The sequence below is a fragment of the Flavobacterium flabelliforme genome (assembly GCF_017948675.1).
GTDB classification, from domain to species: domain Bacteria; phylum Bacteroidota; class Bacteroidia; order Flavobacteriales; family Flavobacteriaceae; genus Flavobacterium; species Flavobacterium pygoscelis.
On the sequence record NZ_JAGFBU010000003.1, the window covers coordinates 25,627 to 83,297 of the forward strand.

Here is a 57,671-nt window from a genome sequence, read left to right on the forward strand (position 1 = left end):
GCCGTTTGACCATAAATAGCTGGTTCCACCGCTAGCTGTTAAAATCGTACTTGGAGTCGTACAATTCAAATCCAATCCATTATCAGATGCAATAGCGGCAATAGGAAGAGTGTTATCAAGCGTAGTATTAACCGAAGCAGTAGCCGAACATCCATTGGCATTTTTTACCGTTACCGAAAATGTTCCCGTAGTTGCAACTCTAATAGCAGGAGTTGTTGCTCCGTTTGACCATAAATAGCTGGTTCCACCGCTAGCTGTTAAAATCGTACTTGGAGTCGTACAATTCAAATCCAATCCATTATCAGATGCAATAGCGGCAATAGGAAGAGTGTTATCAAGCGTAGTATTTACCGAAGCAGTTGCCGAACAACCATTGGCATTTTTTACCGTTACCGAAAATGTTCCGGCAGTTGCAACTGTAATAGCAGGAGTTGTTGCTCCGTTCGACCATAAATAGCTGGTTCCACCGCTAGCTGTTAAAGTCGTATTTGGAGTGGTACAATTCAAAGCCAATCCGTTACCGGACGCAATAGCGGCAATAGGAAGAGTGTTATCAAGCGTAGTATTTACTGAAGCAGTCGCTGAACATCCATTGGCATTTTTTACCGTTACCGAAAATGTTCCCGCAATTGCAACAGTGATAGCAGCAGTTGTTGCTCCGTTCGACCATAAATAGCTGCTTCCACCGCTTGCTGTTAAAGTCGTATTTGGAGTGTTACAACTCAAAGCCAATCCGTTATCCGATGCAATAGCGGCAATAGGAAGAGTATTATCAAGCGTAGTATTAACAGAAGCAGTCGCCGAACAACCATTACTATTTTTTACCGTTACCGAAAATGTTCCGGCAGTTGCAACAGTAATAGCAGGAGTTGTTGCTCCATTTGACCATAAATAGCTGGTTCCACCGCTTGCTGTTAAAGTCGTATTTGGAGTGTTACAACTCAAAGCCAATCCATTATCCGATGCAATAGTGGCAATAGGAAGAGTATTATCAAGCGTAGTATTTACCGAAGCAGTCGATGAACAACCATTAGCATTTTTTACCGTTACCGAAAATGTTCCCGCAGTTGTAACAATAATGGAAGCAGTTGTTGCTCCGTTTGACCATAAATAGCTGGTTCCACCACTTGCTGTTAAAGTCGTATTTGGAGTGGTACAACTCAAAGCCAATCCGTTATCTGATGCTATAGCGGCAATAGGAAGAGTATTATCAAGCGTAGTATTTACCGAAGCAGTCGATGAACACCCATTGGCATTTTTTATCGTTACCGAGAATGTTCCCGCAGTCGCAACAGTAACAGCAGCAGTTGTTGCTCCGTTCGACCATAAATAGCTGGTTCCACCGCTTGCTGTTAAAGTCGTATTTGGAATCGTGCAACTCAAAGCCAATCCGTTATCTGATGATATAGCGGCAATAGGAAGAGTGTTATCAAGCGTAGTATTTACCGAAGCAGTAGCTGAACACCCATTAGCATTTTTTACCGTTACCGAAAATGTTCCTGCAGTTGTAACAGTAATAGCAGGAGTTGTTGCTCCGTTTGACCATAAATAGCTGGTTCCACCGCTTGCTGTTAAAGTCGTATTTGGAGTCGTGCAACTCAAAGCCAGTCCGTTATCCGATGCAATAGCCGCAATAGGAAGAGTGTTATCAAGCGTAATATTAACCGAAGCAGTCGCCGAACAACCATTGGCATTTTTTACCGTTACCGAGAATGTTCCAGCAGTTGAAACCGTGATAGATGCAGTTGTTGCTCCGTTTGACCATAAATAGCTGGTTCCACCGCTAGCTGTTAAAGTCGTATTTGGAGTGGTACAATTCAAAGCCAATCCGTTATCGGACGCAATAGCGGCAATTGGAAGCGTGTTGTCAAGCGTAGTATTTATCGAAGCAGTCGCCGAACATCCATTGGCATTTTTTACCGTTACCGAAAATGTTCCCGCATTTGCAACCGTAATAGATGCAGTTGTTGCTCCGTTCGACCATAAATAGCTGGTTCCACCGCTTGCTGTTAAAGTCGTATTTGGAGTCGTGCAACTCAAAGCCAGTCCGTTATCCGATGCAATAGCTGCAATAGGAAGAGTATTATCAAGCGTTGTATTAACCGAAGCAGTCGATGAACAACCATTGGCATTTTTTACCGTTACCGAGAATGTTCCCGCAGTTGCAACAGAGATAGCAGGAGTTGTTGCTCCGTTCGACCATAAATAGCTGGTTCCACCGCTAGCTGTTAAAGTCGTATTTGGAATGGTACAGCTCAAAGCCAATCCATTATCCGATGCAATAGCGGCAATAGGTAATGCATTTACAGAAACTACTATTGGCACTTTTGATCCTATACAGGAAGTTGTTTTTCCTTCAGCTACATAATAAGTATATTGTCCTATAGCAGTAGTTAAGGGTGTTATACTAGTTTTTGGAGTTCCAGTAAGAGAATCAAAATAATATAGAGTATAAGTTGGTGAAGTATGGCCAGCTGAAAAAGTAGCTGTCAATGGTACTGCAGGACTGTTTATGCAGTATTCAACATTGGTAACTTTAGGAGTGGAGTTAACTACATAACCAAACCATACTTTTTTATTAGGATCAATTGGAATTGGAGTAACTATTATACTACCTAAATTACAATACAAATTATATAAGATACTGTTAGAAAGATAATTTATATCTGGTACAACAGTATAATTTTGATTAACCTCTAAAGCTGTGCTTCCATTAATTTCGAAATATTTACTATTTCCCGGTATTAACTTTACGGCATTTTCTTTAGTAACAACAGTTCCAACACTATTTATAGGCTGTCCTGCATCGTTTACGGTATAATAAATAATTTCTATAGATCCTTTTCCACCGCTGACTTTAGGTACTGTAAAATTGGTTGGTGTTTCTTGATGTGCATTCGTATTACCGTTTACATCTGTATAATCAATAAATGTTTTTTCATTTGCATCATAAAGAATAGTTGGATCGGTATTCGGTGCCATTGTAACAAAATAAAACATATTGTCTCCCAATTCAGAAACAGTACCTATATTCCATGTGATTTTCCATTTTACGATGTTGCTATTTCCACTTGCTGGATTGTCAGGATCATTTAAAACAAAACCATTATTACTAAAATTTACACTCCCTTTAGATACCACAACATTTCCAGTAGTGATGGGCAAAACAGTATAGGTTGGTGTAACATTTGCAGATAAAAGTATAAACGTACTCATTGGGTCTGTTAAAACAGCATTAGTCGCAGCGTACGAAATATTTGATCTTATTTGAGAATAAATATTAGATATATTACTAGAATTTGCTGGAAAATAGCCTTTGTTTTGAGAACCCGTTAAGGTACTTTCTGCAGCTCCGTTTGCTGGGACTTCAAAACCAATGGTATAAATATCTGCACCATCGCTAATAATCTTTTTAGCTTCATATATGGTTGGTATACCATGATTACCTGCATTGAAGGTTTTATTTCCACAAGTTGTAGTAAATAAGGTGAAATTAAAATTGTTTCCATCACCAACAACATTGGTATAAATACTTGATGCAACTTTTAAATAAATATTTTCATAATCACTTCTTGAAATATTAAAATTAGTTATACTGCCACATCCTACAGTAAAAGCAGGTGGTGCTATATTAGAATTATAACTATAAGTAGGGTCACCATCTGACAATAATATCACAACTTTTTTATCAGCAGTGCTTGATTCTACCAAAAGTCTGGCCGCATAAAAACCTCCTTGAATATTTGTACCACCATTGGCAACAATTGCGTCAATGGCTGTGTTTAATGAAGAAGTGTTATTGGTAAATACTTGATCGATTTGTGGGTTTCCTGTTGTACCTCCAGAAGCAGGATTTAATGTTACAATTGCTATTCTTATATCGGTAGAACCATTTAGTAATTGATTAACAAATGTTTTTGCTGCCTCTTTAGCACTAGTTATTTTGGTACCGTTCATACTCCCAGAATCATCAATAACTAAAATTACATCGGTAGATTTAGGAATGTTTTTTCCTTCAACCATAAGATTAATTTTCCATTTTCCGCTTTCTACCGCTTCAGCAGTTTTTTCAATATGTACAGCACCTGGATTTGGCCATTCTAGAGAATTAGGAGATGCAAGTGATCTCAAGGCGAATGTGTCTGATTTGAGTTTTTTACTACCAATAGCTACAGGTAAAGTAAAAGGGGCTACTTGACCAATTAGTACTGGTCCACCAAGTTTGTCTGGATCTTGCTGAGCATATAAAGTACTAACAAATAAAAAAAATGTCAGTACAAAAACAGTAATTTTAGTTTTCATAGAGTTAATTTTTAAACTTTTAATAGGTAATTTTTTTAGGATTGTTTGTACGCTATTTTCTTTCACAAAAGTGTACAAGCATCTGAAACCAATACAAAAGAAATTTTAAAGATTTCTTAAATACAGTGTATTAGCAATCGGTTTTACTACTTGAGAAGTAATAAAACTGTCAATAAGTTGAGAAACAAAACTGTAATTTTGAACGAGGTCATTTATTTAAAAGACTGAAATTGGAATTGAATTATCTAAAGAGTAAATCATTTAACTAATTTCCTTCATTAGGTTTAGAAAAATATTTTTTTTAAATAATTCGAAATCAATTTAATCTTATTGGCTAGGTTGTGTTAGGATAATTTTTAATAAAGGAATTATTTAAATTATGCCTATTTCTTATTTTCCTAATCATAATCTTATTACTTAGTGATTGGATAGTAAAGAATATTTGAGAAAGATCATGATTAAAAACTTTTAATGTTCTATTTGTAAGAGACATTAAATGCTGAGGTTTGAAAACTAAATACTGAAACTTTCGTTTGTTTTTATTGGAGTCTTTTTGTGGTTTTAAATACCTAGAGCTTCTAATTAATTCCATGTTCTCTATAGGAAAATAGCTTGAAAACCATTTTTCAAAGAAAATAAATAACATGAAGTAAGTAGGAATATTATTTTTTAATTGAGTAAAAGATATATTCATAATTTTATAATTTAAGGTTTTGTACTTTTTTTTAAAATAAATTGGTTTTTTAAGAAATAGTAACTAATGATTTTTATGCAAAAACATATTAAAAAGTCATTTGTAAAAATTCAATTTTGATTGCATCTTAATGACAATAAAAAAAGTAATAGTTGGTGTTGTTAATGAATTGTTGGTGGAAAACAAGTCAAATTATTTATACAACAATAATATTTAATTAGAGTCTAATCATCTGTTTAGTAGCTAATTAATTATAAATTTATTAAAATAGATGAGTTGTTGATTTTAAAATCTACAAACAACTCAAATACTCGTTAAAAGGTTCTTTTTTTTAAGTTTTTTTATAATTTAGAAAAAAAACAGAGATTTTTAGTTTATAAATTAAGATTTATTTATATGTTTTTAACATAATGTTCTTGAATATAATATTTTATAGTCGACTTTGTCTGATTTCTTGTTATCTTTAAAATATGCATTTATAAAATTAAAAGTTAAAAGAAAATCAGTTTGTATTTATGTTTTGTAAATTGTATCTGAATATTTTAATTTTCTATTAATTGGAAATAAAATTTTATCTATATGAAAAACTTAATATTAGTTAGACATGCAAAATCAAGTTGGGAAGTTCCGATGCATGATAAAGATCGAGGTTTGACTTCTCAAGGTATAAAAGACGCTCACTTAGTTTCAAATTATATTAAGGATTTCATTCCTAAAACATATATTATTTGGAGTAGCTCAGCAAAAAGAGCTACTAATACAGCAATGATTTTTGCTCAAAATATAGCCTATCCTGTAGAAAGTATCATTTACAAAGACGACCTTTATACTTTTGATGATAATAAACTCGAGGAACTTATAAAATCATGTACAAATAGTTGCGAAAATGTTATTCTTTTTGGTCATAACGGGGCAATTACAGATTTTGTTAATAAATTTGGGGATGAATTTATAGAAAATGTTCCTACATCGGGTTTTGTATATTTGAAATTTGAAACAGATAATTGGAAAAAAATCAAAAAAGGTAAAACAAAAAAAATAATATTTCCCAAAAATCTAAGATGAATAAAGTGTTAGAATATAAATACATTGATAGAGAAAAAAGTTGGTTAGCATTTAATGCCAGAGTACTTCAAGAAGCTGGTGATACAACGGTTCCATTATTAGAAAGATTACGTTTTTTAGGAATTTTTTCTAATAATTTAGATGAGTTTTTTAGAGTTCGTTTTGCAGCAATTAGACGTTTAAGCCTTTCGGGAATTTCAGGAGAAAAGTATTTAAGAGGAATCTCGGCTCAACAATTAGTAAAAGATATTACCGAAATTGTTATTCAGCAGCAATCAGAAAGTTTACGAATTTTGAACATTATAGAAAGCGAACTAGAAACAAAAAATATATTTATTATAACAGAAGCTGACATTACTATTGAACAAGAAATTTTTCTTAAAGATTTTTTTATTCAAAAAGTAAGTCCTGAATTAGTAACGATTATTTTAAATGATTTAGCAGAATTTCCTGTTTTAAAGGATACTTCTGGCTATTTAGCTGTAAAATTGGTAATGAATCAAGATGCAGAGGTGCGTTATGCAGTCATCGAAATTCCTAAAGCAATTAATCGTTTTGTTGTTTTACCTTCTAATAATGAAAAACAATATATCATACTTTTAGACGATGTTATTAGACACAATCTAGAAAATATATTCAATATTTTTGATTATCAAAGTGTTTCGGCGCACATGATAAAAATTACTAGAGATGCTCAATTGGATATCGACAGTGATTTAAGTAAAAGTATGATCGAAAAAATATCACTAAGTGTAAAAGACAGACGAATAGGGGAGCCGGTACGTTTTATTTATGATCAATTAATCGAAGAAGATACATTACAATTTTTTCTAGAAAAGATGAAAATCGTTTCTACAGATAGTATCATACCTGGCGGAAGATATCACAATAGAAGAGATTACATGAGTTTTCCTAACCTAGGTCGATATGATTTGCTATATGAGACAAATGTTCCATTACCTATTCCAGGATTAAGTCTAGAGGGTAGCATATTAGAAAAAATTAGTGAAAAAGATTATTTGCTAAATGCACCTTATCAATCTTTTTCTTATTTAACTAAGTTTTTGCGAGAAGCAGCTTTAGATCCTAAAGTGATTTCAATTAAAATCACATTGTATCGATTGGCCAAAAATTCTCAGATTATTAGTTCTCTTATAAATGCTGCCAAAAACGGAAAAAAAGTAACGGTTCAAATAGAATTGCAAGCCAGTTTTGATGAAGCATCAAATATTTCGTATGCTGAACAAATGCAGTTGGAAGGAATTGAATTGATTTTTGGTATAAAAGGACTAAAAGTGCACAGTAAAATATGTGTAATAGAGAGAACTGAAAACGATAAAGTAAAAAGATATGGATTTGTATCGACAGGAAATTTTAATGAATCTACTGCTAAAATTTATACTGATGTTACTCTTTTTACCAGTCACCAACAAATTCTTAAAGATATTGTAAAGATATTTGATTTTTTTGATGTCAATTATAGAGTGCACCGTTACAAGCATCTAATTGTCTCACCACATTACACCAGAACGCGATTTATAAAATTAATTGATAGAGAAATTACACATGCCTTGGCGGGAAGAAAAACTCAAATTAAATTAAAAATGAATAGCTTGTCTGATTATGAAATGATTGATAAGTTATATGAAGCTAGTAAAGCTGGAGTTAAAATTCGTTTGCAAATTAGGGGAATTTGCTCTTTAATTCCAGGGATTCCCGGTATGAGTGAAAATATTGAAGCGATAAGTATTGTAGATCATTATTTAGAACATTCGAGAGTTTATATTTTTGGTAACGCGGGACAAACTGAAGTTTATATTTCATCTGCTGATTTTATGACACGAAACATAGATGGACGTGTCGAAGTAACTTGTCCTATTTATGATCAAGGTATAAAAAATGAACTTATAGACAATTTTGATATTGGATGGAAAGGAAATGTAAAAGTACGTATGCATTCTCATAAGTTAGATAATAAATATAAAGCTCGAAATCATAATCCTATTTTTAGAGCTCAATTTGAGACTTATAGGTATTATGCCAATAAACTTAATGCTGCTACGCAAAAAGAACAAATTCTATAACTATCTGCTAAATTGTGATGATGTATTATGGTACTAAGAAATAAACCAATTGAAAGAACATGATTAAAATAAAGAAATATGCTGCCATAGATATTGGTTCTAATGCCATGCGTTTACTAATCGTAAATATTGTGGAGCAAGAAGGTAAAGAGCCTCAATTTAACAAGAGCTCCTTAGTTCGTGTTCCTATTAGATTGGGGCAGGAAGCTTTTACCGTAGGAGAAATTTCAGAAGAGAATATCGAGAGAATGTGTGATGCGATGAAGGCTTTTAATCTTTTGATGAAAGTTCATAAAGTAGAACGATATATGGCTTTTGCAACCTCAGCAATGCGTGAAGCTTATAATGGAAAAGAAGTTGTAGCCATCATTAAGAAAAAAGCAGATATAAAAATAGAAATTATTGATGGTAAGAAAGAAGCCGCTATTATTGCATCAACAGATTTACATCACTTATTAAAGACGGATCAAACCTATCTTTTTGTAGATGTTGGTGGTGGTAGTACTGAGTTTACCGTATTTTCAAATGGTAAAATTATAAACTCAAGATCTTTTAAAGCAGGAACTGTTCGCTTATTAAATGACATGGTTTGCGATGTGGTTTGGGAAGAAATTGAAAAGTGGATTAAGGCTAATACACAAGATTATGAAGAAGTTACATTAATCGGTTCTGGAGGAAATATCAATAAGTTGTTCAAAATGTCGGGTAAATTACAAGCCAAACCGCTCTCCTATATTTATGTGAATTCTCAATATGCGTTTTTAAATTCACTTTCTTACGAACAAAGGATTTCTGAATTGGGATTGAATCCTGATCGTGCCGATGTAATTATTCCAGCCACAAGAATATACCTAAATGCGATGAAATGGAGTGGTGCAAGAAATATTTATGTGCCTAAAATTGGGCTTTCTGACGGAATTGTAAAAGCGATGTATTTCAACAAAATATAATTTTTTTCTAAGCATCTATATCTAATCCAAATGTTGTTCGTAAGAGTTCAATATTTGGATTTATTTCATGTAGTCTGTTGTAACGGTCTTGATCGTTAAAACTTCTTTTGTTTTCTACAGCTTCATTTACAGTTATTTCTATAGTAATGTCATGATTATGTAAATGCCCTTTTAAATGCCCTAAAAGACCATTTAATTCCTTTTCAAAATCTAATTTAGAACCTTCATTTGGTAACTCTAATGTTATTGCGGTTCCATTAAGTTTGGGATCGTTAATTAATAATAAAGATTCCATAATTTTGTATCCTTTGTCTCCTAAACGCTGGGCGTATTTATTCCATTGCAACAACATTTCTGTTTCGGTAAAAGGTTCGGTAGGCAAATGGGTTGCTTCTTTTACAATTCCTTTACTGCTTTCTTCCAATGCTTTTTTCGCACGAATACTAGCTAGTGAAAAGGCAGAAATTTTTGGTGCAGAAGATTCTGAATTACTATCTTCTAGGATTGGTTTTGAAATAGGAGTTGGTTTTGAAGCAGGCGCTACAGTATCAATTTCTATTTTCAATAAAGCAGATTCATTTACTGCTTTTTGTTTTTCAGGTATTGTATTTGTATCAACTATAGAATAATCATTTTTTCTATAGTAGGTAGGTGGAATTATAAATTGCTCAACTTTTTTTTTTCTCCATCAAAGGTGATAGAGGCAAGCTGCATTAAACATAATTCTACAAGAAGTCGCTGGTTTTGACTCAACTTATATTTTAAATCGCAATCATTGGCAATTTCAATTCCTTTTAATAAAAATGCTGGATTGCATTTTTGTGCTTGAACTCCATACATTTGTTGTGCTTGTTCTCCTACCTCTAATAACGATAGTGTAGAAGGTGTTTTAGAAACTAATAAATCTCTAAAATGAGAAGCTAATCCGGAAACAAAATGATGTGCATCAAAACCTTTTGCTAATATTTCATTGAAAGCCATCAATAATTCTGGAATTTTATTTTCCAAAATCAATTCGGTAATATTGATGTAGGTTTCGTAATCTAACACATTCAAGTTTTCTGTTACCGCTTGTCGTGTTAAATTTTTACCACAAAAAGAAACTACTCGATCAAAAATAGATAAAGCATCTCTCATTGCGCCATCAGCTTTTTGAGCAATTATGTGCAACGCATCATCTTCAAAAATAACACCTTGACTTGTTGCTACTTCTGCTAAATGTTCTTTGGCATCTTTTACGGTAATTCTTTTAAAATCAAATATTTGACAACGAGATAAAATCGTTGGAATAATTTTGTGTTTTTCAGTAGTTGCTAAAATAAAAATAGCGTGTTTTGGCGGCTCTTCTAATGTTTTCAAGAAAGCATTAAAAGCTGCTGAAGATAACATATGAACCTCATCAATGATGTACACCTTATATTGCCCCGTTTGTGGTGGAATGCGAACTTGATCTATTAAGCTTCGGATGTCATCAACAGAGTTGTTAGAAGCGGCATCTAGTTCAAATACATTGAAAGCAAAATCTTCGTTTGGATCATCGTAACCCGGTTGATTTATTTTTCGGGCTAAAATTCGTGCACAAGTTGTTTTACCAACGCCACGAGGTCCTGTGAATAGTAATGCAGAAGCAAGATGATTGCTTTCTATGGCATTTAGTAAAGTATTGGTAATTGCTTTTTGTCCAACAACATCTTTAAATGTTTGAGGACGATATTTACGTGCCGATACTACAAATTGTTCCATAGGATTTTTATTCGAAAGCAAATATAAGCTTTAATTTAAATATGGAAAAATTTAAATATTGAAAGATTTTATATTAGCTAAAGCGTCTTTGTAGTAGCTAAATTATAGCCCAGATAGAAGTGAAAATCCTTAATTGCTAGCCCTGGAGTTTTGGGATAGTAATTAAGATTGTAACGTATAGCTGGAAATAGCTCCATAAAAAGAGCAGATGAAATTTTGTTTGCAGATTTTTATTCGGCTCTACCTTTGATAGTTATGTTAATTAAAATACGTGCAGCATCATTTTCAGAATTGGCAGAAAAACCAGTTACAAAAACTCCTTTTTTACCCGATTTAGACTTAATGCCATAAACAGTAGCTTCATCATCTGGATTGCTATCTCCTTCATAACGGTATATGTGCTGAATTTCGCAGTGATCTGGATTTGTGGTTATTTCGCTATCGTCGATGTTAAAATCAAAATTAAATCCCATTTCGGAGAGTTCTTCTAATGCTTGAGAAACGGTGGTGTAGTGATACATATTAGACATAGTGATATTATTTAAACGTTCATTATAAAGATAACTGATTTATGGCTAAGTGGTTGCAAAATTCATGTTAAAGTAGATTGGTTTAAAATGTTATGAGAAGAGAAAAATAGTGTAAATTTGCGACACAGACCGCCTTATCGCCACGTTATATACGTGGAGGAAAGTCCGGACACCAAAGGGAAGCATAGCGGGTAACACCCGTCGGTTCGCCACGGCGAATTAGGACAAGTGCAACAGAAAGTATGTACAGGTAATGCTGTAGTGAAACCAGGTAAACTCTATGCGGTGAAATATCAAGTATATCAGCATTTAAGGGCTTCTCGTCCGTTGTTGAAGGGTAGATAGCTTGAGTCACATAGTAATATGTGATCTAGATAAATGATAAGGCTCCAATTTATTGGAGACAGAATCCGGCTTATAGGTCTGTTTTTTTTTATTTAAATGTATTTGTGTCTAGCTATAGAATTGCAAATTAAATTTAAACTTTAGCTAAATTATTTTGATTCAATAAAGATCTGTTTTTGTAATTGGTGGATTTTTTGCAATTGACAAAATTTTTTTTAAACTACAAAAAACAAAATTATTCTATTGTCATTGATTTTAGTTTTGTTCTATAGGCTTCTAATGCAACAGACTTTGATATAAAACCGTAATACTTATCATTTTTAAGTACGGGCAAAAATGCGACTTTAGATTTTTCAAATTTATTCATCACTGTTTCCATACTTTCATCAGGAGTAACAATTTCGCTAAGAGGTAGCATTATGTCTTTTATTTTTGTGTATTTGACTCTATAAGTGTTAAATATTATTTCTCTTATCGTATTAAAATGTACAATTCCAACCAAATCATTTTCAGTATTTACAACAGCAAATATAACTTGCGTAGAATGGGAGATTAAATCGACTAATTTTTCTAAATTTTCGTCTGCAGTAACGGTAAGAAAATCGGTCTGTATGATTGAATTAGTTTCGAGTGTAGAAAGTACATTAGAATCTTTATTACTAGTAAACGCATGTCCTTTTTGAGCCAATGTTTTTACATCAATCGAGTGTTTTTCAAAACGACGCGATATTGCAAAACTTATTGAGGAAACAATCATTAAAGGAATCATTAAACTATATCCTCCTGTAATTTCGGCAATTAAGAATATGGCAGTTAGCGGAGCATGAAATAAACCACTCAAAATACCCGCCATTCCAACAAGTGTAAAGTTACTAATGGGTAATTTTGCTAATCCTATTAGATTTATAAATTTAGAAAAGAAAAATCCAAGATAAGATCCTAGAAATAATGAAGGTGCAAAATTTCCACCATTTCCACCACTTCCTATAGTGATACCGCTGGCGAAAACCTTTAGCATCATTGTAAATCCTACAAATAGTAGAAGTGCCCAACTGTTGTTTTGAAAACTACTAAAGATGGTGTTTTCTAAAAATTTTCCAGAATCACTGTCTGCTAATGTTTTGATGCTTTCGTAACCTTCTCCAAAAAGTGTGGGAAACATAAAGATAAGAATCGCTAAAATAGAAGATCCAAATAAAGCCTTTTTGTAAGGTGAAAGTTTCATACTGGAAAAGAAATGCTCTACTCTCTGAAAATTACGAGAATAATAAACGGACATTAATCCGGTACAAATTCCTAAGAGTATATAAAAAATTATATTATGATAATCAAAGTCTTCTTGTTTTTTAAAGGAGAGTAATATGGTCTCATCTAGCGCAACAACAGATACTAACGCTCCAGTAGCTGCTGCAATCATAATGGGTGTAAATGCTGCAATACTTACATCTACTAGCAATACTTCTATAGCAAACAAAACCCCTGCAATTGGAGCGTTAAACGCTGCAGCAATACCAGCAGCAACTCCGCATCCTATTAACAAGGTTCTATCCTTATACGATAATTTATATTTTTGAGCATAGTTAGAACCAAATGCTGCACCCGTAATAACAATTGGACTTTCTAAACCTGCAGATCCTCCCAAGCCAACAGTTAAGGAGCTGGTTATAATTTGAGCATACATTTGTTTTTTTGGAATTATGCTGGCTTTTTTAGCAACTGCATACAAAATTTGTGAAGTTCCCTTTTGTATGGTTCCTCCCAAAACTCTTTTTACTACAAAAACCGTTAACATTATTCCAATAATAGGTAAAATACTATTGATAAATCCCAGTTTTGAAATGCTAGTCACATAGGTAGCAAATGAAAAGACCCAGTGTGCAAAAGTTTTTAATACGATTACGGCCAAAGCAGATGAAATACCGACTAATACAGCTGATAAAAATATAAATTGTTTAGGCGTTAATATGGATTGCGCAATGGCAATTATAATTTGTAATTTAGAAATATATTTTTTGAACATTATGATTTTTTAATGGGACTGCAAAATTAGTATTATTTTAAATTGTTCTTATATTTTTTAATACATGTTTATAAATCCTAGTTTTAAAAATAGTTCTAATGCATTTCAATTGTTGAGTTCAGTAATTTTCTATTTAAATAAAACGGTCTAAAAACCAACCGCTTTATTATCTCCTCTTCGGTCTGCACCACCTTCTAATTTTCCGTTTGGTAAAACTAAAACAGCATCAACTTGACCTATTATTTCTTTGTCTTTTTCATTAATGATATAAGACTTTTTCTTTAAATTTTCTAAAACTTCTTTAGAGAACGAGTTGGGTTCAAAAGTGATTTCATCAGGCAACCATTGGTGATGAAAACGAGGAGCATTGACTGCTTCCTGCATACTTAATCCAAATTCATATACATTCAAGATGGTTTGTAAAACAGAAGTGATAATAGTAGAACCTCCAGGAGTTCCAACGACCATATATAATTTACCATCTTTTTCTACAATAGTGGGTGTCATCGAACTTAACATTCTTTTCTCAGGAGCAATACTATTAGCCTCGCTTCCTGTTAATCCATACAAATTAGGAACTCCAGGTTTAGCACTAAAATCATCCATTTGATTGTTCAAGAAAAAACCTAATTCATCACAATACAATTTAGAACCATAATTATCATTTAATGTTGTGGTAGCAGAAATAGCGTTCCCTGCAGCATCAACTATAGAGTAATGTGTGGTTTGGTTACTCTCGTATCCTTTAATTTCACCTGCTGCGATATCTGATGATTTAGAAGCTGCGTCAAATGAAAAATCTTTCATTCTTTTTTCTAAATAGGAAGGGCTTAATAATTCTTTTATAGGCAGTTTTACAAAATCAGGATCACCCAAATAAAAATTTCTATCTGCATAAGCTCTTCGTTCAGCTTCTGTAATAACTTGTATTGTTTTTAAACTATTATGTCCCATTTGCGATAGGTTGTAAGGCTCTATCATTTTCATGATTTGATTCAGGCAAATTCCACCACTACTAGGAGGAGACATAGAGGTGATTTTTAATTTTTTATATTGAAAGGTAATTGGAGTACGCCATTTGGCCTGGTATTTTTGAAAATCTTCTAGAGTCGCATTTCCTCCTTTTTTCGCTAAAAATGCTACAAGTTTTTGTGCCGTTTCGCCACTATAAAATTCATCACGACCATTTTTAGCAATGCGTTGCAATGTTGCTGCTAATGCTGTGTATTTTATGGTGTCATTTTCTTTGTAAACTTTAGAGAATAAACTATTTCTTCCGTTTCTTTTGATAAAAGTTTCTCTATTATTATTTAAACTTTCTGCTTGATGTTTAGTGATAATTACTCCTCTTTCTGCTAGCGCAATTACAGGTTTTAATATTTCACTCATGGGTAAAGAGCCATATTTTTTATGTACTTCAAATATTCCTGCGATAGTTCCAGGAATTCCAGAGGCTAGAGCTGTTTGGGTACTTTTTCCTTCGATTACATTGCCATTTTTATCCAAAAACATATCTTTTGAGGCAGCCATTGGCGCTTTCTCTCTATAATCAATACTTCCTGTTTCACCATTCGCTTTTCTAAAAACCATAAAACCGCCACCACCAATATTTCCAGCCTGAGGATGCGCTACAGCCAATGCTAGTTCAGTAGCAACCATTGCATCAAATGCATTACCTCCTTTTTTCATGATAGCTACCCCAATTTCTGAAGCTTCTTCACGTGCTGAAACTACCATAGCTTTGGTAGTTACCAAGCCTGTTGGTGATACTGTTTTCTCATTGGATTTACAGCTTAAAAAAGCTAAGGCAATTAAGAGTATAAACTTATTCATAAGGTTTTTAATTTTTCGTTCGAAAATAATATTAATTCTTTAAAAAAACGAGTGAATTCATCTTCAAATTCGGAATAAAATTCAGTAAGATCTTGTGTTCCAAATCGCATGTTAGATTGATTTTTAGTGCGCCGATCCATTTGGGTCAAAATATGATTTATTCCTTCAACTGTTTGATAACTAACAAGCCAATTTTCTTGGAATAAAGTGGGCATTATTCGCAACACTCTTTCTGATAGTAGGTTTTTGTTTTCTTCTAAAGATTTATAAAAATGAGCTACAAAATCCTCTAATTTTTCATTAGAGTAATTCTTCCAATTTTTGGCTAAAAAATGATCGTACAATACATCAACAACTACCCCTGCATAATGATGGTAATTTTCGTGAAGTCGTTTGGTACTTTGCCTAAAAATTGGATGTGCATCTGTAAAAGTATCAATAGCACGGTGAAGGATAATCCCTTTCTGAATTTCTAAAGGATAAGTCTCAAATTGTTTTCCGCGTATTCCATCGGCCATAAAGTTGCCAATTTTCAGTAAATCGTTATCACCAGAAAGATATATATGGGCTAAAAAATTCATTCGCCTAAATTAGGGTTTTTTATCCTATTTTTTAAATTCTAAGTGACTTTTATACTTCTTCAATTCTTATATTTGTAAATATTTAAATTTTTTTAGAACAAACTAAACCGTATTAAATGACATTAATAAAATCAATATCAGGGATTCGTGGAACAATAGGAGGAACAGTAGGAGATAATCTAACTCCTGTTGATGCTGTTAAATTTGCATCTGCCTACGGAACCTGGCTTAAACAATATAGTGGAAAAGAAAAATTAACAGTTGTAGTAGGTCGTGATGCTCGTATTTCTGGGCCAATGATTCATAATCTAGTAGTAAATACGCTAATTGGTTTAGGAATTGATGTAATTGATTTAGGCCTTTCTACTACGCCAACCGTTGAGGTAGCTGTACCCATTGAAAATGCAGATGGTGGAATTATTCTTACCGCTTCTCATAATCCTAAACAATGGAATGCTTTAAAATTACTAAACGAAAAAGGGGAATTTTTGGATGGCGATCAAGGATTAAAAATTCTAGAAATTGCAGAAGCAGAAGCGTTTCATTTTTCAGAAGTGGATCATTTAGGAGAAATAATGATTAATGATGCTTATATGGACATACATATTGATGAAGTGTTGAACCTAGCACTAGTTGATGTTGATGCTGTAAAAGCAGCCAAATTTAAAGTGGTTGTTGATGGTGTAAATTCTTCGGGCGGAATTATAATTCCGAGATTACTTGAGTTAATGGGTGTAGAAGTAGTAGAACTTTATTGCGAACCTAACGGAAATTTTCCTCATAACCCAGAACCTTTAAAAGAACATTTGACTGATATTTCTGAACTTGTCGTTAAAGAAGGCGCTCATTTAGGAATTGTAGTAGATCCAGATGTGGATCGTTTAGCATTTATTTGTGAAGACGGAGAAATGTTTGGAGAAGAATATACTTTAGTTGCTTGTGCAGATTATGTGTTAAGTAAAACACCGGGGAATACAGTATCTAATATGTCCTCTTCACGTGCTTTGCGCGATGTTACTAATAAGCATAAAGGAAGCTACGAGGCGAGTGCTGTAGGTGAAGTGAATGTTGTAAAATTAATGAAAACCAATAATGCTGTAATTGGTGGTGAAGGAAACGGCGGAATTATATATCCTGAATTGCATTACGGAAGGGATAGCTTGGTGGGAGTTGCATTATTTTTAACCCATTTAGCCAACAAAAAAATGAGTGTTTCTGCTCTACGTGCTTCTTATCCTGAATATTACATGAGCAAAAATAAGATTGAATTAACACCACAAATTGATGTTGATGCTATTCTTGTTGCAATGACAGAAAAGTATAAAAATGAAGATATTACCACTATTGACGGTGTAAAAATTGATTTCGAAGAAAATTGGGTTCACTTGAGAAAATCAAATACAGAACCTATTATTCGAATCTATACTGAAGCATCTACTCAAGAAAAAGCTGATGGTTTAGCTTTTCGTATTATTGATGAAATAAAAGCGATTGCGGGTATTTAACTCACTTTAATCTCGACAAATAAAACCTTTCAAAATATTTTTTGGAAGGTTTTTTTATTTCTAAATTCCTTATAAATAGTTTTGCTTTTAAGAACTGTAGTTTAATCTTATATTTAAATCATAAAAGGAGTATTTATCTTGTGATTTTGGTCTCCATAATCCAAAGAAAACAAAGATTCTTTACTATTAACAAAAGTTGAAAATGACTATTTGAGAAAAATCAATACCTTTGAGGTCTAATTAAATATATAATGATTACCAAAACAGCAACTACAGCTTTAGAACAATATTTTCAACAATTTCGCAAAAACATAATTGGAATAGATCAGGATTTTGAATCTCCATACGGTTCAAAAAAAATTGTTTATACAGATTGGACAGCAAGTGGTCGCTTGTATCGCCCAATTGAAGAAAAATTAATGAATGAATTTGGTCCTTTCGTTGCTAACACACATACAGAAACTACTATTTCGGGTACTGCAATGACAAAAGCGTATCATACAGCACGTCATATCATTAAGAATCATGTAAATGCCAATAGCGATGATGTTTTGATTACTGATGGCACAGGAATGACTGGAGTTGTCAATAAATTTCAGCGAATTTTAGGTTTAAAAGTACCTGAAAATTTAAAAAACTTTATTACCATTCCTGCCGAAAAAAAACCAATTGTTTTTATTTCACACATGGAACATCATTCTAATCAAACTTCCTGGTTAGAGACAATAGCAGATGTTGAAGTAATTCCTTCTTCTGAGGATGGTTTGTTTAGTATTGAAAATTTAGAAATATTATTAGATAAATATAAAGAACGCCCTTTTAAAATTGCCTCTATTACTTCTTGTTCAAATGTTACCGGAATTAGAACTCCCTATCATGATGTTGCCAAAATGATGCATCAACATAACGGACTTTGTTTTGTAGATTTTGCTTGTTCTGGTCCTTATGTAAGTATCGATATGCATCCAAAAGATCCAGAAAGTTATTTAGATGCAATTTTCTTTTCGCCACACAAATTTTTAGGAGGTCCTGGTACAAGTGGTGTTTTAATTTTTAATAAAAAGTTATATCAAAATCTAGTGCCGGATAATCCCGGAGGCGGAACGGTAAGTTGGACTAATCCTTGGGGAGAACATAAATATATAGATAATATCGAGGATAGAGAAGATGGTGGAACTCCAGGTTTTCTTCAAGTGATTAAAACCGCATTAGCCATTCAGTTGAAAGATCAAATGGGTATTGATAATATCTTAAAAAGAGAACACGAAATTGTTGATTATATTTTCTCTGAGTTAGGAAATATATCTAATATAAAAATACTTGCAGGACAGCATCAGGATAGATTAGGTGTAATATCTTTCTTTGTAGAGGATTTGCATTTTAATTTAGGGGTAAAATTACTAAATGATAAATTTGGAATTCAAACACGTGGAGGATGCAGTTGTGCTGGAACTTATGGTCATTTTTTACTACATGTAGATCAAGAAACTTCTAGTAAATTGATTGATGAAATTACATTAGGAGATTTGATTAGAAAACCAGGTTGGATTAGAATGTCTATTCACCCTACGACAACTACTGAGGAAATAGAATATGTTTGTCAAGGTATTAAATCCTTAGCAGAAAATCATAAAACATGGGCATTGGATTACGATTATAACTCTAATACCAATGAGTTTATCAATAAAAAAGCGAAGCCTCTAGAAGATGAATTGGTTAAAAATTGGTTCTCTCTTTAATAATTTGATTGGTAAAAATAAAAAAAAAACACTAAGTCTATTTTTTTAGATTTAGTGTTTTTTTTATTTTACTAATAAGTTTATCTTCTGTGTTTCCATCGTTTATGCGTCCAGAAATAATATTCTGGAGCCTCTAGAATTTGTTTTTCAACTTCTCTTAAAAAAATATCTGTAATTTTAAAATCAGGAATAGATCTCGGGTTGTCAGTAATTGGGATGAAGGTAGCTTCATAGAAACCTCTTTTTACCTTTTTTACTTTAACAAAAAGTACATTTAAATCATATTTTTTAGATAGCATTTCAGCTCCAGTATGAACGGGAACTTCTATTCCCATAAATTTATCCCAATGAAAAGCTCTGTTCATTTTTGGAGATTGATCGCTAGCAAGACCATACATAGCTAGAACACCATTTTTTTCATTCTCGGCCATTAAAGGGATTGTCTTTTTAGTTTCTACTAATTCAGCATCGTATTTAGAGCGTATATTGCGAATGAGTTTATCAAAATATTTATTAGCAATTTTTTTATAAACACCTATTCCTTTAAATTTTGTTTTTGCGTTTATAGATAACAACCACTCCCAACTAGCGTAGTGAGAGGCTAATAAGACAGTGCTTTTTCCTTTGTCTTCATATTCTTTAACCAATTCAATATTTGTAATATGAAATCTTTTGTTCATTTCTTCTGAAGAAATCGACATGGTTTTAATCATCTCTAAAAATAAATCGCACAAGTGATGATATGATTTTTTTTCAATAATAAGTCGCTCCTTATCGCTTAAATGGGGTAAAGCTAAAGCCAAATTTTCTTTAACTGTTTTCTTTCGGTAACCGATCACGTAATAAACGAGTAAGTAAATAAAATCAGAGAACCAATAAAATATTCTAAAAGGGAGTATGGAGATAATCCATAAAAGCGGGAAGGCTAAGAGGAAAATAAGAAGTTGCATGCCGTTATTTTTTATGCAAATATAAGTCAAAAATCTACACTGATATTAATTTTGAGTAGTTACTCTGTGCGTATTTGAGAATGACTATATTTACAACACACAATAAACATACTTTATGAATACCCTTTTGATAGCAATTATTATTGTAAATGTTTTGATTAGTTATAAAGGTTTTAACGACCTTTCTTTTTTTAGAAAATATGAGTTTCATGTAGGAAGTATTAGAGCAGGAGAACAAATAAGAATGTTGTCCTCTGGTTTTCTGCATGTTGATATAACGCATCTGATTTTTAACATGATGACACTGTTCTTTTTTGCTCCAGTGGTCATTAATTTAATGGGTAGTTTTTCATTTGTTTTAATTTATTTTGGAAGTTTGATATTTGGAAGCTTACTCACCATGGCATTTCATAAAGAGGATTATGGTTACAGAGCTGTAGGAGCGTCAGGAGCTGTAACGGGAGTTTTATATTCTGCAATATTATTACAACCAGATATGATGCTCGGAATATTTTTTATTATTCCTATGCCAGCGTATCTTTTTGGAATACTTTATTTACTCTATTCTATTTATGGTATGAGAGCAAAAAATGATAATATTGGTCATACAGCCCATTTTGGCGGTGCAGTAGGAGGCTATTTAATCACATTGATAAAACAACCTTCTTTACTTGTCGATCATACTTTGATGGTGGTTTTATTAGCGATTCCTATTGTAATTCTTTTTGTAATGCAAAAGACAGGAAAACTATAATTGGCATAACTTTTGAAAAGGAATTAGTACAAACACTAAAATTATAAAAAAATGAAAAAAGCACTATTTATATTGTCTATATTATTCGTAACGATGTCATATGGTCAAGAAGTAAAACAGATTCCACAAATCAATGTAAGCGGAGAAGGTAAAATTAAGGTAGTTCCAGATGAAGCAACGATTGCTGTTACTGTTGAAACAAAAGGCAACAACGCTAAAGATGTAAAGAAACAGAATGACGAAAAAATTGACGCTGTTTTGAAATATATTAAAAAAATGAATTTGGCTCCTGCAGATTATAAAACACAACGCGTTTCATTAAATCCGCAATATGATTATGAAAAAAAGAAACACAGTTATAATGCCACTCAAACTATTGAGATCTTATTAAGAGATTTGAGTAAATATGATGAGTTAATGGGAGGTTTAGTTGATAATGGTATTAACAGAATTGATACTGTAACATTTCAATCTTCTAAAATGGCTCAATATGAATCTGAGGCTAGAAAATTAGCGATGAAAGAAGCGAAAATGAAAGCACAAGATTATGTTTCGGTTTTAGGACAAAAAATAGGACGTGCGATGACCATTTCTGATAATTCACAGACGAATTATCCGCAACCCAGATACGCAGCAATGAAAATGATGGAAAGTAGCGATATGAGCGCTCCAAGAGAAACACTTGCAGTAGGAGAAATAAATATTACCGCTAATGTTACTGTTAGTTTTATTTTAGAATAGCAATCAGTCACTAAAATTACATTTAAATTATTAAATGTTTATTGACAGCAAAAAAGAGAAATTGGGCAATAGTTATATAAACTATTATCCAATTTCTCTTTTTTATTATTTAAAATCCAAGTACTGATTTATTCTATTAAATGGAGTATTCCAAATGAGGATGGGGTATGAAAATTTGGGGTTTCAGTTTCTGGATTTACCCAGGAAATCCAAACGGGTTCAAAAATTGATTTTTCTTTTTCGTTATATTTAGCTCTAAACAATCCAGTTTCAATTTTATTGTCATTAATTAAATGAAGCATTTTAAGTGAGAGGATGCTAATGACTCCTTCGATAGTAAAACTATTATCATCTATAGAGGATTTTACCGCCATATTATTTTGTGGCCAGTTCCAATCAAAGTCGAATTTTTTATTAGGATAGGCTACAAAATCCATTATTCTTGAAGCAGTATCAATTTCCAAACAATAGTATGGATTCATTGCATGATTAGATCTAAAAAAAAGTTCTACACGATCCGAACTTCCTATGCTATGAATGCTATCATCTTTTCTATCAATGTGTATCATAGTGTCCGATACTGTAAAACAAAAAAATAAATTCTCACGATCCCATACTGCTTTAAATTCAATTTTTGATGGTTTTTCAGAATCCCAAGGAGAACAAAAATCAGTTAAGACTTGGGCGTTTTTCCATAACGGATTATCACCTTTACCTGTAATTTCAAGTAAATTTTCCTCGACTAAATGTACTTCGTAATTCTTTAATTCTTTAGCCATATTTATTTTTTGAGTTGTTATATGCTTTTATTAATATTATTTAAAAACCCTTCGCAGGATTACCAAATTTAGTCATTATAGACTTCATTTTATAACAAACTCAAAATGATTTACAAGTATTTTATAAATCTTATCATAATAGGCAAAGCAATAGAAAAGCTGTTTTATAAAAATTAATAAAAATGATTTTATCTTTGAAAAATTACTCTAATAGTATAATCTAAAATCAAGAGCTTTACAGGCCTCATAAAATTTCTGATGCAATTCTTCTACGATTGTTACTAAATCAAATTCTTCTTGACATAAACTAAAAAACACTTTGTCTAAATGAATGCTACTAATATTATTAAAAGTAGCTCCGTAGCCTGAAATTGCTCTAGCTCCAGTTACATCTAGAAAGTATTGTGCTTCTTCTGAACTTAAATCTAGAATTTTTTCATTGGCAAAATGAACAATTTTTCCTTTCATTTTTCCCTCAAAAAGTTCCGCAATCTCTTCTAAACTATAAAAATAATCATGTATGCAGATAGAATTTTCTTGACCTTGCATTACTAAATATATGATTTCATAATCTTTAAAATTGTGATCGTCATAAAGTAATGCACCCAAACTCTCCTCAAGTCCTTCTATCGTATCACAATTTTTATAAATGCTAGATACACCATGATTTAAAGCAAGTTCTTCTAAATGTTTCACTATTTCTGTGCTATTTTGAACTTCTATATCAGCAACAGCTTCGAGGCAAAAAATAAATTTATCTTGGTCCATTTTCTTTTTTTACAGATTTTACAGTACTTACAAAAATATGTTTTTAGGTTTATAAATACTTTTAAGAAGTTCAGTTTTGGGAAAATATTCGCATTTTAATAGAAGCGAATACTTTTTAACAAATTAGTAAAAAGAAATTTCAGTTATATTATTTATAGTTGAAACAGTAATCCTTTAAATCTAATTTAAAAAAATATTGATTGAAAATTTTGTAATCTTACATGCAGTAAAGGTCTGAATTTTAAAATTTTAAACTTTAGTTTTAAAAACAAGTACAAAACATACTTTTTCTTTTGTAAATTAGCATAAACCTTAATACTATTATTAATTAATAAAGACTATTATGAAAAATCTTGGTGTGTTTTGTTTATTGTTCTCTTGTGTTATTTTTGGAAGTTGTAAAAATAATCAAAGTGAAAAAATTCCTGTAGCAGCTCCAGAAGAAGCGCCTGTAAAGGTTGAGTGTTATACAGCACTTTACGAAAAAGATACAATAGCATTGAAAATGAATACTTTTAAAGATGGACACATAGCGGGAAACATGGATATGGTTATGGCAAATACACCTAAGTATGTTGGTGAAGTTGCTGGAGAATTTCGTGGTGATACACTTTTTGTTAGTTACACTTACATTCAAGGGAATAATAAAGAGACTACTTTTAAAAACCCTATGGCTTTCTTAAAGCGTGACAATCAACTTATTTTAGGAAACGGAAAAATAGAAGTTACATTAGGTGCTGGTCATTTTGTTTCCGGCGAACCAATAGATTTTGATCGCGTAAAATACAAACTCAATCCAGTAGATTGTGTGACTAAATAAATTTATAATAGAAAGGGAGAGTAATTTCCCTTTTTTTATTTTAAAAACGATTCGATTTAAAATATAAATAACAATTTATTTTTGATTTAAAAATTACTTTTGTTTAAACAAATATCATATCATTAATGAAAATCTTGCTTGTTGAAGATGAAATAGAAATGCAGAAAAGCATTAGCCATTACTTAGGATTAGAGAAAAATAGAGTAGAGGTGGCAAATGATTTTAATTCTGCTTTTGAAAAAATACAAGTGTATGAATATGATTGCGTTTTACTAGATATCACTTTGCCTAACGGAAACGGATTAGACTTAATAAAAGCGATAAAAAATAAAAGATCGAAAACAGGAATAATCATCATTTCTGCTAAAAATTCCTTTGATGATAAAATTGATGGTCTTAATTTAGGAGCAGACGATTACTTGCCAAAACCCTTTTATTTACCAGAATTAAATGCGAGGATAAAAGCATTGATTAGACGTAATAATTTTGATGGTGAGGCTGCAATAATTGTCAATGAAATTAAATTATACCCTGAGGAAAGAAAAGTGTTAATCAACGAAAAACCACTGAACTTGACATCAAAAGAGTTTGATATATTAGTTTATTTCATCGCTAATAAAAATAGAGTAATTCAAAAAAGTGCTATTGTAGAGCATTTATGGGGCGATAATGCCGATCAGTTTGACAATTTTGATTTTATTTACAATCATGTAAAAAACTTAAGAAAGAAATTATTGACGGCCAATTGTACAGATTATATTCAATCAATATACGGGATTGGTTACAGTTTTAAAACAGAATTATGAAGCTACTCACCAAAACCAGTCGGTATTATATCTTGTATACGATTCCGGTAATTTTATTTTCTTCTTTGTTCATTTATTTTTTTCTTTTAAATGAAATTGGTGAAAGTAATCAGTCTTTATTGTTGACTAGAGTTAAAGTAATTGAAAACCATTTAGCTAAAGGAAATAGTTCGGTTTTAACTGTTTTTGAAGCTAATAATGAAGTTTATGTTCAAGAAATTGACAAAAATAAAATCATCCCGCAAAACGTTAAAGATACTTTGATGTATTCTGATATTGATAAAGAATACATTTCGAACAAAATGATTGAAGTTAATAAAATCATCAACGGAAAAAATTATCATATCAAAGTTTGGAAAAGTAATATAGAACTTGATGAGTTAATGGAGGTTGTATTTGTTGTCTTTATCATTTTGTTATTATTCCTTCTTTTAATAACTGTTTATATAAACATTAGAATTTCAAAACTAATTTGGGCACCATTTCTTAATACATTAGCCTATATAAAGAACTTTAATGTTCAGACTAATGATTTTAGAAAATTACAATCTAATGATATCTCAGAATTCAGTGCATTAAATTCCTCGATAAATGGGATGACTTCAAAAATGATTACTGATTATAAAAATCAAAAGAAATTTGCGGAGAATGCATCTCATGAATTTCAAACTCCACTGGCTATAATTAAAGGAAAAATAGATTTATTACTGCAAGATAATACATTGAAGGAAGAAACAATGCAGCTATTAGTTTCTATTGAAGAGGCAACAAGTCGTTTGAGCCGAATTAATAAATCATTGTTATTACTCTCTAAAATAGAAAACCAGCAGTTTATAAAATTAGATATTGTCGCAGTACTTCCTTTAATCGAGAAAATTAAACATTTTAATGAAGACTTTATTTTAGATAAAAACATAGATTTTGTATTTGAAAGTAGTGAGGAATTAGATTTTAAAATCAATTCAGAATTATGTTTTATTTTAATTAATAATTTAATTCAAAATGCAATAAGGCATAATATCGAAAATGGAAAAATTACCATTGCTGTAAATGAGAGAACCTTAAAAATAAGTAATACAGGAGAACAAGAACCACTAAATGAAGTTCTTATTTTTGAACGTTTTGAAAAAAAATCTTCCAATACCAATTCAATTGGATTAGGATTAGCAATTGTAAAACAAATAGCGGAAGCGAATTCAATTGATATTCATTACAAGTATGAAAACAAAGAACACGTATTTTATTTGCATCAGTTTTAAAAAAATACAGAATTGAAATAGATTCCTATTGGATATTTGCTTAATAATTTAAAAAAAGAGCAATTATGAAAAATCTAATTTTAGTTGCCGCAATGGCAATAAGTACAGTAGGATTCGCACAAACTAAAGACAAGAAAGAAGTGCCTAAAGTTGTTAAAAAGGCTTTTCAAAAGGAGTATCCAAATACCAAAGTAAAATGGGATGTGGAGAAAGATGGTTTTGAAGCTGAATTTAAAATGAATGGCAAAGAAGCTTCTGCAGATTATGATAAAGCAGGACATAAATTAGCTACAGAAATTGAAATTAGTAAAACTGAATTCCCTGCAAAAGCGTTGACTTATATCGCAACAACTTATCCAAATAAAAAGATCAAAGAAACGGCTAAAATTACAGACAACAAAAATGTAATTACATACGAAGCAGAGGTTAAAATTGACGGAAAAGACAGTGATTTAATCTTTGATGCTTCTGGCAATTTCTTAAAAAGAAAATAGTTTTTATTACTACAAATTTATTATTAGAACATCTTGTAAATGAGATGTTCTAATTTTTTATATTTACTAAACTATGCGAATTGTTATACTCTACATAACATTATTTTTTTCAATTGCATCTTTTTCTCAAAAAAGAGATGTCGATTTTTTTATTGAAAAAGCAATTTTAAATACTGCTTTATTGAACGATTTGAATAATCAATCTAGTTCTTTAACGATAGATAGTTTATTGTATAAAGCCAATTTAAAACCACAGTTAAGTCTTAATTTAACCGGTAATTATGCGCCTGTAATTAATAATTTCGGATATGACACCGCCATTACTAATGGTCAAAACGTAAACGGAATAGTAAGTTTTTCTCAGAAGATATTTGGCAAAAGCCAAAAAAACAATCAGCTAGGTGCCATTACTTTATTAAAAGACAAAGTAGATTTTAATAAAAAAATCACGGCAAATGATATTACAAAAGCAATCCGACTTCAATATATCGTTACTTTTTCTGATTACAGTCAGTATCTAAATCTTCAACAACAGTTTGGTTTATTGAATAATGAGTTAGAAATTCTAAAAAAGTTCACTCAGAAATCGATTTACAAACAAACGGATTATCTTCTTTTTTTAGCAACAGTGAAGCAACAGGAAATTATGATGATGCAGATGAAAAACCAATTTGAAAATGATTTGCAAATATTAAATTATCTATCAGGCACCAATGAAAAATCAGATATAGTATTAATTCATCCTCAAATCGAATTAAAACAAGCCATTAATGCTGAGAGTTCAATTTACAATCAACAATTTAAAATTGATAGTTTAAGTATTGAGAATCAAAAGCAAAATATTGCAAATACCTATAAACCGTCTGTAACCATATTAGCAGATGCCGGTTATATTTCTACTTTAACGGGGCAGTATTACAAGCATTTTGGTAGTGCTGTTGGTCTTAATCTTTCGGTGCCTATTTACGATGGAAATCAAAGAAAACTGCAAATTACTAAAAACAAATTTGTCTCAGAAACTAACATTGCTTACAAAAGACAATTTGAGCGACAATTCAAACAACAGCAACAGCAGTTAGAATTGAAATTAAGTCAAAACGAAATGATGAATGAGCAACTGCAATCACAGTTAAAAATTAATAAAACATTACTCGACGCTTTTAATAAGCTATTAGTGACTGGAAATGCAATGATACCTGATTTTGTGATTGCGTTAGGTAATTCCTTAACCATTACAAATGCGATTGCTCAAAATAATATGGCAAGATTACTATTGATTAATGAACTTAATTATTGGAACACAAATGAAAAATAAGATAACGATACTTTTTTCCATGGTGCTTTTTTCTATGTTATTGTATTCTTGTAATAAAAAAGAAGCGGCAGTAACGGAGACAGAAACCATAATTCCTGTTACTGTAACTACAGTTGATAATAAAGGAATTGATGATTTTGAAGAGGTTTCAGGTACGGTTTCTTACATTGTCAAAACACCAATTAAGGCTATCATTACTGGTTATGTTACTGCTGTCAATGCGACTACGAATGATAAAGTTGCTAAAGGAAAGCGACTGTTTTCGATAAAAACTAAAGAGTCAATTGCTCTAGGAAATGATGTGAATAAATTAGATCCGAATTTGCATTTTGGGACAGCAGTTTCAATTACATCAAGTTCCAATGGCTTTATTACTGCTGTAAATGTTGAAAAAGGAAACTATGTTCAAGAGGGCGATATATTAGCAGTAATTAATGATTCAGATAATTATGGTGTCGTTATAAATGTTCCTTTCGAACTAAAAAAGTATGTTTCTATTAACCAACAATTATCGGTTTATTTGCCTGATGGCACATCAATTTCTGCAACAGTAAAGCAATTCATCCCTTCGGTAGATACAATGTCTCAAATGCAAAGTATATTTTTAAAAATGAATTCCAATCAAGTTTTACCTGAAAACCTTATTGTTTCGGTACGTATCCCAAAATCGAATAAATCGGATATAATTACGTTGCCAAAATCTGCTATTTTAAGTAATGAAATCGAAACAGAATACTGGGTTATGTTACTCAGAAATGATTCTACCGCTATTAAAGTTCCTGTTCAAATTGGTTTGAAAAACCAAGAAAGAACGGAGATTATAACTCCTAAATTTAATGTTACAGATAGAATAGTCACTTCTGGGAATTATGGAGTAGGGGACACTATTAAAGTGAAAATTATAAATGGTAGCAAGTGATGAATAATTTTTTTGTAAAATATAAAAGCGGACTAAGCACCATTATTTTCTTGCTATTGTTAGGAGGTGTTTTTGCGTATTCTAAAATGCAAACCAGTTTATTTCCTGAAATAACTTTTCCTAAAATTAAAGTGATTGCTGATGCAGGCCAACAACCTGTTGATAAAATGATGGTTACTGTAACCAAGCCATTAGAAAATGCGATAAAGAAAATACCAAATCTAAAAACCGTTCGAAGCACCACCAGTAGAGGTAGTTGTGAAATTTCAGCCTTTATAGATTGGAAATCTGATTTGGATGTTAGTAAACAACAAATTGAGTCCAGGATTAACCAAATTAGAAGCGATTTGCCTGCAAATATCCAAATAACAGTCGAAAAGATGAATCCATCGATTCTACCCGTTATTGGTTATGCTATCGAAAGTAGAAATAGATCTCCTATCGAAATTAAGAAGATTGCCAATTTTACAATTAAGCCATTTCTCTCGCAGGTAGAAGGTGTCAGTGAAGTCCGAGTTGTTGGTGGTAAAGAAAAAGAATATTGGATTGAACTCAATCTGAATAAAATGATTGCCTACGGAATCACGCCAGACGCTATTTCGCAAGTGTTGAACCAAACAAATTTCATTACTTCCAATGGATATTTGGCTGATAATCGCTTTTTATATTTAACATTAACAGACGCTCAAATTGCAACAAAATCGGATTTAGAAAATCTAGTAATTTTAAATAACGGAAAAGGGATTATAACCTTAAAAGATGTGGCTAATGTAGCTTTACAAGAGGCTAAAGAATATATCAAAGTCAATGCTAATGGAAAAGAAAGTGTTTTAATTGCTATTATAAAACAGCCTAATGCCAATTTAATCACTATGTCTTCTGATATGGAATTGAAGTTGAAAGAATTACAAAAAATAATTCCAAGTGATCTAAAAATAACGCCTTATTATGAACAAGCTAGTTTTGTGGGAGATGCCGTAAAAAGTGTTACTGATAGTTTGCTGATTGGACTCTTTTTAGCAATTATAGTAGCTATTTTGTTTTTGAAATCAGTCAAAGCGAGCGCCACTATTTTAATTATAATTCCGGTTACACTCTGCGCTACTTTGTTAGTGTTATATTTTACGGGACAAACGTTTAATATTATGACTTTGGGAGCTATAGCGGCAGCTTTAGGACTTATAATTGACGATGCTATTGTTGTAGTAGAGCAAATTCATAGAACCCACGAAGAGCATCCTGAAGAACCTACTACAGTTTTGTTGCAAAAAGCAATTCAGTATCTTTTTCCTGCAATGGTAGGATCTTCATTATGTACAATTGTTATTTTTCTTCCTTTTGTTTTAATGAGTGGTGTTGCAGGTGCTTATTTTAAAGTGCTAACGGATACCATGATTATCACTTTAGTTTGTTCCTTTTTTGTGACTTGGATATTGTTGCCTGTTGTTTATTTGTTGCTTACTAAAAAAGGAAAAGTTATTTCTGACGAAAAAGTATCAAATGCGCATCATGAGGTGAAAACTCAAAATTGGGTGGCCTATTTTATTGAAAGACCTATCATGAGTTTTGTTTTTTGTGTACTATTAATTGTTTCAATAGTTTTAATTCTCCCGCGATTAGAAACTGGTTTTCTTCCTGAAATGGACGAAGGAAGTATTGTTTTAGATTACGAATCGCCACCAGGCACCTCATTAGAAGAAACGGATAGAATGCTAGTTGAGGTAGAGAGAATAATTCACACGATCCCAGAAGTAGAAGCGTATAGCAGAAGAACTGGTACGCAAATGGGCTTTTTTATAACAGAACCCAATAGAGGTGATTATTTAATTCAACTTAAAAAAGACCGCTCCAAAACTAGTAATAATATTATTGATGAAATTAGATTAAAAGTAGAAACGTCACAACCTGCTCTTCGAATTGATTTTGGTCAAGTAATTGGTGATATGTTAGGTGATTTGATGAGTTCTGTTTCACCTATTGAAGTAAAAGTTTTTGGTAACAACCAAGCTGAACTTCAAAAAATAGCAAAACAAGTCGCTCATATAGTCGAAAAAACGCCAGGAACTGCTGATGTTTTTGATGGCGTTGTGTATGCTGGTCCTTCTATAAGTATTACTCCAAACTATAGTCAATTGTCACAATACGGCATAACTCCAGCTAATTTGCAGTTTCAACTCCAAACTTTATTAGAAGGGAATGTGATTGGTTCCGTATTAGAACTAGATAAAGTAGTACCAATTCGATTGATATATCCAAATACTCAAAATAGAAATTTAGAGGAAATAAGAAAGATTTTTATTTTTTTACCCAATGGAAAATCGATATCTATTACCACTCTTGTCAACATCTCTATCTCAAAAGGAATCGCTGAAATAGAGCGTGAAAACTTGCAAATGATGTGTGTAGTTACCGGAAGGCTAGACAATAAAGATTTGGGAACTGTGATGAAGGATATAAAAAAGGAAGTGTCCAGCCAAGTTGTTCTTCCTAGCGGTTATTACATTGATTATGCGGGAGCTTATAAGGATCAACAACAATCATTCAAAGAATTATTACTAATTTTAGTAGCGTCTTGTTTACTAGTTTTCGGAGTTTTGCTCTTTCTATTTCGAAACTTAAAAGTGGCTTTCATATTACTGTTTGTTTCGGTTCTAGGTATTTCAGGAAGTTATCTCTTACTATTTTTAACAAACACACCACTAAATGTAGGTAGCTATACCGGATTGATTATGATCGTTGGAATTATTAGTGAGAATGCTATTTTTACCTATTTACAATTTAAAGAAACGTATCAAATTTCGAATAATAAAAAACAATCGCTCGTATATGCGATCTCAACAAGGTTAAGACCTAAATTAATGACTGCTATAGGAGCAATCATTGCTTTAATGCCCTTGGCAATTGGTATTGGTACAGGTTCAGAATTGCATCAGCCTTTAGCAATTGCAGTTATTGGTGGTTTTTTGATTGCGATGCCGTTATTATTAATAGTACTGCCTAGTTTGCTATATTATTTTGATATTGAACACAAAGAATAGTAATTTGTTTTTTGCTATTGCCCAACTTTTGAGATTAATCCAAAAATTATTTAATAATTGAAATTCTATATAAAATGAAAAACCCCATAAATCATAAGATTTACGGGGTTATCTTCCCAGTTGCTTTTCAGCTCGCGGAGAAAGAGGGATTTAACACTCTTTGCTATGTGGCTGATATATTGATGATTATATATCTTATTTATTCAAGTGCCCCTATATGTGCCCCTTTAAATATTTCGTAGTTTTTCAACTGTGTTGATAGGTGTAAAAATACGAAAAAAAAACAATAAAAAAGGCCTTTAATTGTCAAAATTTGAACTGGTTTACTATTATTATTTGAACTTGTAAAGTTCAAAATTTGAATAGGTTAATCACAGTTGCTATCCAATAATTAATGGTTCAACCTGTTCCATTTTTAGGCTTGTATATTGGCAAAACTCTTCTATTGATACTAATTCATTCTGAAGCTTGTTGAGTTCTTTTTTAATATTTTGCAACATTCGAATGCTTTGACGATAACTCTTTCCGGTTATGCGTTGTATGTCCTTAGGGTAGATACACAATCTCTTATTATCTGTTCTCATACTCTATCTATAGCTTTGATTAGGCTTTGACTTACTTAAAACTCCTATTGTCTAAGCGCTTATGTTGTGTAAAATTAGAAAATAAAGTAATCGGTTTAGAAGCATTTATAGGAATAACGCAGCATATCTTTCTTCTAACAGCATTTTATATTTTTCTTTGTATGCATCGGATAGGAAAGAGTTATTAAGCCATTGGATGGCGATCGGTTTATTTTTTTGAAATCGTTTCGCTATTCCTTTCAGTTGTTTTTGGTTTAGTCCAAGGTTTACACCTAATCTTTCAAAATGTTCCCATTTTAATTTTTTCTTTTTTCCTTCCAGCGTTAATGCTAATTCCTCGGTGTCGTCCGGGTTTACTATGGCCACGTTTAGTAAATCATAAGCCGGTGCTAACGTCCATGCGTCGCCTGTATTTATCATGGAGAAGTTCTTGAGATGCATATCATTATTTCCTGTTAAAAAGCTAAAAATTGCTAATTCCAAGAAATAGACTTTATCCAATAAGGTATTATCAGAATACTCGTTTAGGGCTTTGCCTATCTTTTCCATCGAGCTTTTGTATTTGTCAAAAGCTTCAGTGATTTGGAACATATCTACCATGTGGATTTTTTCACCTGTTGCTGTCCTGTCAATCCGTTTGGTAATATAGGAAAGCTCTCCGGATTGTAATTGTATCAAGCTTGATTTTACCGTATTAATTCCAAAAGCTTCTGCAATGCGCATGGTTGCATGTTCATTTGCGGGCATTTCAGGAAATTGTTTGGATGGCGGTTTGAAAATATAATTACCACCCAAAGCGCCTACTACGGTGAGACGTCCTTTATTTCCGTCCTGAATTGTGTCATTTACTAGCGAAAGTGATAACTTAGGTTGCACCCCAGGGACCGCCACGCTGCGCTCCACCACATTTAGTGCTAAAGTTGTCATTTGTTGTAGGGTATGTTCAAATGCAGGTTGGAGTTTTGTTCCAAAAAAATCTAAACTGCACTGCTCATGAAAATCGCCTCCAATTGTATCGTCCAATATTTCATAACAATATAAACATTTCTTACTCATCTGTGTTTGGTATTGATTGGACACTAACGGCTCCGATACAATTTTGGCAACAGGCCAATAGTAATCCCATACGGTCGTTTTGATTAATTTTCCAGTTTTTGGATGCGATATCCAGTAGCCAGCCTTCCGGAATTAGCCCTTCAAAAAAAGGAAATAATCGTTTATCGGTATATATTTTGGTGTTTACCGGCATCGTAAATGTGATGAACTGTTTTGGATACTCTTTTATATACTTTTCTTCATACTGAAAGGTATATTCTCCCTCATCTGTTTCGGTTAGTATTCCCGCTAAGACGTCTTTATAATATATTGCTGCCTTTCTCATTATTCTTTCTCATTATTCTTTCTTATCATTTTTAGATAATTCTCTTGCATTTACCGGTGCTAGGGTATGCCCGAACATTCTGAGCACCTGATTTACCTTCTCCAGATTTAGATTTTCCTTGCCTTGCTCTATTTTTCTAATAACGGTAAGTGCCACTCCAGCCCGTTCCGCAAATGCTTCTTGTGTGAGGTTTACTTCATTTCTTTTTTCTTTTACAAAGTCGGCTAGTGTTATCATGGTTATATGCATTTACATCGAATTAATACAAATATAATGAATTATATGTAAAAGCATATAGTTTTATTAATTAAAACGTTTTTATATGCTTTAACATATACTTATAAATAGTGATTAATTTGAAAGAACGTTGTCATTTAAGTTGATTTATGCCATTTATGTCTGAAAGTGTCATATGGAATAGGGAGTGTTTTTTATGTGATTTAATTAGCTAAAATTTGTTTCGAAATCAATCGGAAGATGTTGCAACAGAAAGATGATTTAGAGTAAATATTAATCTAAATTTTAGGAATTATGGCAAGACAGAAAGGCATAATTAAATTAAAAGGGACTATCGGAGATATTACCTTTTACAAAACCCAAGACGGACACTTAGCGCGTGAAAAGGGAGGTATTGATGCCAGTAGAATCAAGAATGATCCAGCGTTTCAAAGAACGCGTGAGAATGGTTCTGAATTTGGAAGAGCTGGCAAAGCAGGAAAAATGTTGAGAACGGCTTTGAGAGCTTTGCTTTTAAATTCTGCTGATAGTAGAATGGTTAGCCGATTAACGCAGCAAATGGTTAAAGTTATTCAGGCGGATACCATTAGCGTAAGAGGATTGCGAAATGTCATTGATGGTGAAGCGGAATTGCTCGCAGGCTTTGAATTCAACATTCGAGGAAAACTGGGCACCAGTTTGTTTGCTCCCTATATAGGAACAATTGATAGGGTATCTGGTGCTATCGCAGTTGGTATTGCTTCTTTTATTCCTGCAAATATGATTGCTGCACCAAGTGGAACTACACATTTTAAAATTATTTCAGCTGGTGCTGAAATTGATTTTGAAGCTGAAACATTTGTGGAAGCTCATTCAGAAACAGCTATTCTACCATGGGATTTGACTGCAACTGCTGTGATTACTCAAACCAATACGGTAACCCCAAATAGTATAAAACCGTTGTTTTTAGCTTTAGGAGTTGAGTTCTATCAAAGTGTAAATGGCCAGATGTATGCCTTAAAAAATGGTGCTTATAATCCATTGGCATTAGTGACTGTAAGCGGATTGTAAGATGATTTTAGTACTAACAAGAACTTATTTCCCTGATGGAACAAATAGTAAACTCGAATGCGAGGGCAAATTAATTTGTAACGCCATTGAATTGCCATGGAAGAAAAACGAAACCAAGGTTTCTTGCATTCCAGAAGGGAACTATTTTATTAGAAAGCGCTATAGCAACAAATTCAAGTGGCATTTGGAGGTTATGAATGTTGAAAATAGAAAGTTTATTCTGATTCATCCTGCGAATAATGCACTTTTAGAATTAAAAGGCTGTATTGCTCCGGTAACTCAATTTTCTGGTCCAGGTTTAGGCTTGATGTCTCGAAAGGCATTTTATAAACTGAAAGAGTTTGTTTTTAAAGCTTTAGATCGTGAAGAAGAAGTTCGTTTAATTGTTCAATCAAATTCCGAAAAGGGAATGATAAAAAAATAAATTATGAATGTTATAAAACGAGCGAAAGCTCCAACGCCGAAATTTTTTAAAGTGCTTCGAAATATTGGTTTGGCATTAGCTGCAGTTGGTGGAACTATCTTGACAGCGCCTGTGGCTTTGCCAGTTGTACTAGTTTCAATTGGAGGATATATTGCTCTTGCTGGCGGTGTTATTTCGGCTGTAAGCCAATTAACTTCAACCCAAGATGTCCTTCGACACACTAAGGATGACAAATAGTAATTCGGCTTTAGCTGGTACCGCTGGCGGTACTTTTTTGAGTATTATTCCGAATCTGAATTCGGAAGATGTTGTAAGAACTGTTATTTTAGCCGCTTTGGGTGCCATTGTCAGTTTTACAATTTCGGTTTTACTCAAATTTTTGATTCGAAAGCACAAAAAATAATGCAATTCAAGTTATGGTGACCGTGAATTGCATTTTTGAAAGCCCAGACCGCAAGGTTTGGGCTTTGTTAGTTTTGATTTTCTTCAAATAGATTCAAAGTAACTTCTTCAACTACCACATCAGCACAAGAACAATAGAGACCGTTATATTTTGCGCTGTCAATAGCCTTGTTTCTGCTGTCAAATATGCCAAAGCAAACTCTTGACGCCTTGCTTTTCCAAATGTCCGTCTGGTATAAAATGAATAGTTTCATAAACTCCCTTTTTTAAATTAGTGAATCAAATTTTCTTGCAGTATCGGTCTAAAATAACCCTGCGCATATTGTTGATAAGATTGATGTTTTGATGAAAATGATTTTCTTGCTGCTCTATCAACCTTAGCGCCTTAACTTCTTTTTGATGCTGCTCAAAATCTTGCAACATTTCATTGACTTTAGTAGAGAAATCTTTTTTGAAATCTTGAATTCTCAAAAAAGGAATTACAGAACCATATAGGGATTTGTGACAGAATTTGGCTTTCCAAAGGCTATAGGCCAACCAATATACTGTTTCGGCATCCTCTTTGTTTGGAAAAATGATAACAAAACTATTGGTGAATGGCTCTTTTTGAGGCTTTCCACTATTCAACCCTTTGTTAAGGATAAAGATTTTTTCGCCTTTGTAACGGGTGTTTTTCTGATGTGTTTTAATGATAAAGTTTGGCATGGCTTTGTTTTTTTGGTTGTACTTTTTTTCATGCTAAAATTTTTCGAAAAGAAAAAAGAGAGAAAAAGAAAGCCATCTTAACAGCGCAAATGACGAACGGAAACGGAGGGAGGAACGACCGACTGAAAGTGAGGAATGGACGCTAGTATTGCTGATTTTTTATCTCTTTCTTTTCGATAAAATGCAGGGTCGTTCTGGATTTTTTTTGAAGAATTTCTTATGGAAACTGCAATCAAACACCCCCAAGCACCGCAGAAAACAATAATTGTAGCGATAGCGGAAATTATTGTGTTTCGAGGAGCGAAGTTGGCGGTGTTGCGGCAATCGAACAGCTACCATAAATGCGGGAATTGAGCGAAGGAACGAAGTGAAATGGAGCAGGTATGAGCGTGAAACGGCGGGGAAGAAATATGACACAGCCTTTGGCTATCCTTGATTTAGGGCAAAGTGAGGTTTTACCGAACGGAGCCAACCCCGATAGCTGTGCGAAGGAGCAACCGCTGAAAAAACGGAGGGCTATAACCATAATATGGCTGGAATGTAATGTAGCGTAGGAACGGAGCGAAACGAAATGAAGCGTTATTATGGTTATGGTAGCCCGACCGAACGCAGGAAGTGACCGTGTGGAGATGAGGAACGAAACAGTGCGAAAAAATAGCTGCTTATTTTCAAGCTGCTATTTTTTTAGTACTGCGAAGTGTCTGTGGAATGGAGGGAAACCAATACTGCTTCTTATAAAAAAAAGTATGCCTAAAGTACCCTAAAAGATGTTATGAAAATATATGGTTGACCGACTGGAACAGCCGAACGGAACAAAGGGAACGACCGTAGGGAGACCGCTTGATTGCTTTAGTAGAAAAGGCTTATTTCACGTACTTATCAATCATATATTGTGTAATCGGTTTTAATATTTTTTCATTTTCAGGGTGGAAACCTGGGCCATTAAAAAAATCAAGATGGTCTCCATTTTTACAATACCATAAAATGGGTTTATTATGCTTAAAAAAAGTTGTTGTATCCGAAACCTCAATTTTTTTTAAAGTTAGCATATTTTCATTCATCGGCAATTTGGAGTACAAATTTACAATGCCGACTTCTTTAGTTTCACAGACAACCGCTTCATAATGGTCTTTTTGCCATTGCATACACGTTTTTTTTGGTAAAAACCAATATGCGCAACCACCTAGGATTAAAATCAGAAGCATTGCGGGAATAATTTGCGGTGTCTGTAAAAATCGTATTTGCTTTTTTACCAAGAATGATGGTTGAATTATTCCATCATTCTCCATGTTGTCATTTATAGCAATTTTATCTTCTCCGGTAAATTTGGGTCCAACAGGACTATTGGGACTGTCAATAAGACTAAACTTTTTTTTTATAGATTCTGTTTTTGAAAATTTAAGGTAAGGTCTTGGATTAAAATCAATCAATATTGCCGCAATATTTACCGCCTCAATATCAGTTAAATCCGTTTCTCCCTTAAAAAAGGTTTCAATAGGCCTGAATCTATCTGTTTGATCTTTTAATTTATTGGAACAATTTGGAACAAAATCAAATTGAAAAAAAGCAGAAAAGCTTTTTAAATCATCAACGTTTGCATCATTTTTAAATAACTCGGCACACAATTTTCTCAATTTAGCGCGAGAAGGATTGAGCAAAAAACTGGAATGACTTCCCATTTTTTCTATCTCGTACTTCAATTTAATAGCTGCTTTATAATCTTCTAAAGTATTTTTCACCATAAGCTTAAAGTAATTTTTAGGAATTTTTAGGAATCCTTCGTCATACTGGGAATCATAGGAATTCCGTATCAATTTTACTTGAGAAGCATCATTACTTTGCCTCAGAATTAGTTGTTGTTCTATTTCGCGATACGGACAAATGTACAAAACTACTTCTATAAAAGTGACGCTATACAGGACAGAATTTTTATTCCGGGAAGTATAATTAAACGGTTCTGTACTAGCTCGCTTTACTTCCCGAAAGAAAAACAAACTGTTCTCATTTTAATGGTTTAGCCAATACTAATTATTCGATTAAAGATATCGAATTGCTAAACCTATGTCCAATTTTTAACAATTAAAATCATGAAAAAAATATTTTTTATAGCTGCTTTTACAGTATCAGGCTTAGTTATGGTATCCTGTGATGCGGATTCTATTGATAATACAACAGCGCAAGCAAAGGAATTCGCAATTAAAAAAGAAAACCTAAAATCAATGGAAAACGACAGTGTTTCTGTTCTTAAGATAAGTACGGTTAACGCAAATCTAGATCCTGGTGATGAAATAATTATTATTACACCTCCAAAAAAGCCATAATAAAAAGCTTTAATTTATTATTAAATACTATTTTCGGGGAAAGAAACTTTATATGTTCCGTTCCCCGTTTTTTATTGTGCTATTTTTGCTTTTAATTGTGTCTTGTCAAAAGAATGTAAAAACAGTTATTGATATTTCTACTAAACAAGATAGCTTAGAAAAGACTAAAGCTATTAATTACTCAGGCTTAGGTGATGCTTATAATGTTGCTAATAAGCCAGATAGTGCTTTTTATTATTATAATAAGTCCAAAGAGTTATTTGAACATGTGGGGGACAGTTCTTACATTGCTTATAATTTACTCGGAATGGCTCAAATCCAACAGACTTCAGGAGATTATTATAGCAGCGAAGAAACGTTGACCGAAGCTTTACCGTACATAAATAGTGATTTGCAATATCAAATGGCCGCAAATAATTTATTTGGGATTTCAGCAAAAGAAGTTAAAAATTACGATGACGCCGTTCGTTATTATAATACAATTTTAAAATCGGTAAAAGATTCCGTTTCTAGAATGGTAGCACTCAATAATATTGCTACGGTATATACGGAACAAACAAAGTATAGAAAAGCCATTGCTCTTTTAGAGCCCATTTTAAAATCGGATGTTTTAGATACACTACAGAATAAGAAAGCTAGAATTATTGACAATTTGGGATTTGCATATTACAAAGACAATCAAATTCAAAAGGGGCTAGCATTAATGAATCATGCTTTATCAATTAGAACTAAAATAAATGACTCCTATGGTAGTATTAAAAGCTATTTGCATTTAGCGGATTTTTATCAAAATAGAGATCATCAAAAATCGAAGGAGAATGCATTGCAGTCCTATAAATTAGCCACAAAGTATAAAAGTATAGATGAACGATTGGAGGCATTAGAAGTCTTAATGTCTTACAATCTAGAAAGAGGGGTAAATACTTATGCCGCATTGTTTGTAAATCTTAATGATAGCATTAAAACAGTACGAAACAATGCAAAAAATCAGTTTGCTAAAATTAAGTATGATTCTAGAGAAGCGACTTTGGAAAATATAAAATACAAGGGGCAAAGAGCAGAAACTCTTTTGCAACTTGAAACGCAAAAAAACCAAAAGTACTTGCTCAGTTTTGGATTCGTTGTGCTACTTGGAGGAATCGGTTTCCTAATCCACTATTTTAGAAATAAAAGTAAAAGAGAGTTATTAGTAGCAAGATACAATACCGAAACTCGAATTTCTAAAAAACTTCATGATGAACTGGCTAATGATGTTTTTTATACGATGACTTTTGCGGAAACCCAAGATTTACAAAACCCTATAAAAAAGGAAACGCTGTTAGACAATCTTGATAAAATATATGTTAGAACACGAGATTTCTCTAAGGAGAATAGTACGATAGAGACAGGAGAAAGTTTTGAACACAATCTCAAACAAATGCTCAGTAGTTATAAAAGTGATAGTGTCGAAGTTATAATAAAAAATGGAAATATAATAGATTGGTCAAAAGTTCAAAACGAAAAAAAGATAGCGTTGCAAAGAGTCTTGCAAGAGCTCATGGTCAATATGAAAAAATACAGCCAAGCCACTTTTGTGATAATTGGTTTTGATAGCGATCAAAATTATGTAAAAATTGACTATTCAGATAATGGGGTTGGCCTCTCTGAAAAACTAATTTTAAAAAATGGCCTTCAAAATGCGGAAAACCGTATTCAGGCAGTAAAAGGAATACTTACTTTTGATTCTCAAATTAATAAAGGTTTCAAAGCTAAAATTTTACTTCCTAAATAATACAACAAAAATATGTTTACAAAAGTTTTAATTGCAGATGATATAGATTTTAATGATGTGGGGGCGGCTCAAATACTCAAAGAACTTGATGTTCCCGAAATTCAATATTCAAAATATTGTGATGACGCTTTGTTAAAAATTAAAAGAGCATATATCGATGGCGCTCCTTTTCAACTGCTAATTTCTGATTTGTCTTTTAAAGAGGATCATCAGTTGAACAAACTCAATTCAGGTGAAGAATTAATAGCTGCAGTAAAACAGTTGTTCCCTAACATTAAGATTATTGTTTTTTCGATTGAAAACAGAGCACACCGTATCAAATTATTATTTGACGAGCTTAACATAGATGGCTATGTATTAAAAGGGAGAAACACCATATATGATCTTAAAAGAGCCATTCAAAAAGCGTACAATAATGAACCGGAAAATATTTCACCGGAATTGTTAAGCTTGCTTCAAGACAAGACTACAAGTGAAATAGACAACTATGACGTGCAGTTGATTAGACATCTCTCCCATGGACTATCGCAAGAGAAGATGGAAACGGTATTGAAACAAGAAGGCATTAGCCCCAATAGTATAAGTTCTATTGAAAAGCGAGTTAATAAGCTTAAAATTTATTTTAAGGCAAACAATACAGTACATCTTATCGCTATAGCTAAGGATTTAGGGATTATTTAACGAGCAAAATTCAACTCTTTTCAGAGCTTTTGTCATCATCAAGTCCTTTTTTTTACTTACTTATTATAAGGCTCTCAAGGTTGTTAGTTTTTCCTTTACACTACTATTTATATGGATTTTATTCTTAGTTCTTTATGATTGGTAGATTTATTATCGCGATTCCATTCCCGTATTTCAATCGAGGAACTATTGATATTATTGACGTTCTGAAATAACAGGTAAAGATTATTTTTTGCTCCCTTCAAATTTCTTAAGCCATTTAAAAATTCTTGCACGACATTTTTTTTAGTTTCAAAATTTTTTGATTTTTCATTGGTTGGTTCATTGATGTACACTCTTCTGTTGACTTTTAGCATAATGGCTTGCACCTTTTTGTTTTTGTGATTTTATAATTATTATTGACTAACTATAAGGATACTTCTCATCATACATTTTCCAAAACCATTCTTCATTAATCCCATTTTTTGTAATCTCCTTTTCGAATACATTCAATCGCGACTCTAAGTCTTTCGTCATTGCATTTTTCTTCTTCCCAATGGTATAAAAATCTTCGTGCTTCAGATAGTTTTTTAATTCTGTCGGACAATTCAATTCCTGAAGCGTTTTTTCCATCCATGAGTTGTATAGTTCCTGTTCTAAAAACACTAATCCGATATTGATTTTCTCTTTTTCTATTGTCAATTCCTTCTCTAACTGTGTTTTCAAGTTGTGTATGATCTTCTTGAAGTTTTGTTCCTTTTTGCTCAAATTCTGTTGATAAGGAATCGATTCTTCTTCCAATATTTTCGATTTCTCTTGATAGTTTATCAATTTTTGCTCTATGTCTAGATTGTTCTTCAAAATCAAGTTGCTCAATGAATTGGAAATGTTTGATTTCCTTTTCTCTATCTGCTCTTTCTCTATCGAGTAAGTAACTTTCTTCTCTTGCAATATTTTTTTCTTCCTCTCTAATTGTGTTAGTTCTGTCGTTGTGATCTTCCCTAATTCCTTCCGCAGTATTTCTAATTCCGTATTTTGCTGAAATTTGCTCGCGAGTATCTTCTTGCTCTTTTCTAAGGTCGCTTGATTTTGAATAAAATCTTCTTTCCACATCTGAATAGTATTCCAACGATTCTTTTTCTTTTGTACTAAGAGCTCTTCCTGTTTCTTCAATTGTGCTTTCTTCAGATTCAAATTCTGTGAATATTTCATTCTCAGAGCTTCTTGCCATTTCGTCCAGTCTTTGTCTAACCCCGTCTGAAGCTTTCTTAATTCTTGATATTTCTCGTTCAAACTGATTTTCAGTTCGTTTGTAAGATTGTGATTCCAGACATCTTCTAATTGACCGTATAAGATTACCAATTTGCGCTGTTCTACAGGAGTAAGATTCTTCAAAAAGTCTTCTTTGCTCTTCATCAATGAATGGAATTCCTTTTGGATTTCCTTTGGAAACTGAAATGTAACTGGTGTTTGATTCGATTTCATTATAAACCCATTTAACTTTTGTAACTGATTTCAAAATTTTTTCAATTTCTTCTTCCGGTACTTTCGGAATAATAATTTGAACTGTATTTATTCCTATCCTTCTTAATTTTATTTTTTTTTCATCATCTAATTTATGGGTAATTACAAATTCAACAAACAATATAGGTTTGTCCTCTTCGTCAAAAAAAGTTACATCAGGTCGAATTAATAAATAACGGTCTTCGATTTCAGGATTTTTACCCCATTTTATGGTACCTTCTTCATCTTCATAAAAAGAAAGTTGTGAAACTACTTTTGCTGCATGAATCGTTGTTTTTTCTTGAAGCAATATAGGGCTTCCTATTGTACCTTTTGGTGGGAATTTGTATAAATCAGGGAGTTTTAATTCTTTTAATCTTCTGAGAATGTGTTCAGCTAATCGCTCCCGATATACTCTACTACTATAAATACACTCTACAGTATCTTTATCTATATTTGAAGCATGGTGTCTAAAGTAAGATTGATGTTTAGGATTTTTGAATTTAATGGCCTGCATTTCTTTATTGCAGCCCATACAGTAATAACCATTAGCTCCGCTTTTTGATTGAGTTATATGAATTGGAATTTCTTTAATATCAAATGCCCAATCGTTTTGATTTTCAGAATCTTTAGTATTAATCTCGTTTTTCATAAAAAAAATAGAATTACATGCTCATTAGGGAATAAAAAAATGACTATGCTTACTTAACTTTATTACTATACTTCTTAAAATTCTCTGCTTGTTCAAAGATCTCCTTATAAATTTCATCTCTATCTACGGGAGGACAGCCATTTTCAGCAAGAAGAACTATTAGATCTGCTTTTAGTTCTGCTTTGATGTCCTCTCGTTTGCTCCAATCGGTGTATTTAGTTAAATCATCTACCACATCTTTCACTCTTTGAGCAAGTATAAGTAGTTTGTCTTCGGGATAGACAAAATCGTATTTTTTAGCCAAGGCTTTCAAAATGTCGTAAAACGCTTTTTCTTCAATGTCGATACCTAAATCTTTGAAAGATTCTTTTTCTTTTTTAAGCGCATAGTACAAGTCGATAATTTCATCCGTGAATTCTTCTAGCACTTCACTATTTAATACATCGCTTTCTTTACGTTCGTTGTAACGGTCAACTATGGCTTGTAATCTTTTGGAGAAATCGATTCCTGTGATTTTGTTTATTTTCTTAATGTCATCAATTGCTTTTGCCAATAATTTTTGAAGCAGTTTAATTTTAGTATTTGGCAATTTGATTTTGTCAATCTTAGCCATGTAATCATCTGAAAATATATCTACTTCAGTTTGATTGTCTTCTCCAAGTTTGAAAATTTCTTCAACACCATTGCTTTCAATAGCTTCTTGCAGCATTTGGCGCACTCTATTATTCATTTGAGCGGTGTCTGGTGCTTCGCCTTTAGTTAATTTGAACACTATCGAACGAACTGCCAAATAGAAATGTATTGTATCACGTTCAGTTTCTTTGAATGCACCACTTCCGCAACAAATATCATAAGCCGATTTTAATCGCTTTACGATATACATGAATCTTTTTTCTAAGTCTTGTGTTAACTGTACAAACTCAACCGCTTTGTTAAGTGTGTGCAATTGCTCTATTGGAGAACCACTAAAATAGTTTGTTTTGTCAAACTTATGAAACAACTTATTCAGTAGATCTAACTGATCTTTAGTAACTACAATAGATTGCTCTATGTCTTCAATGTTGTCGTGATCTGCTTTGCTGTACATTGCCAAAGCTAAATTCAGTTGTTTTTTTATTCCGATATAATCTACTACAAGACCCTTTTCTTTTCCTTCATATTTTCTGTTTACACGAGAAATCGTTTGAATTAAATTGTGCCGTTGTATCGGTTTGTCAATGTACATCGTATCTAAGAAAGGAACATCAAAACCTGTTAACCACATATCAACTACAATAGCGATTTTGAAATTTGATTTCTCGTTTTTGAATTGGCGATCCATTTCTTTACGGTCGTCTTTTGTTCCTAGCAAATTATACATTTCTTCCTCATCGTCTTTTCCTCTGGTCATGACCATTTTTATACGTTGGGAAGGTTTGATTTTTCTCTTTTCTTTTTCTGTTAGTTCAACTGAACCATCAGAAATTTTAATTTCTGCCCATTCAGGTCTTAAAGCGGTAATGTTTTTATAGAGTTCAAACGCAATTGTACGGCTGCTGCAAACAAACATTGCTTTGCCTTTTACAGTTGCGCCTTCTGCAATCCTGTTTTCGTAGTGGTTTACAAAATCTTCGGCAACGGTTTTTAAACGAGCAGGATCACCAATGATTGCATTCATTTGCGTCATGGCTTTCTTACTCTCCTCAATTTGGTTTTCGTTGCTTCCGTCTTCTGCACATTGATTGTAATAATTTTCAATATCCTGAAGTTTATGATTGTTTAGCAATACTTTGGCAGCACGTCCTTCATAAACTATACGCACCGTGATTTCATCGGCTACCGATTCAGTCATGGTATAAGCATCCACTATTTCACCAAAAACATCAATTGTAGCATCAATTGGTGTTCCAGTAAAACCAACATAAGTTGCATTTGGCAAGGAATCGTGTAAATATTTGGCAAAGCCAAATGTTTTAGTCACGCCTTTTTCAGTAACTTTTATTTTTTGATCTAAATTAGTTTGACTTCGGTGTGCTTCATCCGAAATACAAATTACATTCGTTCTATTCGTTAGTAGTTTAGTGTCTTCAGTAAATTTATGAATCGTAGTTAAAAATACACCTCCACTATTTCTTCCCTGTAACAATTCACGTAAATTAGATCGACTTTCAACGCTCACAATAGTTTCATCGCCAACAAAACCTTTAGCGTTGGTAAACTGTCCCGATAATTGATCGTCTAAATCGGTTCTATCTGTAATTAAAATAATGGTGGGACTGCCAAAATAAGTGCTTTTCATTAATAAGCGACTTAAAAATAGCATGGTGTAACTTTTACCACAGCCTGTTGTGCCAAAATAAGTTCCGCCTTTTCCATCACCTTCAGGACGTTGGTGTTTTTTTATATTTTCGAATAATTTTGTTGCAGCGTAATATTGAGGATAACGACAAACAATTTTTTCGTTTTTCTTAGAACTATCAGGTAAATAAATAAAATTTTGAATGATGTCACGCAATCTATTGCGGTTGAACATTCCTTGGATAAGCGTAAACATGGCATCAATACCATCAACTTCTTTTTGCATTCCTTCAATCTTTCGCCACGCGTAAAAGAATTCATACGGCGCAAAGAACGAACCTGCTTTGGTATTGACACCATCACTTATTACACAAAAAGCATTGTATTTAAACAATTCAGGAATATCTCTTTTGTATCTAGTCGTTAATTGTTTGTAGGCATCATGAATTGTAGTGTTTTCTTGAATGGCCGTTTTAAACTCAAAAACTACTAACGGCAATCCGTTGAGGTATAAAATCAAATCAGGAATACGCATTTCATAACCTTTAATAGCTAGCTGATTTACAATTTTATAGATATTTTTGTCTTCTTCAGAATAGTCAATAAGTTGAACGTAAAAATCTTTTTGACTTCGATCTTCTCGCTTTAGTAAGAAACCATCGCACACCATTTTCATAATGACTTTGTTTGTTTCGTACAAGTCAGAAGAGGGGAGACGTTCTAAATCCCTGACTATAGAATCGATTTCGTTTTCGGTAATGTTTTCGACAGCGTAATTAGTTCTTAGGTAGGCTTTTAAATCTTCAATAATAAGTACTTTTTCACTTACGATATGTCCGTACACAGTCTCAGGCTCTGACGTGCCTTGATATTCTGTTTGTCGTACTTGCGCACCTACAAGATGAGTCATTTTTTCTTCTTGTAGTAAACTTATAAACGCTTTTTCTAATTGTGATTCGGTAAATTTCATATTATTTTTTTTCTTCCTGTTTAGGAATTGTAATATCCCATTTTACATTGTTTACTCTGTCCCTAATTTTAATAAGTGAACCTAGAACGGCATCACTATTTGGTAGTGCACCATATACAAGATTTGCAAATTCATTGGTGTATGTGTTTTCTAATTGCTTCCAAGTTTCTTCCGTTTCGCGGAATATTTTAGCTTCTTTAGGATGAAACGCTAACCATTGATTATTGTTTTTAAAACTCGCCACATCATCTTCTCCAACAAGTGAAAGCATTTCTTCAAATGCAGGACTTTTAAAAAATTCTGAAATTGCAGGAACTTTTAATAGTTGGTGTAAATCGTAAGTATGACGAATTTTATTTCGCAAATCAGTGATTGGATCTTCTCCATAAGAAAACCGAACCAAGCTCATTATTTTTTCACAAATAGTTCTATTTACATGTAAAACTTGAACTTCAAAAGGTAATAAGTCATGTTCTTCAGCAAGTTGATGTTGTCCTGCTGATTCCATCATTGTAAAAATGTAAGAGGAAATGGTAGTTTTTTGAAATGGTTCATAACGTCCTAACCAAGTAGCTTCAACTATAATATTTTCTCTTACTTGCCCATATTTTCCAGTAACGGTTTTAGGATAGCTATAAGCGATTTTTCTAAGCATTCCCACTTTATGTGTAATGCCTTCTTCTTCAACTTCGGTTAATTTTGTTCCAACCAGATTGGTTATACTTTTTAATTTATTTCTCAGTAGATTTCCGCCTTCATTAGTACCTTTTAAAACTACTAAGTCAATATCCTCAGAGAATCGTTCAATCAAACCAAAACATTTAGACAAAGCTGTTCCACCTTTAAAAACGGTTTCTGTTCCAATTGAATCATGAAAGATAAGATGAAGTACATACGTAACCCAATAATCTTTTTCCACATAAATGGGTAATATCCCCATTTGTTGAGCGGTAAAATCAATGGATTGTCTGAATAATTTTATGTCCTCGTGTAACTTCATAGTAAATTCCATTTTTCAGATGCTTTCAAAACAGCAGTAACATCTGATAATTTATACTTTGTAATTGGATTTAAACTTTTCTGTAGTACTTCTTGGAATTGCATAATTCCTATTTCCTCCAATAAAGCACCCAAAAGCGCTCTTGTGGCGGGTGGATATTTCTGCGATAATCGTACTAAAGTATTTGTTTCCTTTTCGTTTAGGTTTTTCAACAAGGATATAAACCGTAAACATGCGGATGAAATAGTGCTGTCAGGAATTTTTTTGATGTAACGAATAGCATCTAATAATTGCAAAAGAGGAATATTCTCCTTGGTAATGGTATTCTTTTGCTTGATGAATTTAATAGTATAACGATCTCGTTGTAGCACTGGACGAATTTCGTTCCTACCAATCTGAATTGTATTACTAACTTGCGTGGTTAATCCCAATTGATTGTAAATACTATAACCTGTTAGATAACCTATTGTTTTTCCATCATCTTCCAATAAATCTTTTACTACTTGAAACTGATTAGGCTCTAAATTCCCAAACGGCGTACTCTCGGGTTTATAATATTTCCCTTTAGCTAACTTTGCAATTTTACCAGAAATCACCATGCGATTCAAGGCTTTTATTACAGCTTCTTTTTTATTCACCTCAGTAGTGAAATCAGCATAGGTGAAAACGTACCCTTTTGGGAGTCTGTCTATAGTAAATGTTATGTAGTCAGTGGTTTTCATGCTTGTGTATTTACTACAAATATATACTTTTGTCCAGTTTATTATATAAAAAACTGGACATTTTTAATAGATAATTTGAGATTTATTTTGGTTTTGACACTTACACTACATACCTTTGATATATCAAAGGTATGTAGTGTAACCCTTCTTTGTCTTTTTGAATGTCTTGTCATAAGGTATAAGAGACTTCTTTTTAAAGAAAATAAACGTTAATTGTTGATTTTTGGAATAAAATCATTTAGTTTTCTGTATATTGAAAGTAAACCATCATTATTCAATTTTTCAGATATAAACTGAGCTAAATTAGAGACTTCAATCTCATCCAAGACATAACTCATTACTGCAAAATGACACCACTTTGAATTTCCATTTGTGTAAAAATCAGATTTTATTGTTAATTGCTCACGTTCTGAAAAAACAATTTGTTGATATTGTTCTTTGTTTGTGAGAAGCCCTTCCTTAAGTTCAACTACTAGAATTAATCTTTTTTCAGTTGTAAGTAGTCTATCGAAAAACACAGTTATCATTAAGTTTTTATTCTTTGTTGATAGAAAAAAGCGCAATCTTTTACCAAATTCTCCTTTTGGACTTTGCAATACAAAAGCTTCATCAACTAATTCAATCACTTGCTCTATTTGATTAGCCACATGAGTACGTACCGCAAAATGAAAATCTTTTGCTTCAATAATTTTTGCTTGGTTGTCAAAATAAAATTTTAATTCTTTACTGTTTAGCTCGCTTTTACTCATGTTTAAAGTGTTTTGATAAAAATCTTTTAGAAATACTACATACTTGTCTTTTGCTTCCATTAGGTAGCTTCCAGAGTTTTGTATAACTCTTTTTAGAAAATCTAAGTGAGTGATGTTTATAAAATGAGGGTGGATTATATTTAGCTTATTTAAGGATAAAACGACCCCAATTTTATTATCTTCAATATTGTCAATTACCCTTATTGAAGACCAATAGTCTTGTAGGTCATTATTAAGGATATGGTAAACTTTATTCTCAATAATGATAGCATGATTTTCATTAGAAAGTAAAAGGTCAATTCTTCCATTTTTCTTAGTTGATACTTCTGTGTCAACATCAAAAACTGAAATCGCATCTATCTTTTTTGTTTTTCCAAGTTCCGTATCGGCTATTAATTCTAATAAAGTACTAACAAATAAATCGCTCATACCGTGAGCTTCATTTACGTCAAAATAAAAGGCATAAATATTAGACATCACATTTTCATAATGTGGTTGTTTTGCTATGCCTAGAAAAGTTTTAGTTCTTTTTTTTATTTTGGGGATTGCATTGTGGTCTAAGAATGCTTGCAAAGTTTGTAAATCCATTTTTGTAATTATAATTGTTCGTAATAGATTTTTAATTTATTTGCCATCAATCTTCTGCGTTGTTCTAAAAAACTTTCATACACCAAATGATTTCCTTCTTCTATCATGCTTGGTATGTCGTTATTAATTAAATTCTCTTGTAAACCGCTATGAGAATCTAATGTGCTTATTTCATTAGTACCTGCATCTATTTGTGTTTTTACTTTATTTAAATAGGCTTCGGGAGTTAACATACCTACTTTAATATTAGTTGCTTGTTCCGTATAAACGAAATTAGCAACTTGGTTGTATGCTTTTTGTGCGTAACCGTTATTCATTAAATACTTCTTTGGAAAAATATGGTGAACATCGCCTCTTTGTTCGATGAGACTACTAATTTTCATGCTTTTAGATAAGAAAGCCGTTGCATTAGCATTTATTTGCGCTGCCAAATATAAATTATAAGCATTATTATTTACACTAGAACTTTCTAAATCATTTATAATTCCGAAGTCCCAGAAACCTTCGCCTAAATTAGCTTGTTCCATTTGCTTCAAGTAAACTTGAATCCCTTTTTCTTTTATTTGTCTGATATCTTCATCGATCCTTGATTCTGCTGAACCAGAATAACGACCTATAAACATACTCAGAACTAACCAACGTTTCACATAGCCTTGTACTTCAGATTCTGCCAGACCATCTTCACGCAATTTTAAGTATAAGGCGTAAGCAAAATTTAGACTGTTTTGAGAGGAAATTAATTTTTTACTTATCAATCCTGTCGATTTAATAATCATTACAAAACGTTGATAATTAGTTTGATTTACAAAGGCTTCTAAACCTTCAGAAAGTTTAGCATAACTAGCCTCAGAAATGTCGTCTTCATAAGTACGAGTCTCAAAATTACGTCCAGATAATAAAGCTACTAAATCACTAAATTTACCTCTACCAAATTTAAACGTAAAAGCTACCCTAAGCATGTCTATGTAATCAGGAACATATAAAGAATCAGCGCCAGTTGCCATCCATTTTATACTGTTATAATACGGAGTTTTAGTAAAAGCGGTGTCATTGTCTTGAATGTGTTTTATAAATCCTTTATCAACCAGTAAACGACAGAAGTAATCAATCATTTTACGCATTTTATTACCGCCATGATTTTCGTCAGAAGCAATTTTTGACATCACAAAATCAGCGTTACTTAATACGACACCTTTTTGATTGATACGAATAAAAATTTCTGTAACCGTATCAATATCTAAGGCTGCATCCAATTCTATAATTCCCACTTGTTTGGTTTTGATGCGCTTTAGGTTTTCTATTCGCTCCTCTATCAAATCCTCGTTTGCTTCAGGATTATCAAAAATGTATTTTTTTATTGCTTTAGAAATAGAAATTTCATCATTCACAATTGGATTTATATTATCAATCCATTCCGAACTTTTCTCTATTACTTTGTTTAATACCTCAAACTTCTCTTCCAACGGATTAAACGCAATACGAATCGTTGTTTCTTTATAGTTTTTATCCAAAACACGTTGACCTACAATAGCAGCAGTAAGTGCTGTAATACGCTGTTGACCATCAATTAAAACACGCTTGCCAGCGGATAATTGTCCGTTTTTTAATTTTACATCTGGATTACGCCAAGTAATTATATAACCTACTGGATATCCTTGATATAAAGAATCGATCAAATCTCTAACTTTTGCAGCATTCCATACAAAGGGACGTTGAATTTCTGGGATGGCAATATCGCCAGATTTTATCCAACTTAATAAAGTTTCTACGGGTTGTTGGTGTACGCTATATTTTGCCATTATTTTAAATAATATTAATTTTTATCAATTTGTATTCTTTCGAATGAATATTACATATTAAGCTTTTGGAGATAAAAAAATGATATTCAAACCATTTTCCCGACGCCAGGAAAATGGTCTAATTCAATTTGTGTCGTTTTGCTGACGTCGGCAAAACGATACTTTTTTATACAACTAACAATCATTAGGATGAAATGTATACTCGTCTTTTTTTTTGGGATTGTTCAGGATATAGTCTCATGTATTCATAACATTCAATGCAATATCTATATCTATAAATTTTTCAATCACTTTTCCCTCTATGAAAAAATCCTTTTTCATCTGAACAGATTTTTGTGCATAATCTTTAAACTCTTCTTTTGTAAAAGGAGCGATTGGAAAACCAAAAACATGACCAAGAAATTCAATTTCAGCAAATTGACTATCCAAATACAAATAATTCATTCTACTAAAATACAAAATAGGTGTTTCGGCCTCACTTCTGAAAAATATCATAACACCAATTTTTCTTGTAAAATATAATACAGGTAAATCTCCTAAATCATATCTTGAAAAATTTCTTATAACATCATAACTAGGCTCAAAGCCTACTTTTTTCTGTCGGTTTAATTCTTCAAAATACATTTTATATAAACCTCGTTTAAAAGCTCTACAAAGTTCTAGTTGTGAAGCAAACATAAACGAAGGCTTAACAGCTAGACGAAACTTACCTTTTCGTTCTTTCATTTCGAAAAATTGAGATTTAAATTCTCCTACTTTTCTTTTTGAAATACCTCCGAGTAAAAATCGTTTTCTTGAAATTGAAAAAGCTTCCTTCAAAGCAACTTCAATAGAATATTTTCCATTGTGGCTATCTCTATTACCAAAATAGTAATTGCAATCATCACACACGTTTCGATTATAATTTTGACCTCCTAATGATTTAGGAATAGTATGTGCCTTTTTTATAAAAGTAACTTGGAAATCCGACTTTAGACACCAGATACATTTTCTTTCAGGTATTGAACTAATCATTTACTTAAAATTATTTATATATAAAATTCCAACTAGGATCTCCCATAAGGAAAACTTGTTGCAATGGAATTCTTCTATATTGATCTCTAGGGTTTTGTGTTAATTCAAGTTGTTGTTTGATTTCTTGCATTTAAAACAATTTTAGTTGATTCTTATCTTCTTGTCTAATTTCATCTAACGTAATAAAATCAATTTGTTCGTAATGTAAGCCAATAGATTTCAGGTTCTCATATAGCGGCTGTTTATCACCGTAATATGAAGATGTCCATTTAATGTCTTTATCTTCAATAGAATCAATTATTTTTCTAAAATAAGGTTGGTCAACATCTGAGACAGATTGACCTAATACAACAACTTTTTTAATTGAATTTAAATTATTAAAAAAGTTATTATTTTGATTTATTAAATCTTCTGTGTATTTGAATGACTTATTAAAATAACCTAAAATAGTATCAAGACCTCTATCATATGAAAAATCGTAGTTATCAGACATTCTTTCATACCATTCTTGTTGCTCTTCAATAGTTAAATTATTAGGCATTTTTTCTTCTACTTTTACAAAACTTTCTGGATTTGTTCCGTGCCCCAATATTAATATATCATTTGAAAGTGCTTTATTATGAATATAAAGGATATTGTTGGAGGAAATACCATAGTATCTTTCTAAAGTGTCGGTATAATTAAAAGATAAGAATTTAGAGTTTTTATCTATATTTAATAACTCATTATTATCTTTAATAGGGAACTCAACATTTCGAATAAAGTTCTTGAACTCATTAAAAAGATTAATTGTTAAGTCATTTACAAGTCCTTCCATAACTTGTTCTAAAGCATGCCAATCTCCATCTCTAAAATCATCACTAGCTGGGTTTGGTAAATAATCTGAATTGTCTTCTAAAACAGATTCATAATTTAAATCTGCTAATGCAGATTCAAAACTATTCCATTCATAATAATTTATGTCAGGATCATCAAGATAAGGCAAACCATAATAATCTATTAAATAATCATAAATTTCAGAATGCTTTTCTTTTAAATAAAAACCAAATGATTTGTAACTAGTATTCAAACCATGATACAGATCAAAACCATTTCCAATTATGTAAAGTGTATTCATTATTTAGTATTTTAAGTATAATTTGTTTGAAGAAATCCATAAATAGAAAAACATTATAATAATGGCTCCAAATTCAAACGACATAAAAAACAACATCATACATAAAGTGAAGATTGGAATAAACCATAATATTACTTCAATTAATATTAGTCTGTCAAATTGTTTGTTTTTTTCCGAATTAACATTGCTAAAAGCTTTTTCAACTTCAGTCCTTGCTTGATTTTTAAAGGTAGATTTATAATGCTCTATATTTTCTTCAATAAATTTAATTGCTGATTTTTGATTATTTACAAATAATTGTAACAGCGTTGAAAAGATAAACAAACCTCCAGTTGCAACGATATTTTTGGGGCTATCAATTTTTTCATAATCGATACTTGATAAAACAAGAACAAAAGCTGTTGGTATTGCTATTAACTTAGTTTGTGAATCATTTATAACGGCTTGTAACTTTTGATTAAAATCTATAGCTTTTGAATCAATTTCTAATTTAAGTTTATTGTAAGAGAAATTCCTTAAATAAAAATTATAAGTTGATATTGATTTATTTATATAAACTTCAAAGTTTTTTAATAATAAAAAGAATCTATTTTCATCCTCACTAAGATTACAAAAGTCAATGAATTCATTTAGATAAATATTTTTTTTGTCGAGAAAGTTACTGTCTTTAAGAACTTCTATAAAATTATTAATTTGACTACAAGTCTTGTCATCTAAGGAGATTACAACATCACTTTCATATCGAAGTGTCATATAAAGTGATTTATCTTCCCTTACAATGATAACATTTTTAATTTCGGCAACATCATATGTATGTTTTGCAATATTTTGTAATTCAATTATTAAATTAACAATAGAATTATAATTTGAATAAAAAGCAGAATCCTTTAAATATTGATTTAATTCATTTATATAAATACTAATTGAAGGGATTTCGTATCTGAATTTTTTTATAAAAGATTTGGTATCATTGTAGAAACCTAACTTTTGTAATTTTAATAATGAAAATTCTAATTCAATATTATCTCCAATTTTTGCAGGATTGGTCATTAAATTTTCAATAATATCATCGTCAATAAATGACTGAAAAAGAGCTAAGTCTACTAAATGGTATGGACAAAATAAAGTACTCCCTTCAACTCTAGTATTTGATATACTGGCTATTTTAATAATTTCCTCTAACATTTTAGTTTAGGTTGTTAATTTTATCAACTAGCTCTTTCGGTAGATTTTTTATTGTCAATTTATTTGACAATTTATCATAATGTATAGTTTCATTTAGTAATAATGCTGAATCAAATTCAATTTTCAAGCTTTCATCACTGTATGTTAAATATTTAAATACTTTCATTTTTGATTTATCACCACTGATAACAGAGCTGACTTTACGGCCTTCTTCTGTTGAGAAATTTTCAAAATCTTTTGGTTTTTCAGAGTCTAAAATTGCAGATATTCGTTTTAGTAATATTTCTTTTTTAGTAGCCATGCATTCATGAGAATATTCAAATATTTGATTTCGCTTTTTTATTTTAGTATCTCTATCCCATTTTCGTACTGTCGAATATTCATCAAATGCTTTAATTAAGTTATTGGTAGACTCAGTTGAAGTTTTCTTATTGTCAACATCAACAAATGTCATAAAATAATAACTAACTTGTTTCATTCCTTTTACGAAAGATAGATAAGTTTGCCTGTCTGTCTCTAATTTTTCTTCAATGTTTTTCCACTCAGTAAGATTAATTAAGCAAGCTACATCAACTCTATTTAAATCTAAATTTTTTATATCTTCTAATGTTAAATTAATTTCATTAACTACGTATCCTTCTTTATTATTAATCATCAAAACAAGTAGTAAATCTTTTGAAGTCGACTTGTTAGTATATTCGCATAAAATCATGTATCCACCAGTTGCTGCTGGAGTGTTTTCAAGTATTTGTTTATAATAATTCATTACACTAATTGAAAAATCATAAAATGTGAATTCATTGTTACTATAACTAATTAAATCATTTTTAAAATTAGGCTTTTCATTAGCGAAAATTCCATAAATAGGACTTGATTTTTTATGATAGGATTTGTCTAAATTGGTTAAAAAGGTTTTTTCCTTTTCACTAATTGTAATTAGTTTTTTTGCTTGTTTTGATTTTACAACTCTTGTTCCAGCATCCTTTAGAAGTTGGTGTATTACAAAATTTTTAATTTCAAGATTTTCATTTTTATTTTTTGCCATACAATATGTTTTTCAATGATTTATTAATATATCTCTAATTTTCTACAGTTTCCATTCCACTCTCAACCTTTGTCATTTTTGCATTAAGCAAAGTACTTAATAACTTTAGAGTCTTTTTTTCCTTCTGATAAGTCGCTAATAAATTGTAAGTAGATTCAAATATATTATTAGCACTATTTAAAACTCGTTCATTAGGTAAAATAAAATTTATCCCTAATAAATCTTCAGGCTTAATTGATGGATAAGTTGATACACTCATTTCTGCTTTTGCCTGTAAATTCTGTAGGTTATCTTCTTGAATAATTGTTAGATATATCAATTCACTTGATATATCTGATTTTTTTGGTTGCAAAACACTGAAACCAGTTGAAACAATCATATTATCATTAGTGTTTTTTAGAATCCCAAAATGTCCCAAATTTGGTCTTACAGTAGAAAAAATTATATCATTATGTTTTACTTTTCTTTTTGCTCTGCTTGGTATTTCATCATATTCTAAATTAAGAAATTGAATATCTTCGATTTCATTATTTGTTATATTTCCTGTATCAAGATATTCTATTGTTTCAAATTGATCTCTTACAGACAATGTTGAGTCATTGCACAAGCAAAAATCTCCAATTACTCCAACATCCCACCCAACAGGAATCTCTTTCGCCAATTCCTCACAAAAAACCATCTCGCCACCATTACTTCTATAAGGCTTGCCATTCTCATCAGGAAACTCAAAATCTACAAACCATTGCTTATAAATCGCTTGTGCAGTTTCTTCAAGTTTGGTGATGAGTTGATTGTTGAGGCTTATGCGGTTTTGAATGGTATTGTATTCTTTTACAATTTCAAGTTGTTTTTCTGGAGAAGGGATTGGCAACAAAGTATCACGCATTTCTGTCCACGAAAAAATTTCCCGAGCACTTCCATGTGACATAAAACGTGCATATCGGTCAAATTCAGGTCTGCGAAACCACATCATCAAATATTCAGGTAATAATTCATTTTCATCGATAGCTTCAAAAACAGTGTAAGCTTGGGAAACCATTGCGTTATCGTGTTCTTCCAATAAAGCAATAGATATTTTGTCGCCATTTCTAGAAGTAACAGAACCGTAAGCAAATTGATTTTTTTTAATCAATTTGTAAGTTGACATATCAGTACCAATAATATTGGCAATTGACGGCATTAATACTTTTTTAATACTAACTCCCATCAAAGGAGCTTCAATCAAAGCTTTATTTCGAATGTTTACTTCCTGAATATAATCACCTAAACGCTTATAATTCGATTTCATAACCTAATTCTTTGAAAACGGTTAATAAATCATTTTTAGATGCAGCTTCAGCTTGTAATAATTCAGAAAAGTCTTTTTGTAAAACTTTCATTTTATCATCAAAATCAATATTCTCGTCACGGTTTACAAATTCAACATACTTGCTAGGCACTAATGAAAAATCTTTTGCAATTACATCTTCTAAAGTTGCAGA

50 protein-coding genes and 1 other RNA gene (3 of these 51 cut by a window edge) are annotated in these 57,671 nt (G+C 32.0%); 22 read left to right on the plus strand and 29 right to left on the minus strand.

Features of this window, described 5'->3' with window-relative positions; genetic code table 11:
• Window positions 1–13, minus strand: partial view of a DUF7507 domain-containing protein gene (locus J3S90_RS08880; protein ID WP_210645893.1) — the beginning only. 3,017 nt of this gene lie to the left of the window's left edge; only the first 13 of its 3,030 coding nucleotides appear in the window; the start codon lies at window positions 11–13; the stop codon falls past the left edge of the window.
• Window positions 1–4,302, minus strand: partial view of a vWA domain-containing protein gene (locus J3S90_RS08885; protein WP_210645894.1) — the 5' portion only. 72 nt of this gene lie to the left of the window's left edge; 4,302 of the gene's 4,374 nt are visible here — the first part of the coding sequence; the start codon lies at window positions 4,300–4,302; its stop codon lies beyond the left edge, outside the window. Before J3S90_RS08885 ends, J3S90_RS08880 begins: the two co-directional genes overlap by 85 nt.
• A gap of 1,273 nt (window positions 4,303–5,575) precedes the next feature.
• Here J3S90_RS08885 and J3S90_RS08890 point away from each other — a divergent pair.
• From J3S90_RS08890 to J3S90_RS08900, 3 genes are read left to right on the plus strand one after another with little or no spacing between them, the layout of a single operon-like run.
• Entirely contained in the window at window positions 5,576–6,061 is a 486-nt protein-coding gene (locus J3S90_RS08890) for a SixA phosphatase family protein (RefSeq protein ID WP_188050856.1), read from the plus strand.
• The gene (ppk1, locus tag J3S90_RS08895) at window positions 6,058–8,145 is read left to right on the plus strand and encodes a polyphosphate kinase 1 (protein WP_223151098.1); all 2,088 of its coding nucleotides are present in this window, start codon (window positions 6,058–6,060) and stop codon (window positions 8,143–8,145) included. Before J3S90_RS08890 ends, ppk1 begins: the two co-directional genes overlap by 4 nt.
• A 59-nt stretch (window positions 8,146–8,204) precedes the next feature.
• Entirely contained in the window at window positions 8,205–9,095 is an 891-nt protein-coding gene (locus tag J3S90_RS08900) for a Ppx/GppA phosphatase family protein (RefSeq protein ID WP_188050855.1), read from the plus strand.
• Between the two features lie 7 nt (window positions 9,096–9,102).
• Here J3S90_RS08900 and J3S90_RS15935 read toward each other — a convergent pair whose 3' ends face one another.
• The 3 genes from J3S90_RS15935 to J3S90_RS08915 all read right to left on the minus strand — a co-directional run bounded on the left by J3S90_RS15935 (window position 9,103) and on the right by J3S90_RS08915 (window position 11,368).
• Window positions 9,103–9,660 carry a DNA polymerase III subunit gamma/tau gene (locus J3S90_RS15935; protein WP_236023918.1) on the minus strand — a complete coding sequence of 186 codons (558 nt, stop codon included), beginning with the start codon at window positions 9,658–9,660 and terminating at the stop codon, window positions 9,103–9,105.
• A 92-nt stretch (window positions 9,661–9,752) separates the two neighbouring features.
• Complete coding sequence (gene dnaX, locus J3S90_RS08910) at window positions 9,753–10,838, minus strand: DNA polymerase III subunit gamma/tau (RefSeq protein ID WP_188050854.1); 1,086 nt, start codon at window positions 10,836–10,838, stop codon at window positions 9,753–9,755.
• Between the two features lie 230 nt (window positions 10,839–11,068).
• Complete coding sequence (locus J3S90_RS08915; RefSeq protein ID WP_210645895.1) at window positions 11,069–11,368, minus strand: hypothetical protein; 300 nt, start codon at window positions 11,366–11,368, stop codon at window positions 11,069–11,071.
• A 121-nt stretch (window positions 11,369–11,489) separates the two neighbouring features.
• Between J3S90_RS08915 and rnpB the strand changes: the two genes are divergently transcribed.
• An RNA gene (rnpB, locus tag J3S90_RS08920) (RNase P RNA component class A) lies at window positions 11,490–11,802 on the plus strand.
• A gap of 146 nt (window positions 11,803–11,948) precedes the next feature.
• Here rnpB and J3S90_RS08925 read toward each other — a convergent pair.
• The 3 genes from J3S90_RS08925 to J3S90_RS08935 form a co-directional block, all read right to left on the minus strand.
• Window positions 11,949–13,733: a chloride channel protein gene (locus J3S90_RS08925; protein WP_210645896.1), complete on the minus strand. Its 1,785-nt coding sequence runs from the start codon at window positions 13,731–13,733 to the stop codon at window positions 11,949–11,951.
• A 147-nt stretch (window positions 13,734–13,880) separates the two neighbouring features.
• Window positions 13,881–15,566, minus strand: coding sequence for a gamma-glutamyltransferase (gene ggt / locus J3S90_RS08930; RefSeq protein WP_210645897.1), 1,686 nt, complete (start codon window positions 15,564–15,566; stop codon window positions 13,881–13,883).
• Entirely contained in the window at window positions 15,563–16,147 is a 585-nt protein-coding gene (locus J3S90_RS08935) for an acyl carrier protein phosphodiesterase (RefSeq protein ID WP_210645898.1), read from the minus strand. Before J3S90_RS08935 ends, ggt begins: the two co-directional genes overlap by 4 nt.
• Before the next feature lie 116 nt (window positions 16,148–16,263).
• On the opposite strand from J3S90_RS08935, the gene glmM reads away from it, so the two are divergent.
• Both glmM and J3S90_RS08945 read left to right on the plus strand, forming a co-directional pair.
• Window positions 16,264–17,652: a phosphoglucosamine mutase gene (gene glmM / locus J3S90_RS08940; RefSeq protein WP_210645899.1), complete on the plus strand. Its 1,389-nt coding sequence runs from the start codon at window positions 16,264–16,266 to the stop codon at window positions 17,650–17,652.
• A 251-nt stretch (window positions 17,653–17,903) separates the two neighbouring features.
• Entirely contained in the window at window positions 17,904–19,391 is a 1,488-nt protein-coding gene (locus J3S90_RS08945; protein WP_210645900.1) for an aminotransferase class V-fold PLP-dependent enzyme, read from the plus strand.
• An 80-nt stretch (window positions 19,392–19,471) separates the two neighbouring features.
• Here J3S90_RS08945 and J3S90_RS08950 read toward each other — a convergent pair whose 3' ends face one another.
• The gene (locus J3S90_RS08950; RefSeq protein ID WP_210645901.1) at window positions 19,472–20,341 is read right to left on the minus strand and encodes a lysophospholipid acyltransferase family protein; all 870 of its coding nucleotides are present in this window, start codon (window positions 20,339–20,341) and stop codon (window positions 19,472–19,474) included.
• A gap of 115 nt (window positions 20,342–20,456) precedes the next feature.
• Here J3S90_RS08950 and J3S90_RS08955 point away from each other — a divergent pair, with 115 nt between their 5' ends.
• Both J3S90_RS08955 and J3S90_RS08960 read left to right on the plus strand, forming a co-directional pair.
• Complete coding sequence (locus J3S90_RS08955; protein WP_210645902.1) at window positions 20,457–21,095, plus strand: rhomboid family intramembrane serine protease; 639 nt, start codon at window positions 20,457–20,459, stop codon at window positions 21,093–21,095.
• A 51-nt stretch (window positions 21,096–21,146) separates the two neighbouring features.
• Window positions 21,147–21,836, plus strand: coding sequence for an SIMPL domain-containing protein (locus J3S90_RS08960; protein ID WP_210645903.1), 690 nt, complete (start codon window positions 21,147–21,149; stop codon window positions 21,834–21,836).
• 128 nt (window positions 21,837–21,964) lie between these two features.
• Here J3S90_RS08960 and J3S90_RS08965 read toward each other — a convergent pair whose 3' ends face one another.
• The gene (locus tag J3S90_RS08965) at window positions 21,965–22,615 is read right to left on the minus strand and encodes a sugar-binding protein (protein WP_210645904.1); all 651 of its coding nucleotides are present in this window, start codon (window positions 22,613–22,615) and stop codon (window positions 21,965–21,967) included.
• A 207-nt stretch (window positions 22,616–22,822) separates the two neighbouring features.
• Window positions 22,823–23,383, minus strand: coding sequence for a DUF6642 family protein (locus tag J3S90_RS08970; protein ID WP_188050843.1), 561 nt, complete (start codon window positions 23,381–23,383; stop codon window positions 22,823–22,825).
• 343 nt (window positions 23,384–23,726) lie between these two features.
• Between J3S90_RS08970 and J3S90_RS08975 the strand changes: the two genes are divergently transcribed.
• The 7 genes from J3S90_RS08975 to J3S90_RS09005 all read left to right on the plus strand — a co-directional run bounded on the left by J3S90_RS08975 (window position 23,727) and on the right by J3S90_RS09005 (window position 32,034).
• A complete protein-coding gene (locus tag J3S90_RS08975) occupies window positions 23,727–24,203 on the plus strand; it encodes a hypothetical protein (protein WP_210645905.1) in 477 nt (158 codons plus the stop codon).
• Window positions 24,204–24,328: 125 nt separating this feature from the next.
• The gene (locus J3S90_RS08980) at window positions 24,329–25,009 is read left to right on the plus strand and encodes a response regulator transcription factor (protein WP_210645906.1); all 681 of its coding nucleotides are present in this window, start codon (window positions 24,329–24,331) and stop codon (window positions 25,007–25,009) included.
• A complete protein-coding gene (locus tag J3S90_RS08985; protein WP_210645907.1) occupies window positions 25,006–26,268 on the plus strand; it encodes a sensor histidine kinase in 1,263 nt (420 codons plus the stop codon). Before J3S90_RS08980 ends, J3S90_RS08985 begins: the two co-directional genes overlap by 4 nt.
• Before the next feature lie 65 nt (window positions 26,269–26,333).
• Window positions 26,334–26,762, plus strand: coding sequence for a PepSY-like domain-containing protein (locus J3S90_RS08990; protein ID WP_210645908.1), 429 nt, complete (start codon window positions 26,334–26,336; stop codon window positions 26,760–26,762).
• A gap of 73 nt (window positions 26,763–26,835) precedes the next feature.
• A complete protein-coding gene (locus J3S90_RS08995) occupies window positions 26,836–28,077 on the plus strand; it encodes a TolC family protein (RefSeq protein WP_210645909.1) in 1,242 nt (413 codons plus the stop codon).
• Window positions 28,067–28,996: an efflux RND transporter periplasmic adaptor subunit gene (locus J3S90_RS09000; protein WP_210645910.1), complete on the plus strand. Its 930-nt coding sequence runs from the start codon at window positions 28,067–28,069 to the stop codon at window positions 28,994–28,996. The genes J3S90_RS08995 and J3S90_RS09000 overlap by 11 nt, the downstream gene beginning before the upstream one ends.
• A complete protein-coding gene (locus J3S90_RS09005; RefSeq protein WP_210645911.1) occupies window positions 28,996–32,034 on the plus strand; it encodes an efflux RND transporter permease subunit in 3,039 nt (1,012 codons plus the stop codon). Before J3S90_RS09000 ends, J3S90_RS09005 begins: the two co-directional genes overlap by 1 nt.
• A gap of 689 nt (window positions 32,035–32,723) precedes the next feature.
• On the opposite strand, the gene J3S90_RS09010 is transcribed toward J3S90_RS09005, so the two are convergent.
• From J3S90_RS09010 to J3S90_RS09020, 3 genes are read right to left on the minus strand one after another with little or no spacing between them, the layout of a single operon-like run.
• On the minus strand, window positions 32,724–33,674 hold the full coding sequence (locus J3S90_RS09010) for a HipA domain-containing protein (RefSeq protein WP_210645912.1): 951 nt from the start codon (window positions 33,672–33,674) through the stop codon (window positions 32,724–32,726).
• Window positions 33,667–33,999: a HipA N-terminal domain-containing protein gene (locus tag J3S90_RS09015; protein WP_210645913.1), complete on the minus strand. Its 333-nt coding sequence runs from the start codon at window positions 33,997–33,999 to the stop codon at window positions 33,667–33,669. The genes J3S90_RS09010 and J3S90_RS09015 overlap by 8 nt, the downstream gene beginning before the upstream one ends.
• Window positions 34,000–34,011: 12 nt before the next feature.
• On the minus strand, window positions 34,012–34,236 hold the full coding sequence (locus tag J3S90_RS09020; RefSeq protein WP_210645914.1) for a helix-turn-helix domain-containing protein: 225 nt from the start codon (window positions 34,234–34,236) through the stop codon (window positions 34,012–34,014).
• A 294-nt stretch (window positions 34,237–34,530) separates the two neighbouring features.
• On the opposite strand from J3S90_RS09020, the gene J3S90_RS09025 reads away from it, so the two are divergent.
• Genes J3S90_RS09025 through J3S90_RS09040 form a run of 4 tightly spaced genes read left to right on the plus strand, consistent with a single transcriptional unit; the run spans window position 34,531 to window position 36,113 of the window.
• A complete protein-coding gene (locus J3S90_RS09025) occupies window positions 34,531–35,286 on the plus strand; it encodes a hypothetical protein (protein ID WP_210645915.1) in 756 nt (251 codons plus the stop codon).
• A gap of 1 nt (window position 35,287) precedes the next feature.
• A complete protein-coding gene (locus J3S90_RS09030; protein WP_210645916.1) occupies window positions 35,288–35,710 on the plus strand; it encodes a DUF5675 family protein in 423 nt (140 codons plus the stop codon).
• A gap of 3 nt (window positions 35,711–35,713) precedes the next feature.
• Window positions 35,714–35,947, plus strand: a complete 234-nt coding sequence (locus J3S90_RS09035; RefSeq protein ID WP_210645917.1) for a hypothetical protein — start codon at window positions 35,714–35,716, stop codon at window positions 35,945–35,947.
• The gene (locus J3S90_RS09040; protein WP_210645918.1) at window positions 35,937–36,113 is read left to right on the plus strand and encodes a hypothetical protein; all 177 of its coding nucleotides are present in this window, start codon (window positions 35,937–35,939) and stop codon (window positions 36,111–36,113) included. Before J3S90_RS09035 ends, J3S90_RS09040 begins: the two co-directional genes overlap by 11 nt.
• A gap of 67 nt (window positions 36,114–36,180) precedes the next feature.
• Here J3S90_RS09040 and J3S90_RS09045 read toward each other — a convergent pair whose 3' ends face one another.
• The 3 genes from J3S90_RS09045 to J3S90_RS09055 form a co-directional block, all read right to left on the minus strand.
• Window positions 36,181–36,366, minus strand: coding sequence for a hypothetical protein (locus J3S90_RS09045; RefSeq protein ID WP_210645919.1), 186 nt, complete (start codon window positions 36,364–36,366; stop codon window positions 36,181–36,183).
• A gap of 25 nt (window positions 36,367–36,391) precedes the next feature.
• Window positions 36,392–36,817, minus strand: coding sequence for a DUF6943 family protein (locus tag J3S90_RS09050; RefSeq protein WP_210645920.1), 426 nt, complete (start codon window positions 36,815–36,817; stop codon window positions 36,392–36,394).
• A gap of 863 nt (window positions 36,818–37,680) precedes the next feature.
• The gene (locus J3S90_RS09055; protein ID WP_210645921.1) at window positions 37,681–38,706 is read right to left on the minus strand and encodes a hypothetical protein; all 1,026 of its coding nucleotides are present in this window, start codon (window positions 38,704–38,706) and stop codon (window positions 37,681–37,683) included.
• 198 nt (window positions 38,707–38,904) lie between these two features.
• On the opposite strand from J3S90_RS09055, the gene J3S90_RS09060 reads away from it, so the two are divergent.
• The 3 genes from J3S90_RS09060 to J3S90_RS09070 all read left to right on the plus strand — a co-directional run bounded on the left by J3S90_RS09060 (window position 38,905) and on the right by J3S90_RS09070 (window position 41,590).
• On the plus strand, window positions 38,905–39,138 hold the full coding sequence (locus tag J3S90_RS09060; protein WP_210645922.1) for a hypothetical protein: 234 nt from the start codon (window positions 38,905–38,907) through the stop codon (window positions 39,136–39,138).
• 97 nt (window positions 39,139–39,235) lie between these two features.
• On the plus strand, window positions 39,236–40,909 hold the full coding sequence (locus tag J3S90_RS09065) for a tetratricopeptide repeat-containing sensor histidine kinase (protein ID WP_317192532.1): 1,674 nt from the start codon (window positions 39,236–39,238) through the stop codon (window positions 40,907–40,909).
• 12 nt (window positions 40,910–40,921) lie between these two features.
• Entirely contained in the window at window positions 40,922–41,590 is a 669-nt protein-coding gene (locus J3S90_RS09070) for a response regulator transcription factor (protein WP_210645924.1), read from the plus strand.
• A gap of 451 nt (window positions 41,591–42,041) precedes the next feature.
• Here the strand turns inward: J3S90_RS09070 and J3S90_RS09075 are convergent, their stop codons facing one another.
• From J3S90_RS09075 to J3S90_RS09130, 12 genes are all read right to left on the minus strand, one after another.
• Window positions 42,042–43,724: a hypothetical protein gene (locus tag J3S90_RS09075; protein WP_210645925.1), complete on the minus strand. Its 1,683-nt coding sequence runs from the start codon at window positions 43,722–43,724 to the stop codon at window positions 42,042–42,044.
• Between the two features lie 49 nt (window positions 43,725–43,773).
• A complete protein-coding gene (locus J3S90_RS09080) occupies window positions 43,774–46,971 on the minus strand; it encodes a type I restriction endonuclease subunit R (protein WP_210645926.1) in 3,198 nt (1,065 codons plus the stop codon).
• Window position 46,972: 1 nt separating this feature from the next.
• Entirely contained in the window at window positions 46,973–47,971 is a 999-nt protein-coding gene (locus J3S90_RS09085) for a nucleotidyl transferase AbiEii/AbiGii toxin family protein (protein WP_210645927.1), read from the minus strand.
• The gene (locus tag J3S90_RS09090) at window positions 47,968–48,693 is read right to left on the minus strand and encodes a DUF6088 family protein (RefSeq protein WP_210645928.1); all 726 of its coding nucleotides are present in this window, start codon (window positions 48,691–48,693) and stop codon (window positions 47,968–47,970) included. Before J3S90_RS09090 ends, J3S90_RS09085 begins: the two co-directional genes overlap by 4 nt.
• A 209-nt stretch (window positions 48,694–48,902) precedes the next feature.
• The gene (locus tag J3S90_RS09095; protein ID WP_210645929.1) at window positions 48,903–50,030 is read right to left on the minus strand and encodes a PD-(D/E)XK nuclease family protein; all 1,128 of its coding nucleotides are present in this window, start codon (window positions 50,028–50,030) and stop codon (window positions 48,903–48,905) included.
• Between the two features lie 8 nt (window positions 50,031–50,038).
• Window positions 50,039–51,829, minus strand: coding sequence for a GmrSD restriction endonuclease domain-containing protein (locus tag J3S90_RS09100; RefSeq protein WP_210645930.1), 1,791 nt, complete (start codon window positions 51,827–51,829; stop codon window positions 50,039–50,041).
• A 237-nt stretch (window positions 51,830–52,066) separates the two neighbouring features.
• The gene (locus tag J3S90_RS09105; protein ID WP_210645931.1) at window positions 52,067–52,843 is read right to left on the minus strand and encodes an HNH endonuclease; all 777 of its coding nucleotides are present in this window, start codon (window positions 52,841–52,843) and stop codon (window positions 52,067–52,069) included.
• 130 nt (window positions 52,844–52,973) lie between these two features.
• Window positions 52,974–53,960 carry a bacteriophage abortive infection AbiH family protein gene (locus tag J3S90_RS09110; RefSeq protein WP_210645932.1) on the minus strand — a complete coding sequence of 329 codons (987 nt, stop codon included), beginning with the start codon at window positions 53,958–53,960 and terminating at the stop codon, window positions 52,974–52,976.
• A 3-nt stretch (window positions 53,961–53,963) separates the two neighbouring features.
• A complete protein-coding gene (locus J3S90_RS09115) occupies window positions 53,964–55,145 on the minus strand; it encodes a hypothetical protein (RefSeq protein WP_210645933.1) in 1,182 nt (393 codons plus the stop codon).
• 1 nt (window position 55,146) lies between these two features.
• Window positions 55,147–56,190 (minus strand): nucleoid-associated protein, encoded by a 1,044-nt coding sequence (locus tag J3S90_RS09120; RefSeq protein ID WP_210645934.1) that lies wholly within the window; start codon window positions 56,188–56,190, stop codon window positions 55,147–55,149.
• A 34-nt stretch (window positions 56,191–56,224) separates the two neighbouring features.
• A complete protein-coding gene (locus J3S90_RS09125) occupies window positions 56,225–57,478 on the minus strand; it encodes a restriction endonuclease subunit S (protein WP_210645935.1) in 1,254 nt (417 codons plus the stop codon).
• Window positions 57,462–57,671: the 3' end of a type I restriction-modification system subunit M gene (locus tag J3S90_RS09130; RefSeq protein WP_210645936.1), read on the minus strand. 1,359 nt of this gene lie beyond the right edge of the window; the window shows 210 of its 1,569 coding nt (coding positions 1,360–1,569); the start codon falls outside the window, past its right edge — the gene reads right to left on this strand; its stop codon occupies window positions 57,462–57,464. The genes J3S90_RS09125 and J3S90_RS09130 overlap by 17 nt, the downstream gene beginning before the upstream one ends.

What these genes read in the sequence shown, in the direction of transcription:
- J3S90_RS08890 (WP_188050856.1), top strand. Translation starts at nt 5,576, where the DNA reads ATGAAAAACTTAATATTAGTTAGACATGCAAAATCAAGTTGGGAAGTT.
- ppk1 (WP_223151098.1), top strand. Translation starts at nt 6,058, where the DNA reads ATGAATAAAGTGTTAGAATATAAATACATTGATAGAGAAAAAAGTTGG.
- J3S90_RS08900 (WP_188050855.1), top strand. Translation starts at nt 8,205, where the DNA reads ATGATTAAAATAAAGAAATATGCTGCCATAGATATTGGTTCTAATGCC.
- dnaX (WP_188050854.1), bottom strand. Translation starts at nt 10,838, where the DNA reads ATGGAACAATTTGTAGTATCGGCACGTAAATATCGTCCTCAAACATTT.
- J3S90_RS08915 (WP_210645895.1), bottom strand. Translation starts at nt 11,368, where the DNA reads ATGTCTAATATGTATCACTACACCACCGTTTCTCAAGCATTAGAAGAA.
- J3S90_RS08925 (WP_210645896.1), bottom strand. Translation starts at nt 13,733, where the DNA reads ATGTTCAAAAAATATATTTCTAAATTACAAATTATAATTGCCATTGCG.
- ggt (WP_210645897.1), bottom strand. Translation starts at nt 15,566, where the DNA reads ATGAATAAGTTTATACTCTTAATTGCCTTAGCTTTTTTAAGCTGTAAA.
- J3S90_RS08935 (WP_210645898.1), bottom strand. Translation starts at nt 16,147, where the DNA reads ATGAATTTTTTAGCCCATATATATCTTTCTGGTGATAACGATTTACTG.
- glmM (WP_210645899.1), top strand. Translation starts at nt 16,264, where the DNA reads ATGACATTAATAAAATCAATATCAGGGATTCGTGGAACAATAGGAGGA.
- J3S90_RS08945 (WP_210645900.1), top strand. Translation starts at nt 17,904, where the DNA reads ATGATTACCAAAACAGCAACTACAGCTTTAGAACAATATTTTCAACAA.
- J3S90_RS08950 (WP_210645901.1), bottom strand. Translation starts at nt 20,341, where the DNA reads ATGCAACTTCTTATTTTCCTCTTAGCCTTCCCGCTTTTATGGATTATC.
- J3S90_RS08955 (WP_210645902.1), top strand. Translation starts at nt 20,457, where the DNA reads ATGAATACCCTTTTGATAGCAATTATTATTGTAAATGTTTTGATTAGT.
- J3S90_RS08960 (WP_210645903.1), top strand. Translation starts at nt 21,147, where the DNA reads ATGAAAAAAGCACTATTTATATTGTCTATATTATTCGTAACGATGTCA.
- J3S90_RS08965 (WP_210645904.1), bottom strand. Translation starts at nt 22,615, where the DNA reads ATGGCTAAAGAATTAAAGAATTACGAAGTACATTTAGTCGAGGAAAAT.
- J3S90_RS08970 (WP_188050843.1), bottom strand. Translation starts at nt 23,383, where the DNA reads ATGGACCAAGATAAATTTATTTTTTGCCTCGAAGCTGTTGCTGATATA.
- J3S90_RS08975 (WP_210645905.1), top strand. Translation starts at nt 23,727, where the DNA reads ATGAAAAATCTTGGTGTGTTTTGTTTATTGTTCTCTTGTGTTATTTTT.
- J3S90_RS08980 (WP_210645906.1), top strand. Translation starts at nt 24,329, where the DNA reads ATGAAAATCTTGCTTGTTGAAGATGAAATAGAAATGCAGAAAAGCATT.
- J3S90_RS08985 (WP_210645907.1), top strand. Translation starts at nt 25,006, where the DNA reads ATGAAGCTACTCACCAAAACCAGTCGGTATTATATCTTGTATACGATT.
- J3S90_RS08990 (WP_210645908.1), top strand. Translation starts at nt 26,334, where the DNA reads ATGAAAAATCTAATTTTAGTTGCCGCAATGGCAATAAGTACAGTAGGA.
- J3S90_RS08995 (WP_210645909.1), top strand. Translation starts at nt 26,836, where the DNA reads ATGCGAATTGTTATACTCTACATAACATTATTTTTTTCAATTGCATCT.
- J3S90_RS09000 (WP_210645910.1), top strand. Translation starts at nt 28,067, where the DNA reads ATGAAAAATAAGATAACGATACTTTTTTCCATGGTGCTTTTTTCTATG.
- J3S90_RS09005 (WP_210645911.1), top strand. Translation starts at nt 28,996, where the DNA reads ATGAATAATTTTTTTGTAAAATATAAAAGCGGACTAAGCACCATTATT.
- J3S90_RS09010 (WP_210645912.1), bottom strand. Translation starts at nt 33,674, where the DNA reads ATGAGTAAGAAATGTTTATATTGTTATGAAATATTGGACGATACAATT.
- J3S90_RS09015 (WP_210645913.1), bottom strand. Translation starts at nt 33,999, where the DNA reads ATGAGAAAGGCAGCAATATATTATAAAGACGTCTTAGCGGGAATACTA.
- J3S90_RS09020 (WP_210645914.1), bottom strand. Translation starts at nt 34,236, where the DNA reads ATGATAACACTAGCCGACTTTGTAAAAGAAAAAAGAAATGAAGTAAAC.
- J3S90_RS09025 (WP_210645915.1), top strand. Translation starts at nt 34,531, where the DNA reads ATGGCAAGACAGAAAGGCATAATTAAATTAAAAGGGACTATCGGAGAT.
- J3S90_RS09030 (WP_210645916.1), top strand. Translation starts at nt 35,288, where the DNA reads ATGATTTTAGTACTAACAAGAACTTATTTCCCTGATGGAACAAATAGT.
- J3S90_RS09035 (WP_210645917.1), top strand. Translation starts at nt 35,714, where the DNA reads ATGAATGTTATAAAACGAGCGAAAGCTCCAACGCCGAAATTTTTTAAA.
- J3S90_RS09040 (WP_210645918.1), top strand. Translation starts at nt 35,937, where the DNA reads ATGACAAATAGTAATTCGGCTTTAGCTGGTACCGCTGGCGGTACTTTT.
- J3S90_RS09045 (WP_210645919.1), bottom strand. Translation starts at nt 36,366, where the DNA reads ATGAAACTATTCATTTTATACCAGACGGACATTTGGAAAAGCAAGGCG.
- J3S90_RS09050 (WP_210645920.1), bottom strand. Translation starts at nt 36,817, where the DNA reads ATGCCAAACTTTATCATTAAAACACATCAGAAAAACACCCGTTACAAA.
- J3S90_RS09060 (WP_210645922.1), top strand. Translation starts at nt 38,905, where the DNA reads ATGAAAAAAATATTTTTTATAGCTGCTTTTACAGTATCAGGCTTAGTT.
- J3S90_RS09070 (WP_210645924.1), top strand. Translation starts at nt 40,922, where the DNA reads ATGTTTACAAAAGTTTTAATTGCAGATGATATAGATTTTAATGATGTG.
- J3S90_RS09075 (WP_210645925.1), bottom strand. Translation starts at nt 43,724, where the DNA reads ATGAAAAACGAGATTAATACTAAAGATTCTGAAAATCAAAACGATTGG.
- J3S90_RS09080 (WP_210645926.1), bottom strand. Translation starts at nt 46,971, where the DNA reads ATGAAATTTACCGAATCACAATTAGAAAAAGCGTTTATAAGTTTACTA.
- J3S90_RS09085 (WP_210645927.1), bottom strand. Translation starts at nt 47,971, where the DNA reads ATGAAGTTACACGAGGACATAAAATTATTCAGACAATCCATTGATTTT.
- J3S90_RS09090 (WP_210645928.1), bottom strand. Translation starts at nt 48,693, where the DNA reads ATGAAAACCACTGACTACATAACATTTACTATAGACAGACTCCCAAAA.
- J3S90_RS09095 (WP_210645929.1), bottom strand. Translation starts at nt 50,030, where the DNA reads ATGGATTTACAAACTTTGCAAGCATTCTTAGACCACAATGCAATCCCC.
- J3S90_RS09100 (WP_210645930.1), bottom strand. Translation starts at nt 51,829, where the DNA reads ATGGCAAAATATAGCGTACACCAACAACCCGTAGAAACTTTATTAAGT.
- J3S90_RS09105 (WP_210645931.1), bottom strand. Translation starts at nt 52,843, where the DNA reads ATGATTAGTTCAATACCTGAAAGAAAATGTATCTGGTGTCTAAAGTCG.
- J3S90_RS09110 (WP_210645932.1), bottom strand. Translation starts at nt 53,960, where the DNA reads ATGAATACACTTTACATAATTGGAAATGGTTTTGATCTGTATCATGGT.
- J3S90_RS09115 (WP_210645933.1), bottom strand. Translation starts at nt 55,145, where the DNA reads ATGTTAGAGGAAATTATTAAAATAGCCAGTATATCAAATACTAGAGTT.
- J3S90_RS09120 (WP_210645934.1), bottom strand. Translation starts at nt 56,190, where the DNA reads ATGGCAAAAAATAAAAATGAAAATCTTGAAATTAAAAATTTTGTAATA.
- J3S90_RS09125 (WP_210645935.1), bottom strand. Translation starts at nt 57,478, where the DNA reads ATGAAATCGAATTATAAGCGTTTAGGTGATTATATTCAGGAAGTAAAC.